Consider the following 57,671-nt stretch of genomic DNA (forward strand, 5'->3'; position numbering starts at 1 on the left):
ATCTGCAAAAATGCATTTATTTTTCTATTCGTAGCCATTTCAGCTACATAATCGAGAAAATAACTGCACATTTGTCCATTTTTATTGTCAAATGAAGTTTTTTCATTAAAATAACTGCATTTTTGTCCATACATTGTGATTTTCGCGCGATAAGTGGTAGATTTCGTGAATACCAATACTACTCTGTTCCCAGCTAATTATTTTACAATCCCGCGTTCTTTTGCAGGCGGCGAACGATGGCCATAAAGTCTTCCTTAGAGATGCCAGGAGCAAATTCTTCAGGAAGGTCATCCAAATCAGGAATCGGATGGCCTTCTGGCGTACCTTGCTTCACTTCTAATGGCTTGCCGTCCCCTGGGTGCTTACCGTTCCAAATCAATCCGATATCCTTGTAGTCGTTATCACTCCACGTATACAGAATTCGTCCAAGCCCCTGATCCTCGAATTTGCGTGCAGTTTCAAAGGCGCGGTTATCGAGGTTCGGAATCGGCAGCATCTTGGTTACATCGACTCCTGTTGCAATTTCCAATGCCTTTGAGTAGGCAAGAACATGGGTACCGCCACGCACGAGCAAATATCCAATCATGGCACGGGCTGTAGGATGGTCCGTCATTTCATACACTCTCATCTTATGGGTGCGAGCGCCGCATTCTAGGAAAAAGTTATGCAGCAGATCAAGCACGAGGTTGCCGCTGTTAAATACGTAGTCTCCCGCCCACGGTCGGCCCATCGAATCCCCAACGACGGTCGTTTGAGCATTCGCGATAAAGTGATACGTATTGCGGGCGTTCATACCGACATGTAGTGGCGTTTTATTCGGATTGCCTGGTTTTGTGCTGCCTGACAGCACAATGTTAATCGTATTGGAGACAAGCTCAACGTGCCCGAACTCTTCTGCCGTTATGCTGGCAACGATATCATAAAAAGGCTTCAGTTTTCGCTTCTGCCGAAAGTTGAATGACTGAAACATATAATTATTTAAGGTAGACATCTCACCGAACCGTCCACCCAGCAGTTCCTGCACAGCGGCAGCAGCATTCGGGTCTCCTTCCTTTAAGACAGGCAAATCAATCGCCAGTCGATTGATTCGTTTGAACATGTGAAGACCTCCTTTATCAGGGAGTGAATTTATGTGACTCGACAGCGTTCCCAAATTCGGTTCTAATCGTGCTGCCTATTTTTCTGTTACACAAGCTCACAAAGTTCATCATCATACATTGTTTTAGACCTATGCCGACGACAGAATGTCCTATGTCTACAGCCTGCAAAGAGCCTCGTTTGACCTTGATATTAGGGTCTTTTACAATAGTGAAAAGATTCGGATTCATGAAGGGGAATGACACGTGTATAAAATATTGATTGTCGAAGATGATCCGAAAATAGCAGAGCTACTAGCCTCTCATATTGAGAAATATGGATATGACAGCATCGTTATCCAAGATTTCGGTTCTGTTCAAGACGAGTTTCAGCGTATCCAACCCCATATCGTGGTGATGGATGTCAATTTGCCTAGCTATGATGGCTATTATTGGTGTCGGCAAATTCGTATGGTATCCACTTGTCCTATTTTGTTCTTATCTGCACGCAGCGGTGAGATGGATCAAGTGTTGGCTTTAGAGAGCGGAGCGGACGATTATATTACAAAGCCATTTTCAAGAGAAATTGTGATGGCGAAAATTCGCAGTCAAATTAGGCGTGTATACGGCGACTATGCGATAAAGGAACGTATGGTGGAAAAGTACGGCATGATGCTGTATCCGGAACGGCTTGAACTTCATCTCAAGGGCAGCATGGTTCCGTTGACAAAGAAGGAAGCCGTCCTCATTGAGACGCTGCTTGAGGCTTGTCCACGTATCGTAAAGCGAGATGCTATTTTGGATAAGCTATGGGACGATGAAAGCTATATTGATGACAATACATTGAGTGTAAACATTACCCGCTTACGGAAGAAGCTGTCGGATCTCGATGTAGAAGATGCGCTGGAGACGGTACGCGGAGTCGGCTATCGCTTAAATCAAACATGGTCGATTGAAGGTCAGTCATGAGACTGTTTATTCGTGAACATATTCCACTGATAGGCTTTACGGTGATTCAATTATTTCTTGTGCTGCTCGTCGTATGGTTTGATGGCTACAAGCAAATAGGGACAGCATTGTACGCGATGTTTCTCGGATTGTTTGTGCTGCTAGGTTATTTGATATATCGATATGTGACCCATCGCAAGCTATATGAGCGGCTTTCTCGACCACTCTTGTCCATCCATGATGGGGGAAATACGGCTGATACCCCGTTAGGTCAAGCTGTTGATACCTTATTGGAGAAGCAATACAGCTTTTATCAACAGCAGCTCAAGACGTGGGAGCGCAAGCAGCAGGATCATCTTACGTTTATGAACCAATGGGTTCATCAGATGAAAACGCCACTATCGGTCATTGAGCTCATTATCCAGGATGGCGAGGATATCGATCTAACAAGCATTTCGGAAGAGACGGATCGGCTGCGACAGGGGCTTGAAATGGTTCTTTATATGTCTCGACTGGAAACGTTCGCTCAAGATTTTCATGTGGATCGAGTATCTCTGCACGCAGTTGTCAAAGAAGCAATTAAGGACAATAAGGGATTTTTCATTCGAAGTTATGTGTATCCGGAAAATGTAGTCCCTGATGATCTGTTCGTTGAGACCGATGTGAAGTGGCTTCGATTTGTTATTTATCAGCTGCTATCTAATGCCATTAAGTATTCGGCAGGCAGCCGAGAAAAGATAACCATATCAGCGTATACACAGGAACGTGCGGTCATTTTGGAAGTCACAGATCGTGGTGTAGGCATACCTAAGCAGGATCTATCTCGCGTATTTAGAGCGTTTTATACAGGAGAAAATGGGAGAGTATATCGGGAATCAACAGGCATGGGGTTGTATCTCGTGAAAGAGGTCATCGATAAGCTCCATCATAACATTACCCTTGAATCGACGGTTGGAGTTGGTACCACCGTTCGTATTGAATTTCCACATGCCCGATCATAATTGATATGTTTCCTTGGGAAAAATCATTGATAATAAGAGGACATAAGAACGGGGATTGCTTAGTCAAACCTCGTTCTTTTTTATATCCGTTCACAATTATAGGAGCGAACATAACCTTACAAAGTTGTTAGTTTGGTGAAAGATGGAAAGGTAGGAGAAGGTGCGAGGGTGGTCTATACTAAGTGCATCTGAGAAAGGAGACGGAATGATGGAAATCGTTAACGTTCGCGACCTCTGCAAGGTATATAAAGAAAAAGTAGCGTATGAGGCCTTGACCAATATTGATTTAACAATTGCTAAGGGAGAGTTTGTTGGCATAATGGGGCCTTCCGGCAGTGGCAAAACAACACTTCTCAATATTATATCGACGATCGATGCGCCAACTTCTGGTGATGTTCGAATTAATGGTCAATATCCGCATGATTTGTTTCCCGAGCAGCTAGCTGCATTTCGCCGTAAAGAATTAGGCTTCGTGTTTCAGTCATTCAACCTATTGAACACACTCACAGTAGAAGAAAATATACTGCTTCCTCTTACACTCGAAGGTATTCCGCTTAAAGAAATGGATATCAAAGTGAAAGCGATAGCGCAGAAGCTCGGTATATCAGATATATTGCAGAAGCGTACGTATGAAATATCTGGTGGGCAAGCACAGCGAACTGCGATTGCTCGTGCACTCATACACGATCCGAAGCTTGTACTGGCTGATGAGCCAACAGGAAATTTGGATTCAAAGGCTGCTCGCGATGTCATGGAATTGATGGCTCATTTAAATCGAACCGAGCAGACGACGATGATGCTGGTGACGCATGATGCGATGGCGGCCAGCTATTGCAACCGAGTTGTCTTTATTAAGGATGGCAAATTCCACAATGAGATTGAATGCGGAGAGAGCCGGGAGGAGTTCTATCAGAAAATTATTCATGTCCTATCGCTGTTGGGAGGGTATCGACATGACGTTTCGTCAATTCGCGTTTAGAAATATTGTTCGGAATAAACGTGTCTATGTAGCCCATTTTTTGAGCAGCTCGTTTTCGGTCATGATTTTCTTTATTTATGCGCTGCTGCTGTTTCATCCCAATTTGCAAGGAGAGTTGGCTTCTACTAGCATTACCATTAGTCAACTTGGCATGATGGCGATGGAGGTATCGCAATATATTATTTTTACGTTTTCGTTTTTCTTTTGTATGTATTCAGTCAGTGCTTTTTTGAAGGCGCGTAAGCGAGAGTTTGGCATTTTGATGGTACAGGGGATGTCACCGAAGCAGCTTCATCAGCTTTTGTTTATGGAAAATATGATGATTGGTCTAGCTTCGATTATCGTAGGCATTCTAACGGGAGTTGTGCTGTCCAAGCTCATATTGCTTGTTAGTGCCAGCGTGTTGTTCATACGAAATGGACTTCCGTTCTATATTCCGTGGCAAGCTATATCCTTAACGGCATTGGCGTTTATAGTGATGTTTTTGGTAGTCTCATTACTCACATCAAGGTTGGTGAAGACCAATCAGTTAATTGAGCTGATTCGGTCGGCAGATAAGCCTAAGCCTGAGCCGAAGGCGTCCGTATGGTTAGCGCTATTATCGATTGTGCTCATCGTGGCAGGATATGCAACTGTATTTTATTTTGCGCTGAAAGAACAATCCCCGTACATACTTCTTGCATGTGTCACTCTTACGGTGATAGGGACGTATTTCTTATTTACACAGCTGAGTGTGTATGTGCTCCGTTTGTTACGCGCTAGGAGAGGGCTACTGCTTCGCAAAACGAATTTACTGGTATTGTCGGAACTTGGTTATCGGATGCGAGACAATGCCGTGATGTTCTTTATGGTTTCGGTGGTAACGGCTGTATCTTTCACAGGCATTGGTACTTCTTTTGCTCTGCTGAATCCAGGCCTTGCTGCTATGGAGAAGCCGTACGCATTTACGTATAACTCCCTTGGTAATAATCCGTATGAAGAAGAGCATTGGAAGATGATAGAGAATGAGCTTGGACGGGCAGGATTTGAATATGAGTCAGCTAAAATAGAAGTGACCCATACAAACAATGGAGAGGGCTTGCTTACGCTGTCTGACTATAACAGCTTGGCTGGTATGCTCGGATATCCACCAGAAACATTATCTGATCCGAATGAGGTTCTATTAGCCCCTACAACCGTATTCCAACAAACCCAGTTCAACAAGAAGGCAATGTTACCAGAAACCGTGACGATAGATGTTCGGGATTCGAAATATGATATGAAGGTGAAAACAGCAGGAGCGGCAATTGTAGATACTTACGTGGAAAAGGTTATCGTGGTGCCTGATGAGCTAGCGGAGCGTGCAAAGTTTGAATCAACAGAGCATATTAAATTTGTCGTTAAGGACTGGGAATATACACAAGAAGTAGCACGAAAGATCGAGGCTAACTTAGAGGAGTATCCCGATGCAAAAGGCGGTTTTTACTTTGAGTCACTTGTTACACACTGGCTTACTTCCAAGCAGGAAAATGGGATTATTCTCATGGTAAGTGTGCTGATCGGCATCGTATTCTTTACGTTCGCAGCCAGTTTCCTGTACTTCCGTTTATACACAGACCTTGAGCGAGATCGCCAGCATTACAACATGATTGCGAAGGTTGGATTAAGCCGAAAAGAAATGAAGCGGGTCGTCACCGCCCAATTCGTATTAATGTTCTTCCTGCCTTTCCTAGTGGCAGTTGTCCATAGCAGTGTCGCATTTATGGCGCTGCAGCAGTTAGTCAGCTACTCGGTCTTGCAGGCATCGATTCTTATTTTTATTACCTTTGCAGTTGTACAGTTTATATACTTCATCGGAATTCGATGGCGCTATCTTCACAATTTGATGCGTGCGATGTAGTCCAAGGATAATAAAAAATCCCCTTACGAATTGAGAACACTGCTGCTCCAAGCAGCGGCGCATCTCTTGCTTTCGTTAAGGGGATTTTTAGGTTTGCAGCTGTGCTGCCTATGGACGAATATAAATGTTCATTACTTAACTAGCACTAGCACAAGATTACCATCCACGCTTGTAAGGCTGCGGCGCCTCCAGCTTGGCATTCAATACTTCAGCTGCACGGCGCGGCCAGTAGGGATCACGCAGCAATTCACGGCCTATGAACACAAGATCGGCACGATGATTACGTACAATGTCTTCTGCGTGAGTAGGCTCCGTTATAAGTCCAACGGCTCCTGTTAAGATCCCCGTCGATTGACGAATCATCGAAGCATAGTTAACTTGATAGCCTGGGTAAGCTTTGACTGGATACGGTACCGTTCCACCTGAGCTGCAGTCTACGACGTCAACGCCTTGTGATTTCATACGGCGCGCATAGTCCGTATACGTCTCTATGGAGTTGCCGTTTTCAGCATATTCATTTGCTGATATACGGACGAATAAAGGTTTATCCCAAACGTGACGGACGCTATCAATGATTTCTGCTAAAAAACGATAGCGATTGTCGCTGTTTCCACCGTATTGATCTCTTCGTTCATTGGTGAGTGGTGACAAAAATTCATTGATAAGATAGCCATGAGCTGCATGAATTTCCACGACGTCGAAGCCTGCCTGATCAGCTCGCTGCGCCGCATCTGAGAATGATTTGATCGCTTTGCGAATCTCTTCTTGCGACATCTCCTTCGGAACTTGATAGTCGCTATTAAAGGCAATGGCCGAAGGAGCTACGGCATCAGGAACCTCCGCTTTGCGACCTGCATGGGCGATTTGAATGCCGATTTTCATCCCGTGCGTATGCACGATATCTACGAGTCGACGCAAGCCTTCAATATGCTCATCGCTCCATATGCCCAAGTCGCGGGAACTAATCCGCCCGTTCGGTTGGACAGCTGTAGCTTCCACCATAATAAGGCCCACTTGTCCAACTGCACGTGATGCATAGTGGACCAAATGCCAATCGTTTACTTTTCCGTCCTCGGTTTCACAAGCGTACATGCACATGGGTGACATGACAATCCGATTTGGCAGTGTTACATTACGAATCGTTAACGGTTCGAATAAATGAGGCATAGTATACCCTCCACTCTACTTGATCCATCGTTAATCTATCTTATCGCTAGTTATTTTGATAGGTAGATATACAATCATTATACCTGTTCATAAGATCACTTACCAATCACATACAGTAGCGGGATATATGGACATTTTTCTAAAACGAATCAGCTATTTTTACGCCAACACCTGGTCAAACCATTGGATGACATCTGCGGTAACTTCATCACGATTCGTATCATTAAGCAGTTCGTGTCTTCCTTCTTTGTACGTAATCATTTTCACGGATTGTGAGCCCGTTTGCTTTAATAACTTCTCTAAATGGGGCACACCTTTGCCGAAATTGCTTACTGGATCCATATCCCCTGCAATAAGCAGAATAGGAAGATCATTTGGTATGCGTGCGAGTTGTGCTGGTTGGTGGATACGGCGCAGCATACGGAACATCTCTTCGTAGAAGCCTACACTGCAAATGAAACCGCAGTAGGGGTCTTCCACATATTTTCGCACTTCATCTTTGTCACGGGACAACCAGTCGAACGAAGTTTCGCTTGGCTGGAAGCGACGATTAAAACCGCCAAAAGCCATATTATTAATCAGGTTGCTATGATATGTCCGTCCACGCATACGTCCAATCAACTGGGCGAGTACGATGCCTGCACCCAGTTCAGGTCCGCGGGGGCCATTACTGCCACAAAGAACCGCACCCGTCAAACGCTGTCCGTATTTTGCAAGATAGTCTGTAGATAAGAACGAGCCCATGCTATGTCCAAATAGCAGCAATGGTAGTTGTGGATGAGCCGCTTCAATATGTCTGCTCAAAAGATCCATGTCCTGAACCATATGTTTCATATCGTTCGCTTCCAGATGACCTAGCAGTTCATTGCTTGCAGCGGTTTGCCCATGACCCCGATGGTCGTTGGCGTAGACGATATACCCGTGATCGGTTAAGGAACGAGCGAATCTCTCATAGCGTGATCCTGTCTCGGTCATGCCATGTGCAATTTGTACGACGGCACGCACTGGCTTACTTTCATCAGGCGACCATTGGTTTATATGTAAAGCAAGTCCGTCGTGCGCTTGCAGAATGAAGGTATGATATTGCATCGTATCTGTTCAACTCCTAGTGAAGTGTTTTTATGGTGAGATTGTATTTTATATTGTAACTTGAAAATAGATGAAGTGCAGTGCAGCATTTCACCTCTTCATTTCTTTCCTGCTAAAAATGAAACATAAGCTATGAATGATAAATAAAGGAGATGAGCGTTATGACTACCTTGGAACCCGTAACGATATATCACTATGATGCATTTTCGAATATTGCAGGCAAGGGCAACCCGGTAGGTGTAGTTCTTGATGCTGACAAATTAACGGCTGAGCAAATGCAGCAAATTGCGCTGGATGTAGGTTTCAATGAGACGGTCTTCGTTTGTCCATCCCAGAGTGCGGATCTCCGCCTTGTCTATTATACGCCAGGTCATGAGATGAATTTATGCGGACATGCCACGATAGCAGCATTAACTTGCCTTCTTGATGAGAAAAGAATAGTTGGACGCGCTGCTGTGACGATAGAGACGAAAGCAGGCGTATTGCCGATTCATATTGAGCAGAGTGAGCAAGGTGAATGGAAGATCACGATGAGGCAGGATGAGCCTCAATTTGTACCTTACACGGGAGACAGGGGGCAATTGGCATCGCTAATTGGATTGTCCGAGGAGGAGCTGCATCCTGATTTGCCCATCGTTTATGGAAGTACAGGGATATGGACCTTGCTCGTTCCGATTGCGAAGCGAAAAAGTTTTGGCCATATGGTGCCGAATACTATGGCATTTCCTGATTATCTATTACAAAATCCCAAAGCTTCTATTCATCCGTTTTGTATGGAAACGGTAGATCCGACAGCATTCATGTATGCTCGACATTTTTCTTCACCCTTTTCAGGTACCGTTGAAGATGCAGTGACGGGAACAGCATCGGGCGTAATGGGAGCTTATTATTTGACTTATATGGAACCAAGCGTGGTGCAAGCTTCATTTCTCGTGGAGCAAGGCTATGAGATTGGGAGAGAAGGCAAGGTCTCGGTAAATGTAAAGCGCTCTGAAGAGAGGCTATTAGAAGTGAATATATCAGGGAAAGCAGCCCTTGTTAGGACATGGAATTGGTATCGCTAGAAAAAAATATGAAATTTTGTTCCACAATATTGAAAAATCGTTCATCGCTACCGATATAGTAGTTGGTGGTATAAATAGGCATATATGATCAAATGCTTAAATAATAATTTTATTGAAAAACACTAACTTTGGTGATGTCGAATATTGATGGGAAATGTTAGATAGGATATAATTACTAGGCTATATGATTATATGATCATAGGCAGATCTATTTTTATAGTTAAAAAGTTGTGCTTGTATGCACACTTTTTACTAGAAGAACTATTCGTCCCAGTGAAGGGGGGCATAGGGGAGAGGGGCAAGGTTGTACATCATTACATCATGAATCAGGGGGAATAACATGCGTACTCAATTTAAGAAGTGGGCAATTATGCTGATGGCAACGGTTATGTGCTTCTCTATGTTGTCAACAACGGCTGGTGCTGCTAACCGTCCAACGACGATGGCACCAAATGGTATCGTAACAACACCTCATTACTTGGCTTCTGCTGCAGCCTTGGAAGTTCTTGAGGAGGGCGGTAACGCGGTTGATGCGGCTATTGCTGCTCAAGCAACTTTGGCAGTTGTATATCCACAATACACAAGTATGGGTGGAGATGCTTTCTGGCTTATCTACAACGCTGACAAGGATGAACTCAAAGCGTTGAACGCAAGTGGTCGTTCCGGCGAGAAGACTACAATCGATTTCTATAAAGATAAAGGCTACAACAAAATCCCTTCCCGTGGCTACTTGGCTGCTAACACAGTTCCAGGAACTATTTCTGGCTGGGGAGAAGCTTATGAATATGCGGAAGAAACAATGGACTTGTCCATGGAGTGGGATGAATTGCTAGAGCGTGCAATTCATTACGCAGAAAAAGGATACCCTGTTACACCGAACCAAGAAAGATGGACAAAGACAGCTATGAATCCTGATAACAAAGAGCTGTTTGACTTGGGTCGCTTCAAGACGTTTACAGACATCTTTGTAAAACCTAACGGTGAGCTTTACAAAACAGGCGATGTGCTCGTGCAAAAAGATTTGGCGAAAACGCTGAAGCGAATTGCTATGAACGGCGCTGATGAATTCTACAAAGGTCAAACTGCTAAGAAGATTGCTGCTGACATTCAAGCAAACGGCGGATCTTTGACTTTTGAAGACTTTGCTAACCACAAAGCAGACTGGGTTAATCCAATTTCTGTTGACTACCGTGGATATCAAGCATATAACGTACCACCAAACTCTCAAGGTATGGCTTCCTTGTCTATCTTGAACATTTTGAATAACTTCGACTTGAAGAGCATGGGCGAAGGCTCAGCTGACTACTACCATGTTATGGTTGAAGCAACAAAGCAAGCTTTCGCTGATCGCGACAAGTGGTTGACGGATCCAGACTTCGCTAAGATCCCAGTTGACGAGTTGTTGTCCAAAGAGCATGGCAAGAAATTGGCTGCACGTATCGATATGAACAAAGCTGCAGAAAACGTAAAACCACTTGACCCTAAAGGTGACACAGTATGGTTGGGTATCGTTGATAAAGACGGTAACGCTGTATCTGTTATCCAAAGTCATTACTTTGACTGGGGTGCAGGTGTAGTTGCGAAAGACACAGGTGTTTTATTGCAAAACCGTGGTAGCTTCTTCTCCTTGGATCCAAACCATGTGAATGACTTGGAACCTAAGAAGCGTACGTTCCACACGTTGAACCCTGCTATGTTGTTTAAAGATGGCAAGCCGTTCATGCTTTACGGTACGCAAGGTGGCGAGGGACAACCTCAAACACAAGCGGCACTTGTAACACGATTCGTTGACTTCGGTATGACGGTTCAAGATGCTATTGAAGCTCCAAGATGGCTGCATGGCCGTAACTGGGGAGAAACCGCTAATGGATTAAGAATGGAAGGGCGTATTCCTCAATCCGTTATGGATGAAATGATTCGCCGTGGTCATCCAGTGAAAAAGATTGACGACTACACAGACCAAGTTGGTCAATCCGGTATGGTAGTGATTGATCCAGCAACAAACGTGAAATTTGCAGGCGCTGACCCTCGTGGTGAAGGCGCAGCTGTTGGCTATTAATCATTTCTGTATCTAGGAATGATGATATAGAGGCTTAAAGATTGTCAGGGCAGGAGGGGAGAGAAGCCTGCCTTGACGATCTCTTGCTATGGATTATGTGATCAAATGCACATAGTCCGAAAGTACTAATTTTTTCATCTTAGGAATTCAATTATGGAGGTATAAGGTAATGAACGAACATGTCGAACCAAGTTCGACGGATGCATCCACAGGTGCTAAAGTGGGCACGGTATTCAAGGGTAAATTGAAAAATCGGTTGATAGCTTGGTTTCTTGTCGTTTCCCTTATCCCCCTTGTCCTCACCTCGACATTCGTGTACAGCACAGCTTCATCTAGTTTAATTGAGAAACAAAACGATGCTTATGTTTCGCTTGTTAAGAGTAGAGCGGAAATGATGGATGAGTATTTTAAAGAACGTATGAATGAAATACGTATCATTGCAACGACATCAGATCTTCGCACAGATGATAATGCTCACATGATGAAATTTATTCAAAGCTTGAAACAAACGGCTCCACAATACGATGGTAATACGTTCATCGGTTTGGATGGACATGTGAAAGCTGACACATTTGAAAACAGCGTAGGTATTAATCTAGGAATGCGTCCATTCTTTAAGAATGCGATGGAAGACAAAGAAACATACACAGACGTTATTTTAGCGAAGACGACAGGTCAACGCTCAATCATTGTAGCAGTACCCGTTAAGCAAGCAGATGGAAAAATAAAGGGTGCACTAACTGGACTAGTGAATTTTGAGAAGTTCACTACGGAGATTTTTAAAAGTTTGTATATTGATAATGGGGTAGGGTATCCGATTGTCGTAGACAACCAAGGGAAAATTCAGCTTCATCCGAACAAAGAATTGATTGGTAAAACCGCTGAGGAAGCGAAGTTGACTGCAGGATTAATAAACATTTTGGGTCAAGAGAAGTCTGAAGCGACGTCTTACTCATACTCGGAGGCTGGAGAGAACTTTACGGTAGCTTACGCACCGGTTCCTACCACAGGATATAGCATATATATGCACATTCCAGAAGATTCGATCACGGCAGCAGTTTCTTCAATCCAATGGAGTGTGATGGTAATCGTAATCGCAGTAAGCTTAATCGTCGTTATTCTTGCTTACTTTATCGCACAGCAGATTACACGTCCGATCGTCGCGGTGGCAGAAGCTGCAGAGCGCGTATCGAATGGTGATCTTAACCAAGAAGAGTTGCCTGTTAAGTCGAGTGATGAAGTCGGCAAGCTGACGGGTGCAGTGAATACGATGATTCGCTCCCTGCGTCAGTTTATCCAACAAGTCAATCGTACTGCGGAAGATGTAGCCACATCCGCTGAGGAGTTGTCTGCTAACGCGGATCATACGAGTAAAGCGACAGAGCATATTGCGATGTCGATTCAAGAAGTGGCAGATGGAACAGAGCAGCAGGTGCAAAACGTAGAGGAAAGTGTACGTTCAATCCATCAAGTTGCCGAAGGAGTTCAGCAAATCTCCAATAATGCGCAAAGCGTGGCTCATTCTGCTTTGTCTGCTTCGGAAAGTGCTGAGATGGGTAACCGCGTGTTGCAGTCGGTAATGCAGCAAATGCAGTCGATTCATGACACGGTTAATACGCTTAACGGAACAGTGAAACAACTCGGTCAGCGCTCTGCTGCCATTGATAATATCGTACAAGTTATATCAGGTATCGCGGCTCAAACGAACTTGCTCGCGCTGAATGCTGCGATTGAAGCGGCTCGTGCTGGTGAGCATGGACGCGGGTTTGCGGTTGTAGCTGACGAGGTGCGCAAGCTATCTGAGCAATCAGGTGAATCCACAGAAAAAATCGCTGAATTGTTGGCTTCGATTCAAAGCGAAACAGCAACAGCAATCGAATCGATGGAGCAAGGTACACGTGAAGTTGCGGTTGGTATGGATGTCGTAAATCAAGCAGGTGCAGCGTTTACGGAGATATTGAATTCCGTTCAGCAAGTAGCAACGCAAATTCAAGAGGTTACCGCTTACTCTATCCAGATGAACAGCAATACCGAACACGCAGTTGAGCAAGTGAATCTGATTACAGAAGTTGCAGAACGTTCAGCAGAAGGAACACAGAACGTGTCGGCTGCTACAGAAGAGCAATTAGCAGCAATGGAGCAAGTAAGTTCCTCCGCAACATCATTAGCGAAAATGGCAGAAGATTTACAGTCTTACTTGAGCAAATTCAAAGTGTAATAAAGATCCAATGGAAGGGGGCGGATAGCCCTCTTTTTTATATTCTAAAAATCTTGCTAAATAACTGGATAAGTCAAGTCTGAAAAGCACATGTAAATAGTGATAGTATAGAAGTACAAAAAATCAGCAGAAGTATTCTCGATCATAGACGGCTGCGCATAAGGAGGACGTAACATGTTTCAACCACAATCATACAGCGGAGACGCTGCTAAGGATTACGAGCTAATGGTAAGTCAGTTGAAGGCGTTAATGGACGGAGAAACGAATCAGATTGCGAATCTAGCAAATGCTGCGGCTCTGCTCTGGCATGGACTTGAGAATATTAACTGGGCTGGCTTCTATTTGTATGAAGCAGAGACTAACCAGCTTGTATTGGGACCATTCCAGGGGATGCCTGCATGTGTCCGTATACCGCTGGGCCGAGGAGTATGCGGTACTTCTGCAGCCGAGCTGCGTACCGTTATTGTAGCAGATGTCCATGCATTTCCTGGGCATATTGCCTGTGATGCCAGATCACAAAGCGAGATCGTTGTGCCGCTTGTCCAGAATGGACGATTAATCGGTGTATTGGATATTGATAGTCCTATTTTAGAACGATTCAACGAGACTGACGGAGTATGGTTGGAGCGCATTGCGGAGTTGATCGTACAAGGATCCGAACATCTGACTAATGCGAATAGAAGTTAAAAAGAAGTGAAAAAGAGGGTTGTGAAATGAGTTCAATTATCGTCTTGCTCATCGTTCTCATCGGCGGTGTGGCGACTGCATTTCAAGCAGGCGTTAATGGCTTGCTTGGCAAGAAGATTGGCATTATCGAAGGCTCCTTTGTTTCGTTTCTAACGGGAACGATTGTGCTGCTTATTTTGTTGCTTATTACGACTCGTGGCAATTTAAGTCCACTCCTACAAGCCTTGCATGTTCCGAAGTGGCAGCTTACTGGTGGAATTTTAGGGGTTATCTATGTGTTAATCATGATATTTGCAGTGCCGAAGATTGGAACGGCAACCACCTTTGTCGCTATTATTGCGACTCAGATGCTAATGAGCACCGTGATCGACCATTATGGATTATTCGGTAAGACGATTCCCATTAACAGCTATAAAGTAATAGGGCTGATTTTACTGGCGGGTGCACTGTTCTTTATCTACAAGTCCAGCCAAGTGCAAGGATAGGCGGGATTGTTTATAGTCGATGAGGGGAAGAATGACACGGAATTTTCTTCTAATTACCACATTTTTCTTCTTTTTATACTGATTACGTCGACATAATGATCTATAATAGATATGATATTTTGTACAATTGAAGAAGTTTAAGATTTGTAGATAATGAAAAATTTGATTGTAAGGCAGGGTGAAGAAGTTGCAAAAGATTCGAATTGGTATTGTAGGGTATGGTAACTTGGGAAAAGGCGTAGAATATTCGATTCGCCAAAATCCAGATATGGAGCTAGTAGCTGTATTTACGCGTCGTAGTCCAGAGTCCGTTCAAGCATCTGTTCCAGTCATCTCACTTGATGAAGTCGAACAATATCAGGATCGTATTGATGTGATGCTGTTATGCGGCGGATCTGCGACAGATTTGCCTATTCAAGGGCCAGCAATGGCGAAGTTGTTTAATATTGTTGATAGCTTCGATACACATGCACGTATTCCTGAATACTTCGAAGAAGTTAACCAGCAAGCTGAAGGTAACGGACATGTTGCAGTTATTTCTACAGGTTGGGACCCGGGCTTGTTCTCCCTGAGCCGCTTGCTGTTCGAAGCAGTATTGCCAGAAGGTAATGCATATACATTCTGGGGCAAAGGCGTGAGCCAAGGGCACTCCGATGCGATTCGTCGTGTTCCTGGCGTTAAGAATGGTGTTCAGTACACGATTCCATCTACGGAAGCAGTAGAGCGTGTTCGCAACGGTGAGAACCCAGAGCTTACAACTCGCGAGAAGCATCTTCGTGAATGTTTCGTCGTAGCAGAAGAAGGCGCAGATCTGAAAGAAATCGAGAAAACAATTGTTAATATGCCTAACTATTTTGCTGACTACGATACGGTTGTTAACTTTATCAACGAGGAAGAATTGAAGGCAAATCATAGCGGTATTCCACATGGCGGCCTCGTGTTACATAGCGGAGTGACAGGTGAAGGAACAACGCAAGTAATGGAATTCGGCTTGAACCTTGGAAGTAACCCTGAGTTCACGTCCAGCGTTCTTGTTGCGTATGCTCGTGCTGTACACCGTTTGTCTCAACGTGGAGAACGTGGAGCGCGTACGGTATTTGATATTCCATTCGGCTTGTTGTCTCCTAAGTCTGCGGAGCAATTGCGCGCTGAGTTGCTATAATCCGTTTGTCATTGTTGACGAACATGTTCATATCATAAGTCTATTGATGTTAAAAAGCTGTCGAGTGTATGCTCGACAGCTTTTTTTATGAAAGGTAGTGGACGATATGAAAATGGTTAAGAAGATAGGTAAAGTTCTTTTGGCTATGTTTTTATCTGTGTATGCTCTTGTTTTACTACTTGTAATTCTGTTTGTTTTATGTGTTATGTATTATGAAGCATATATGTTTGAGCAATGAGCCATATTTGATTGTATTGTTGGCCCTTCAGATAGCCTTCTAAATAATGATTGCCCTCTTACGAGGAGAGGGCATAGTAGTAAGCATATAGATTTATCCCGATGTTGTTTCATCCCAATGCGTCTGGATAAATTCGTCCCGTCCTGACACAGCGCGATCCTGCTTATAGTGATCGGGCTCTTTGCGGTAATAATCTTGATGATATTCTTCTGCTTCGTAGAATGGAGCAGCATCAACAATGGGAGTTACAATCGGTTTGTCGAAGCGTCCACTTGCAGCCAATGCAGCTCTAGATGCTTCCGCCAGTTTCCTTTGTTCTTCACTGTGAACGAAAATGGTAGTCGTATAGGATTCACCGCGATCTTGGAATTGACCTCCTGCATCTGTTGGATCGATCTGCATCCAGAAAATGTCGAGCAATTGTGCATAGCTGAAAATACTCGGATCGAACGTAATTTGCACAGCTTCTATGTGACCTGTCGTCTGTGTTTTTACTTGTTCATAGGTTGGGTTAACTACATGTCCTCCTGTATAGCCTGAAATGACACCATGAATGCCATCCCATTGGTCAAACGGCTTCACCATACACCAGAAGCAGCCCCCAGCAAATGTTGCTTTCTCTAAAACTGTTGAATTGGATTGAGTACCTGATGTTGTCATTGTAGCGTGCCCCCTTATGTTCAATCATTCTCGTTAGTTATGAAGTTGATGTGTAATTCGTATTACAGCTCATCGTACAGCTGCTTCGATACATTTTAAGTGTAACTGTGCCGTTGCTGATTGAACAGTTATTTATAATAAATGCTAGACATGAACGATAGGGTCAAAAGGGAATATCATTGTTATTCATGATAGGCATATGCATATCATCATTCCGTGAAATCTCCCTCTGTTGTATTCCTGTTATACGGGTGGCAAAATGGATATATAGAAGGTAATGGCACGATGGGAACGGCATATGGGAGGTAATACGATGTATGTAAGTCAAATTTCATTAAATAGGGAGCAGGTCCCCTCTTTTCATAGCTACCCTTTTGATTTGGAGGTTGTGCGCTCCTTTACAACGCTGAAGTTTCAACAACCGGTGACTTTTTTAGTAGGTGAAAATGGAACAGGAAAATCAACCTTGCTCGAAGCAATGGCGATTGCGATGGGATTCAATCCCGAAGGAGGCAGCTTAAATATGCGCTTCCAGACAGAGAGCAGCCATTCCGAGCTGTATCAATACATGCGTGTAGGCAAAAAAGCCCCTTATGCAAAAGATGGTTTCTTCTTGCGTGCAGAGAGTTACTACAACGTTGCAAGTCATATTGATCAACTGGATAGAGAAGAGGGGCCAGGCATGCCAATTCGTTACTCGTATGGCGGCAAATCGCTGCATGAACAGTCGCATGGCGAAGCGTTTTGGTCAACGTTCCTGCATCGGTTTGGTGGCAACGGATTGTATATGTTGGATGAACCGGAGGCTGCTCTATCGCCGCTGCGTCAAATGTCTTTCCTTGCGAGAATGCATCAGCTGGTGAAGGATAACTCACAGTTTATTATTGCTACGCATTCGCCTATATTAATGTCTTATCCGGATGCAGATATTATAACGTTAGATAGGGGAGAACTGCGCAAAGTTGCACTCGAAGAGACAGACCACTTTGCAATTACCCATAGTTTTATGACTGGGCGAGAGCGTATGCTGCGTGAGTTGCTGCAAGATGAAGAGCAGAATGGATAGCGTATAGCAGCTAGCTTGCAGCAAAGTTAGTAGTTCTGGTAACGAATGTACATTTTCCTTCGCATGGCAACGTACATTTTCAGATGTTTACGAAAGGTGGTTGCCTATCATAATAGGAATGTAAAGACAACCTATATTCCCAGTGTGCTCATAATGGTTGCTGCGACGATCTGGTAGCTTCGTGGAAATGGACTTTTCCAGTAGAAAATAACTTCTAATAATACGTTCATGACCGCAAGTACAGCAGCTCCAGGAGCAAATGGTTCATAGAACGCTGCCAATAGATACAGAATTCCAATTTTAAGGTAGTACGTATTACTGTAGGAAAAGGAGCATAAAGATAGGGAAGAGCGGACTGGACTTGCTTAATGCAAGTTATTATCCTATTCCAAAAATGAATTCAATATTGTGGGACAAAATGGATCGTGCATCGTATAATTAGATAAGAGACATGAAAAGTATAAAAAGGAGGAAATTGATACTAATGCATAGCACAGAGTATTCTTCGTCAAATGGCTCATTGCCTAAGTTGTTTTCAGTATTGTTTACTGCACTGCTGATTTCATTTGCAGGTATTTATGCAGGACAATTCGTACCTAAAGCATATGCGATCCCTCTCTACGTTGTAGAGATCGGCCTATTGCTGGCTGTCTTCTTCTTGAGAAAGAGCAAAGCTGTTGGGTACCCGCTTATGTTTGCTTTTATGTTTGTTTCGGGTATTACGTTGCAGTTTGCGATCGCTTATTATGTAAGCACGCTCGGCGCAACTCTTGTTGGGCAAGCATTTGCCCTTGCGGTAGTTGCTTTCGGAGGAACAGCACTCTACGCGGTGAAGTCTAAGCAAGACTTCTCTTACATGCGTGGTTTCTTGGTAGCTTCGACGCTTGTTCTTATTGGTATTATGCTTGTAGGCTTGTTCGTTCCAATGACAGGTACAATGGAACTGATATATTCAGGCTTCGGTATTTTGATCTTTATCGGATGGACGTTGTTTGACTTCTCTCGTCTTACGAAGCATGGATTTGCTGAAGAAGATATTCCGTCCATTGTCGTGAGCATTTACCTCGACTTTGTAAACTTGTTCTTGTTCATTCTTCGCTTTATTGGTGCAAGCAGAGACTAAGGAGTTCATAACGTTAACGAGATTAGTGGATTAACTTGTAGTCCTAAAGGGTGTTCGTCTTACAGCGTGTCTGTAAGGTGGATGCCCTTTATTTGTATCTTGGTAAAATAGAGTGACAAGATAGGAGGCAAGTATCCTGTGCATGCGATCCAATTAAAAAAGTTGTCCCTAAAGTCAATTGCAAAGACTTTCAGGACAACTCTTATCTAACATGTATTGAGATTTAGAATTGATCTACGTATTCATTACTGCACATCGATTCTAAGTTACGCGCGTTCAACGATCGTATTGTATGTTGTGCGATCCGTATGTTTAACGAGCTTAATAAGCAGTTCCTTCGCCGCATCAATATCATCTGTGTGAACGATGGATGCTGGCGTATGGATGTAACGTCCTACAACGCCGATAATCGTCGATGGTACGCCTTTACCGCTCAAATGTACTTGTCCTGCATCTGTACCACCTGGAGATACGAAGTATTGGTAAGGAATTTTGTGCGTATCGGCGATATCTTGAACGAACTCTACGAGACCGCGATGAGTAATCATCGTCGGATCGTAGATGCGAAGCAGAGCGCCTTTGCCCAAGTGACCGAAGGAATTACGGTCGCCTGTCATATCATTTGCAGCACTGCAATCCAATCCGTAGAAAATGTCAGGTTGAATTAAGTTCGCTGCTGTACGAGCTCCGCGTAGACCAACTTCCTCCTGCACCGTAGCACCAGAGAATAAGATGTTAGGCAGCTGAGCTTTCTCACGATGAAGCTCTTTTAACAATTCGATGGCAAGTCCGACACCGTAACGGTTATCCCATGCTTTGGCCATAATCTTTTTTGGATTTAGCATTGGTGTGAATTCACATACAGGAACAATTTGTTGGCCAGGACGAATGCCTGCCGCTTCAGCTTCTGCACGGTTATCTGCACCAACATCGATATACATCACTTTAGGATCAACAGGTTTGTTAGCTGTTGCTTCATCAAGCAAATGCTTCGGAATGGAGCCGACAACTCCGCGAATAGGACCATTTGGTGTAATGATATCTACTTGCTGCGCGAGAATAACTTGTCCCCACCAGCCGCCAAGTGTGGTGAACTTAATCATGCCTGTGTCTGTAATTTGCGTAGACATAAAGCCGACTTCATCCAAATGTCCAGCAACCATAACGCGAGGACCTTCTTCATTACCACGCATAACGCCAAATACGCTGCCAAGCGCGTCATGAATGATTTCATCTGTGTATTTGCTAATTTCTCCTTTAACAAGTGCTCGGAGATCACGCTCAAAGCCAGGAGCGGCTGGGAATTCAGTTAGCGTGCGGAATAGCTCTAATGTCTCTTGCTGCATGTCGAGGTCTCCTTTATACGATGAAATACAAGATTTAAAATGGAGTCAAAATGACTCGGTGTTGCTTGATGCATATAAGTTAAGTATGAACTTATTTGCGGATGTAGGCAAGCGTAGAAGAGGGGACAATAAATAAAAGATTGCAGCGGTTGCGGCTTGCATCCGGGTCGTGTACCTGGGGAGCAACCATAAAGGTGGATATTTTAGAAGGTTGGCTATAAACGAGTGCAATATTGGCTATAAGTTAAAAAGCCAAGCCAACGAGCGAGATGCTTGTTGACTTGGCTAGAGGATAGTATATACCTAATGAGTGCGTATTCGTTATTTATTGTTCACTGCGTTCCGCGACGAATGCGTCGATACGAGCCATTACATCGTTCGTTACGCGTTCAAGACGAGCTTGAGCATCCGCATTGTCTGTGCCTTTTACCGCAAAGTACATTTTAATTTTTGGCTCTGTGCCAGAAGGACGAAGGCAGAACCAGCTTCCATCCGCGAGGTGGTATTTGAGTACATTTTCTTTCGGCAGATCATAGAGTCCAAGCGCGTAGTCTTCTGCTTTTGCAACGGAAATTCCGCCAGCTTCAGCAGGGACATTTGCACGCCAGTCTTCCATAATGCCTTGAATAACAGCAACACCTTCAACACCTTTAAGGGTTCGGGATTGCAAGCCTTCCAAGTAGTAGCCATGCTGCACATACAGTTCTTGCAGTACATCATACAATGTTTTGCCTTGCGCCTTATAGTACGCGCCGGCTTCAGCAATGAGCATAGCGCCAATGACAGCATCCTTGTCACGTGCGTAGTTGCCCGCCAGATAGCCGTAGCTCTCTTCATATCCAAATAGGAAAGTATGCTCGCCAGTTTCATCGAACTGAGTCATTTTCTCACCGATATATTTGAAGCCTGTTAAGGTGTTAAGTACTGTCATGCCAAATGCTTCAGCGATGGAAGCACCTAGTTCGCTCGTTACAATTGTTTTGATGACCGCACCGTTTGCTGGCAACGTATTGTTCTTCTTCATTGCATCAAGAACATAATGTACCATAAGAGCACCTGACTGGTTGCCTGTGAGCACGACATATTGTCCATTTGCGTCTTTTACTACAGCTCCCATTCGGTCAGCATCGGGGTCTGTACCCATAATAATATCAGCGTCCCAAGCTTGAGCTTGCTCAATCGCGATGCTGAATGCTTCGCGCTCTTCAGGGTTAGGCGATTTTACTGTCGGGAAGCTACCATCTGGCTGTTCTTGTTCAGCGACTACACGTACTTGGCTAAATCCGATACGCTCCAGCACATGGCGAACAGGTAGATTACCTGAGCCGTGAAGTGGCGTGAACAAGAGGCGGAAGTTGTTGCTCGTTTCACGAATAACGTCTGGGTTTTGGCTAACAGCGGCAACAGCGCTTATGTATGCCTCATCCATATCTTTGCCTAACCAGACAAGCAATCCTTGTGCTTCTGCTTCTTCGCGTGTGAGGCGCTTTACATCGGCTAGTGATGCTATGCCACGAATTTCACCAATTACTTGAGCAGCTGTATCCGGGTTTATCTGAGCTCCGTCTGCTCCGTATACTTTGTATCCGTTATATTCCGGCGGATTGTGACTCGCTGTAACGACAATACCTGCACTTGCTTGCAAATGACGCACTGTGAACGACAGCTGCGGTGTTGGACGTAACGACTCGTATACGTACGCTTTTACACCGTTGCCAGCAAGTACAAGTGCAGACTCTAGTGCAAATTCAGGTGAGAAATGACGAGAATCGTATGCGATAGCAACAGAAGGTGCATCCGTTGTAGCATTCAAATATTGGGCCAAGCCTTGAGTAGCTTTACCTACTGTGTATACATTCATGCGATTTGTTCCTGCACCTATAACTCCGCGCAAACCGCCTGTACCAAATTGTAGTTCTGTATAGAAGCGATCAACAATTTCCTTGTCTTGACCAGCGATTGCTTGAAGCTCTTGCTTCGTAGCAGCATCGATATGCGGATCGTTCAGCCAGATCGAATACATTTCTTGAGAACGATGATCGGTTGCTAACATAATATCCTCCTTAATTCGCATCGAATGATGCCCTTTAATTCTATTTCCATCATAACAAATTTTTGTGCATAAATGTAATTAGCTAGATTCGCTATATCGATAAAGAAGGGAATACCCACTCCTTACTATACTATGGTGCAACTGTGTAGGAATGTCCTTTTTTTCATAGTTGTAAGGGTAGGCGTTAAGAGTGGATAGTTCGGGCTATTTGTTCGAACATAAGCTTTTGGCATTATTGGAATGTGGCTCGGCAGACAGCATATAGTGAAGCGCAATAATTGTAGAGGTTTCCTGCATATATCGATAACCCCTTTTGATTATGGAAACATTATCCTCTTCTTTGATATACTTACGGGGAGCGAACATGAATACAGATACTACCGCTTGAGCAGGGCATGAGAAAATGGAGCAGTTCGTTTCTAGCTGTCTTAAGGAAAGTACATCTAGTGGTCATTGGGAAGGAGAGGGAGATAGAGCATATGGTCATTTCCAGACGATTGCATGCTTACTTTCAAGAGCCTGGTTTTTGGGATTTTTTTAACGAAACACCACTCGGCTTTAAGTTGTTTTTTGGCGCTGTCTTTATTTTAATTTTTGGTTCCATACTAATAGCGATTATTAAAGGGCTTTCACACTGGATATCAAATAATAGGGCACCACAAGTATCGGAAGTTTGTAAGGTGATTGGCAAACGAGATGCAGTATGGGGTGGGACAGGAAACTCAAGCGTACAGCAGCACCATTATGTGGCGTTCGAACTGCGGGACGGGAGCCGGATTGAGCTGCAAGTTAAGTCTAAAGAGTACGGTTTGATCGCTGAAGGCGACCAAGGCACGGTTTCTTATCAAGGAACTCGTTTTCTCAGCTTCCATCGAGAGATAAGTTCCACGCACCGTTCCCATATGTAGATGTCCTCATAGAAGCATACAGCTGTCTCTTATTACGCAAGATTTCTTGCTTCATGACTTTGGCCTCATAAAATAAACGAGTATGTTCTGAAAAATTGGAGGGAGGACAAATATACGCATGTCTGTCCAAGTATTGCGATCTATACTAATACGAAGTCTGCCAGCTCTTGTGCATCTTGTCCTAACGCTCCTCTTTATTTATAAGCTATATGCTCGTGAACAATTTGATCAGATTTTAAGCGTTGGTTTGTTCACGCTTATTACTGTCAACTTCATTACTACTTCCCTCGTATCGAAGGGACAGTGGAGACAGCTTATCATTTCGTTCACTGCATTTTTCATGTACTTGATTCTTTATGCATTTGTGATTCCTGCAATCGGAGGTCCGTACGAAATAGATAGTGGCAATCCAGGGGATGGATTTACGGGCTTGTTCGGCATATCCATTTCACTCATCGCATTGGTTATCGGAACGATGCTTGGTATTGTTGTTATTTCGCTTCGAGAACAAGTTAAGAGCTTTTTTAGTAAGGTATAATGCCAACGGATGTAAATGGATGTTGATCTCTGGGTAGTGTTTACAATGTTTTAAATAGAGGATTGCTAGACAGGATCAACCTGCTGGCAATCCTTTTATTTGTTGGCCTTTACACATGAAATCGCGATGCTTCTAATCGTAGCGGACATAGCTGTTATAGATTGTATTTTGTTTTCGCTGATATGGTTAATGGTATTTGTATATTTCTGGTGAGGGATAGACATAACTAAAGATTAGTGATATTATCATTGATAATCATTATCAATTGATAAAATGAACGGATACAACGTCGGATGTTCAATTCAACTAAGATCGGTATTGGCATAGAAAAGGTAAATTATTTATAAAGGGAGTGGGCGCAGTGGAGAGATTGCGTACAGAACAGCTTCGGATCGGATACAATGACACGGTAATTGTGGATAATTTGAATGTATCCATTCCAACAGGAAAAATAACGGCATTAGTCGGTTCGAACGGCTCGGGCAAGTCTACGATATTGAAGACGATGTCTCGGATTATGAGGCCCTCGGGAGGAAATGTTCTACTGGATGGTCGTTCTATTCATGAACAGTCTACAAAAGAAGTAGCGAAGCAGATGGCTATTTTACCACAAAATCCGACAGCGCCAGAAGGGCTAACCGTATCTGAGCTTATCAGTTACGGACGCTTCCCTCATCAAAAAGGCTTTGGCTCCATGACGAAAGAAGATCGTGAGATTGTCCAATGGGCGATCGAAGTGACAGGACTTGCTATTTTCCATGATCGTCCTGTCGATCAGTTATCTGGAGGCCAACGTCAGCGTGCTTGGATTGCGATGGCGCTTGCTCAGCAGACGGATATTTTATTCCTGGACGAGCCTACGACATTCCTTGATATGGCGCATCAGTTAGAAGTTCTGCAGCTACTGCATAAGCTTAACGAAGAAGAAGGGCGGACGATCATTATGGTCGTTCATGACCTGAACCATGCGTCACGCTATGCTCATCATATGGTTGCAATTAAGTCGGGTACTGTAATTTGTGAGGGATCGCCTGAGGAAGTCGTTACGCAGGACGTCCTTCGTCAAGTATTTGGTATCGAAGCTGATATCGTGCCAGATCCTCGTTCAGGTGTACCGTTATGTTTACCATATCAATTGGCAGCCGTAACAAAGAGTGGTCATACATTAATTCCTCGTCAAGGTAACAACGATAAATCAGAAATTGTTGCGGACACGAGGGAATTGGTTGCCGCAAACGGATAGTGTTCTGTTCTTCAGCTCGTGATAACTAAGTAAGTCTGTATTTTTTTTATGAAAAATACGTAACAATAGCAGCTGTCTCCGATCTAGGGTTAACCTGAGCGGAGGCAGTTTTTTTATTGTATGTATACCCTTTAAGTTACCGATAACTAATTTAAGACAAGCTCTCATTACAAACATCTATAACAGTACAAGATGATTGGCGATGAGAGCTTCCTAATTGGATGGTGTTGAGTCAGGTTGACCTAGTAGCTTCAATAGCTGGATGAGCTGCTGTTGTTGTTCGGTAGTAAGGTGACTCATCCGATCATGCAAAGTTTGAGCATGTTCTGGGAAAATACGAGCAATCACTTCTTCACCTGCAGGAGTCAGCTCGATCATAATAACGCGGCGATCCTGTTCGGACTGCTTGCGGATAATGTAGTCTTTACTTACGAGCTTGTCCACAACATAAGTCATTGTGCCGCTAGCAAGCAGAACTTTGCTGCCAATCTGTTGAATAGGAGTAGGCCCTTTATGATAAAGAAGCTCAAGCACAGCAAATTCACTTAAGTTCAAGCCATATCGTTTAATGTCTTGTTGGGACACTTCCATTAAGGAACGTGACGCGCGAGACAAGACAACGAGTAGTTTAAGTGCTTGCTCTATCTCAGGGCCGTAATCTTTTGTTGATTTCTTTTCATGCATACTATATTACCGCCTTTGTATATATCTCGAAAATAAATATCTTGAATATGAGGTGAATATAACATCCTGTACTTAGGATGTCAAGCTAGGAGTTATCGTATAAGAAGTGGCGGGTAAATGAGGCCCAATCTATGCTTGCTGCTTCCTGCAAGGCTGGTACAAATGGTAGGAGATTTGCTGCAGCAGAGAAGTGGACGGAGGCGGCTAGAGCTTGTGTAAGTGGAAGAGCGATAGTTTGCGTGTTTTGTTCCGAAGTAGATGCAGCATACCGCATCAAGCGGCTGGATGAAATCCAATCGGATCGATGCCATGCGGCAGCAGACTTGAGAATAGCGGAAGAGTACTGTGTGCTGGTGTAAGCGGCGGCATGTTCATAGTGGTGCGCAGCTTGAGCATATTTACCGACTCGTTCAGCAAGAAATGCTGCCATCCAATGCGCTCTCCATGTACTAGCACCATTGGTACTTGTGTATAGATGCGTTCGATCTCCGCAGGCAGAAGCTTCATCGGCACATTGATAGGCTTCTGCTAAGCTGCCACGAACGGCATATAAGGTGGAACTGAGCAGCAGCAAATCTGGAAAGAGCGGGAATTGCTCCATCGCTTCTTCGGCTAATCGAATAGCGCTGTCTAATTGCTGAAGGGAGTAATAGGCATAGACGGCTTTGAGCCATACATCTGAGGCGTAGCCTGGCAATCGAGGCTGCTTAGAAAAAGAAGTAATCGCCCGCAGCAGCCATGGTAGAGCTTCTGCATAACGTTCTGACTGGAAGTATTCTGTTCCATACGCATACCACCATAATGGGTTTAGCGGCTCCTCTTCTAATTGTAAATGGAGCAAATGCAAGTTTCGTGCTGCTTTATCCTTGTTCTGAATACGCTCCGCTGTATAACCGTCATGCCATATCGTGAAGGAACTCCAACATATCGCCTCTGATGATACAGCTTCTATAGAAGCAGTGATATCTTCATGAATGCGGCCTACATAACGAAGGCGGGCATCGTTGCGGAACAGTCTGCATGCCATATCGGTGGCACTACAGACTGGTTTATGGGTGAGGTTATTGTCCCAACAGTGAGTTAAATGGGTGAGCTGTACATAACAACCAAGAACGTTCGGTTGTGTAAAGATAGCTTGTAAATGTTGTTCCTGCCAACTTTCTCTATCTATGACTTCGTCGGCGTCAAGCATTAAAATCCATGGCTGCTCAGCTTTGTCAATGGCTGCATTGCGAGCAGCCGAAAAGTCATCTTGCCATTCGAAATGATAAACGGCAGCGCCGCATTCCTGTGCGATTGCAGGAGAGGCATCCGTTGAGCCAGTATCGATGACGATCATTTGTGCGACTAAATTCTTGGCGGATTGCAAACAGCGCTGCAGCACATCTTCCTCATCTCGAACGATGACACATAAAGTCACGGGGAAAGAAGGGGTGGTCATGTTGTGGCTACCTCCTTTGTCTGAGCTGATAGTGCCAATGCATACAGGGGAAGCAAAAGGCGTGATGTAAGCGCTGAAGTGCGCGACCAAGGATATTGCTGCAATCTCGCTAACGTTATATCAGCCTTAGATAGGGCGGATAGGGAAAGTGCAATAGGCGTGTTATTCACTGAGGAATGCACTTGCTGTTGCTGATGTTGTTGTTGCTTTATCGGGCGCGGGTTTGATGAGTTGCTGCTGCCAGCAAGCAGGTCGGCTAAAGAAACTGTAGCGGATGTGCGCACTGGCTCCTTGACGGCTGACGAAGCGGGTGAAACAGCCGAGGCAGCCGTTGGCTTTGTCTTTCGCGCATCGCTGCTGCCGATAGTTGCAGCGAGAGCGTCATTAGCAGCGGAGGCGCGAGGTTCCTCCAGCGGTGAGCCGCCGCCATGCTGTGCCGCGCTAAGCAATGCGGCACGGAGCGCCTGCGGCTGCGCTTGCAGCCATTGCGCTGCGGCTTCGCTCAGCGCTGGCGAGTCGCCCTGGACGCGGCGCAAGCGCACGCTGGCGAGCCAGGCCGCTGCCGGGCAGCCTTCCGCCGTCAACGCGGCGTCGAAGGCGCGCGCAGCTTCGCTCCATGCGCGCGCCTCAAGCGCCCACGCGCCCAATTGCATATGGGCGCGAAAGGTGCCCACGCCTCCTTCTGTATGATAATGCGAAGGAGGCGTGCCAATCCGCGTCGCCTCGCGCATTGCCTCGATGGCAGCGCGGCGATTGCCGTTGGCGTCGTAGTATACCGCCAACGCAAAGTGGAGGTCTGTGTAGTCAGGGAAGTGTTCAATGCCATCCGTGCATAGCTGTACAGCTTCGTCTAGCTGCCCGATGCGCGCCCAAGCCCAAGCTTCTATTTTGATCATGAGATGGGCAAAGGAAGCGGACAAAGGTGTAACCTCACGCGCTTCACGGAGCAAGGACAGGGCAGTGACATCATCACCTCGTCTTAATCGCTCGACGGCAAGATTAAACAAGTGAAATGGCTGTCGTCCTTCTTTTTCAATAATTTGCTCCAGCATGTGGATGTTACGAGCAATCTTGTCTTTGCTGCTGACAATTTGCGGCTGGTATCCCAAATGAAACACGCGGATCGGCGTGAAAGCGAACACGGCAGTCGGCTGCTCGCGTATAATGACAGGCGCAATTTGCTCATGGATAGCGCCTTCGAAACGATAAGTTTCTCGATTGCGAAACAGTCGAAGCAGTGGATTGACCGTCATTGGCAGCGGGTCGAGCCCATCACTCATTACATGCTCAACCCTTAAAAAATACCCTTCGTAACAATCGTTTCCCTCTACCAGCTTGCGGAGCAGCGGGGCGCTTTCGGCAGCGAGGCGTTCATCTGCATCGAGAATAAGGATCCACTTGCCTGTTGCATGTGCCAAAGAAACATTTCTAGCTGCCGCAAAGTCGTCGTTCCATTCCCTCTCGAGAACGGTAGCACCGGCTTGTTTGGCAACAACAATCGTATGATCTGTCGAGCCAGTATCTACAACGATAATTTCGTCTGCAACCTGTCGTATGCTGTGCAGGCAGTCTGGCAGTAGATGCTCTTCATTCCGAACGATGAGACAGACGGTCAGCTTCACTTTGGACAAGTTGGATGTTCCTCCTCTGCAAGGTTGTACGAGGCAGCTCCCAAGGTGTTGCCGATAATTGCTCGATGGCTAGACGAATGACCCTTAGTTGTTCTTCCCACGCTTGCTGTTGGGGCTCGACTGCAATCGCTTGCTGCAAATAATGTTCAGACAGCCGAACATACGTAAGAGCTAACATGCGATCCAGTCTCACGACTGTGTCACGGTCGACTTCGCCTTGTTCTGTATGCAGGAGTCGGGCTCCCTCCAACAAATCAAGTGCTTCCTGCCAGTGCTGCTTCTGCATAAGCAGCTCGCCTAGCAGCATAGCGCCCTCCGCATCAAGTCGTTGTTCCGCCATCGCTTTGAGCAACATTTCTGCTGAGCTGTAAATATCACCGGCAGCGTACAAAGCTTTGGCACAATCCAAATCACGACTTTCAGCATGGATCGCCCATTTCTGAAGCGGTTGAATCAGTGCTTCATCTCGCAGCAGCTCCATCCATCGATTGAGAACTTCGTCTATTTCGATTAGATTGGTTCCCTCAAATTCAGGTGCAGATCCAATCTCGTGGATATCATACTTATCGTGGGCAGTTTCTGCAGGATGCTCCGTATGTTCAACCGTATAGTGGTGAATATGAGCTTTTCCGCTCGTAGTGGACTTGTTGAACTCGTTGGATTTATTAGACTTGGTCAGCAGCTTGCAAGCTTCTCGTACAGCTGGCTTCCAGTTGGAACTCTCAATTAAAGTTGGTTTGCCTTGTAAGTGTGATTGCCATGCACAGATTGCCTGCCAATCTTCCAGCAGTCTGCGCTCGGTGTCGTGTAGACGTGTCGTCTGCAGCAGATGATGCAGCATACCATTAGCTTCAGCGTATCGTTCTTTATGAATCCAAGCGATGGTCAGTCCATAAATAGCTTGCGGTGTGGATAAACGATTGACACACAATTGGGCAAGCGAATGGTGATAGCCTGCTTGTTTGTAGACACGAACGAGTATAACAGCGCTAGGGAAGTCAATTTCTTTCCATAACGATTCGATATGAGCAGCGACTTCTTCCTCTGACACATTCAATTCTACAGCGGCTGCGACGAATCCGTGAAGTGCTGGCTCATATTGAGGATGGTCAATAAGTGCATCGTTAAAGGACTTTAATGCTTCACTATGTTGGCGCAGCTGCCTAAATGTTTCCCCAACCCATGTATGTGCGATATAGCTGCTGGTTCCGTTTTCTGAAACATAATGCTCGGAGCTTGCTGTCAGGGCGCGCTGGAAGCTGTGTAGGGCATCTCCCAACAGTCCTTGCTGGGACAGCGACTGACCTTGCAAAATATAGAGCTCGGCATATTCTGAATAGTTGGAAATGGCCTCTTGCAGCCAATCCTCTGCTAGATGTGGTTTGTTTTGCGCCAGCAGTGCTTTGATCGCATCCCGATATAGGGTAGGACGGTAGGCCGCATTGGCGTCGACGTTGTCGCGAGCGAGGCTGAACCAGTGATGCGCCTCATCCAGTCGGTGCTGCTGGACAGCGGTGACTCCAAGCCCGTAAAGTACAAAGGCATCTGTGGGGTGAAGCTCCATGCTTTTGAGGAGCAGCTGTTTATTGCGTTCGGGCTTGTTCTTCAGCTGAATCTGCTGTGGAAGTGTACCGATATGCTCAATTGTAATCGGACTGTCCGCTAACGCAGTTTCTTCATATATTTCTGTGATGGACGGTCCAATATCTTCATGAATAATTCCCTTGTAATAAAAGGTGTCACGGCGCCGAAAAAGTCTTACTGCACGATGATGTACAGCGAGTTGTACATCCTCTTCACTTAGTCGATTAATAATTTTCACTGTGCTGCCTTCACCATTCGTGTGGTAGATCCATTGGCGAACTTCTTGCATCGAGCTTGTTAATCGCTCATCAGCATCAAGTACGAGTATCCAATCTGTCGTCATATGCTGCAGCGCCTCATTGCGAGCTTCTGAGAAATCATCATTCCATTGCAGATGAATAACACGAGCCCCCCGTTGGAGAGCAATCTCAGGCGTGCCATCGAAAGACCCTGTGTCAGCAACGAGATATTCATCTGCTTCCGTTACACTGTCTAGGCAAGGACCGATTAATGCTGCTTCATCACGAGCTAAAATAAGAATGCCAATCGTAACGGCCCTGTTGCTATGTGAAATATACATAAGCGCTCACCTCAACCTTCGGACGTGCAGAAAGAGCACATGGCCCTCACGTGCTCTTTCTGTATGGTTAATATTCAAGTTATGTGGAAGCTGCTTATTAGGTACCTTGCCCATTGAATAAAACGTTAAGGGTAGCTGGAGAGGCGAGTAGAGTGAGACGGTAAGACAGCCGCGTATACTTTAAGAATCTGGCAGGTACGACAACATCAGTAGCGCCAGCAGCGATGGTAGCTCCATTCGTATCGACGTAATAGTTAGTGCCGTCTGCGCTAATTTCTACCCTAGTCGTAATGGAGCCGCCAGAACTGTTGTAAACAAAGTACGAATATACGCCTAATACACTTGTAGTTACGGCTGGAAGTGGAGAGAAGGTTGTTGAAGATGATTGAATGTTCAAGTTAGATAATTCAACGAAGCTTTTTTGTGAGATGGAAGTTACGCTGGAAAGGGTACCTGCAGTAATGGTCGCACCGAGTATACTTGTAATGGTCCCGATATTATTGATTGCAGAAAGAGTACCGCCCGTAATAGTAGCGCCTAGCACACTAGTAATCGTCCCGTTGAGCAAGTTACCAACCGCGGATAAAGTCCCGCCTGTAATGGTAGCTCCGAGAATGCTGGTGATGGTACCAATATTATTGATGGCGGAGAGAGTACCGCCCGTGATAGTAGCGCCAAGCACGCTAGTAATCGTCCCGTTGAGCAAGTTACCAACCGCAGATAAAGTCCCGCCTGTAATGGTAGCTCCGAGAATGCTGGTGATGGTACCAATATTGTTAACGGCAGAAAGAGTGCCCCCGGTGATGGTAGCGCCAAGCACGCTAGTAATCGTGCCGTTGAGCAAGTTACCAACCGCCGATAAAGTGCCGCCTGTAATCGTCGCGCCAAGAATGCTGGTGATAGTGCCAATATTGTTGACGGCGGAGAGAGTACCGCCCGTAATAGTAGCGCCAAGCACGCTAGTAATCGTGCCGTTGAGGAGGTTACCGACTGCAGATAAAGTGCCGCCTGTAATGGTAGCCCCAAGAATACTGGTGATGGTCCCGATATTGTTAACGGCGGAAAGAGTGCCCCCGGTGATGGTAGCGCCAAGCACGCTAGTAATGGTGCCATTTAGCAAATTACCAACGGCAGATAAAGTCCCACCTGTAATGGTAGCCCCGAGAATGCTGGTAATGGTACCAATATTGTTAACGGCGGAAAGAGTGCCCCCGGTGATGGTAGCGCCAAGCACGCTAGTAATGGTGCCATTTAGCAAATTACCAACGGCAGATAAAGTCCCACCTGTAATGGTAGCCCCGAGAATGCTGGTAATGGTACCAATATTGTTAACGGCGGAAAGAGTGCCCCCGGTGATGGTAGCACCAAGCACGCTAGTAATGGTACCGTTGAGCAAGTTACCAACCGCGGATAAAGTCCCGCCTGTAATGGTAGCCCCGAGAATGCTGGTGATAGTTCCAATATTGTTAACGGCGGAAAGAGTGCCCCCAGTGATGGTAGCCCCAAGCACGCTAGTAATCGTGCCATTTAGCAAGTTACCAACCGCGGATAAAGTGCCGCCTGTAATGGTAGCTCCGAGAATGCTGGTGATGGTACCAATATTGTTAACGGCGGAAAGAGTGCCCCCAGTGATGGTAGCCCCAAGCACGCTAGTAATCGTACCATTGAGCAAGTTACCAACCGCGGATAAAGTGCCGCCTGTAATCGTAGCCCCAAGAATGCTGGTAATGGTACCAATATTGTTAACGGCGGAAAGAGTGCCCCCGGTGATGGTAGCACCTAGTACACTAGTGATGGTTCCATTAAGTAGGTTACCGACAGAAGAAAGAGTGCCTCCCGTAATCGTCGCGCCAAGAATGCTGGTAATCGTTCCGATGTTATTAACAGCGGAGAGAGTTCCTCCTGTGATAGTAGCCCCAAGGACACTAGTAATCGTCCCGATATTGTTGACAGCGGTTAGTGTACCCGCCGTGATGGTGGCGCCGAGAACGTTGCTTATCGTCCCGTACATCGGAACAGTAAGCTGGTAACCGTTCGAGTCCGTTTGAAATGCTGTATTGTTGCCTAAAGGATCTCGACCAAATATTAAGGTAGTTAAATTTGACGGATCAGTCTGGAAAACATTATAGTTGGGCATTTTGCTATTGTTCCTCCTCCTGATATCCTATTGATTGCGTTTGGTAATATACATCAGCCGCTCCTGATTCTCCGTCTGCTATTAATAGTTTTAATCGCATCCATTTTAAAAAACGAAGGGGTACTGCTACTTTCATGGTTTGAGGTTCAATCGTCAACGTTGTATCTTTTGCATAATCAATACCGTTAGGACTTATTTCTAATTCAGCAGTTAACGGGACTGAGCCTTGATTGCGAATGGCATAAGAGATAACGGATGCTACTGATGTATCTTGAGCAGGCAGTACCGACTCCTTGTTAATCGCTACATTCATAAATTTCTCTTCTTGGAAAATGGTTTGCGTGCTGCATTGACAATCACAAGGAGGCTCCGGCTCAGGCGGGCAAGGCGAGGGAGGTTTCGGATGAGGACAAGGATTTGGATGACGACTTGGCCGACAGGTAAGATCGAAACATAGTTTCCAGTTTAATTTGCGAGATAACTTAGATGAACAACAGCGCCAATTGTGAGGTCGACGAACTCTTATAGGACTGAGGGAATGGCAATTGTTTGATTTGTTCCGTTTGCATTTTTGCACGCGTTGTTTTCGCTGCTTCGAGATCGAATAGGAGCGGGAGGTGTATATTCGTTTTTTCGTGCAGCTTACTTTTTTCTTACGACGTCGGTTACGCTTTGGTGTACTTTTAACGGAGAGAGAATGGGATCGTCGTTTTCTTTTTTTTACACTAGCTGATTTCGTGCTTGCCTCTCTTTTTACAGCATCCTTTGCAGGTGATTGAGGCTTTACATCTTGTCGTGTGTAATCGTTGTAATTAAACATGGTAAATATATATCGCGAGGATGGGAATCGTCCTTTCCAGAGGAACGCCTCCATTCCCCGTTCTCTTCTACGCTGAAGTCTAAATGTATAAGGCGACTTCCGGCGTGCAGAACTTAGACAGCGGGGTACGGAATGAGTATCAGTAGGCCATCTATTTCGAATATGGGTATCCATCGTACATCCGCCTTCTTTCTCAATGAGAATTAGTGTATGTATATTAATTATGCATGGCAGAAGGAGTTGATCACGGCGTGAGCCCCATGTATGATGCTAATTAGTGAATCATCTGTAGAGAGGGAGAAAAGTATGCCGCATTTAATTTTTCGAGGAGTAGCCGCTGAACAGTTGGCTCCGGTTAGTCAACAGTTAGTGGAGGAGCTGGCAGAATTATGCCAGTGCGGAACTGATAATTTTACGTTGGAATGTTTGCAGACGACAGGAGTATGGGCGGGGAAATTGGCTCCATCTTATCCTTTCGTGGAGATTAGTTGGTTTGAAAGAGGAACAGAAGTGAGAAATCGCTTCGCGGACATTGTGACCCGACATGTGCATGCCGCAGGGGTAGAGGAAGTAGAGGTTGCTTTCCGTACGTTTGAACCAAGCCATTATTATATCCAGGGCGTTCCTTGTAAATAGGGGAATACATGTACACGGAGTAAATATAGAAGAGGGTGGACTTGTATGATTCGATCATACAAGCCCACCCTCTTTCCTATTTAATGTTGTAAGTAAACAAAATTAGCCTATATTCCGTCTTCTTGGTCGGAATGGCAGGGCGATTGCCAGCAGTGCCAACAAGGTTGAGAAGCCTAGCGCTGAATAAAAAATGGCAGGCAGGTCTTTGTTATTCCACGCAATGGCCACATAAGCCCAGACAAATACGAACACAAAAGCAGCATCGCGGTTAGGACCGCCGATGACCCATGCCAAAAAGGTGCCAATAGCAAGCAGGGCAAGCGTCCAAGCCTGCTCGCTCCATCCAAAATGATCCCATCCAAGAGCGTGCAGCGCGACAGCAATGTTAACAATGGTCGCCACAGTGATCCAGCCAAAATAAATGCTGAATGGTAGTTGAACCAGCCATTTCTGCCCAGTCGTTGGATATCGATGGTTACGAACGCTGCGATAAATAAATATTAAGCTGATAAACAACCCGAACATGGCAATCAGGGATAGCCATACTTGGTCATACAGGTAATGCCACAATACAATCCAAGCTATATTGAACAGAGAGCTCAAAACGAATAATGGCCCAATATTGCGCACCGTCGTCTCATTGCGAGGCAGCAACTGATATAGCGCGAATCCAAATAGTAGTGTGTATATAAGAATCCAAATCGTAAAGGCATACGTTGCAGGTGTTATAAGCACAGGATACATCGCTGATACATCACCTGTCGTTACCCCGTTGAAAGGGATGATGTTGGCAAGGGCATTTATCGCAATGACGGCAATAATCGCAACGAGATTAAGCCATTTCCATACGGAAGTGTGCATAGCCAATCCTCCTTATCATTCTATTCTATAGTTCATTAACAGCATTTATGTTCGTTGAACCAGTCTTCCCCCATCAACATACGGTGCCCAGTTAAGAAATATGACACTTATACATGGTCATTATCATTTATCTTACAGTATAGTAGGGAATGTAACTTCCAAATCAATACTCAAACTGGAATACTCTGAGCTTTTTAGGAGCAAACTGATATAACCTGGAGAGGACGGAAATGATGATCGTAGTAAAATGGCTAAGAATTATGAGATATCACAGCATCCGTATGCTTCGTTCTAGACAGGGTGCTTCTAAAATATCGCTTGGTATCGTATTTGGTTTCTTTCCTTGTTGGTATCCAACATTCGGAATAGGGCCGGTATTATCAATAGGACTTACTAAATGGGCCAAGGGCAGTATAGCTGGGTCTATATTTGCGGCTGCATTAGGCGCTGTTGTGTGGCCCATTTTCTTTTATATGAATGTCATTACAGGCAACTGGATTATGAAATTGGCCTATTTGCTGCATATCTATTCAGGTGATATTGCTGTAGGTGGGGCAGGATGGCTGCAAGTTTGGCTGCGTACTGGATTGAACTTCACGATCGGTGCGATACTCAATAGCATTCTGTTCACGCTTCTAGGCTACTGGATATGGATATGGATTATTCAGCGTTTTCGCCCGCAGCTGCTGCAAATGGCTCGCCCTCGTCGTCGCTGCATGAAGCAGGTACAAAGCGAATCATAAATGTATTTTTCAAGACAGTCTATGTGTTGTACAGGCTGTCTTTTTTTTGTTTTCATGTTTTCGATAAAAAATAGTTTGACGAATAGGGGAGTTGTTTTTATAATACCTATTAAACAGGTAGGAATTATTAGATAAACAAAGGGGAGACTTATAGATGAAAGACCAATCATGGTTAACGGTGCAGGACTGGTCCGTATACGGAAGTTGGGCAGCAGCCTTATTACTAGTCGTCGTACTGTGGTGGCTGGCGAAAAAGAAAGTGGGCTTCGGTACACGCGTCATGTTGGCGCTGGTATTCGGTTTCATTGTCGGCGCAGCATTCGGTAAGGATGCGGCGGACGTAGGTATCATTGGTTCCATTTATGTAAACCTAATTAAGATGGTCGTTATACCGCTCGTATTTTCCACCATTATTACAAGCTTAACTTCGGTCAAAGAAGTAGGCGTATTGAAGAAACTTGGCGTTAAGACCATTAGCATTTTCCTAATCACGACTGCGATTGCAGCGACGATTGGTTTAGGAACAGCGCTTGTTATTGATCCTGGTGCTGGTATCGCTAACCAACCTGAAGCGGCACAAGATTTTGAAGCGCGTGAGATCCCTACTTTCAAAGAAGTATTGTTGAGCTTAGTGCCTTCTAATCCGATTAACGAGATGGCTGAAGGTAAGGTAGTTCCAGTCATTATCTTTGCAGTCTTTATTGCAGTAGCAATTATTTGGGAAGGTTCGCGGAATCCTGAGCGTGTAGAGCCTGTTCGTAAAGTGTTGGAGTCCTTGTCTCATATTATGTTCCGTGTTACGAAATTCGTTATTCGTCTCACTCCATACGGAGTTTTGGGGCTCGTAACATCGATGGCGGCAAGATACGGCCTTGAGACGCTGGAGCAGCTTGCATGGTTCGTAGCAGCTGTATTTATCGCCTGCATTATTCATATGGTCGTAACGTACGGCTTATTAGTAACCTTTGTTGCTCGTGTTAACCCGATTCGCTTCTTCAAGAAGGCATATCCAACCATTGCAGTAGCGTTTACGACGCGCAGCAGCTATGCGACATTGCCTGTTAATCTTGAGGTTATTACGAAGCGAATTAAGGTGTCTGAGCGTGTAGCCAGCTTTGTTGCTCCACTTGGGGCTACGATTAACATGAACGGTTGCGGCGGTATTTACCCAGCAATCGTAGCGGTATTCGTTGCGAGGGTGTTTGGTATTGAATTGGGCATCACTGATTATGTGCTTATCGTTGCAGTAGCTACGATTGCTTCCATCGGAGTCGCAGGTGTGCCTGGTCCTGCTTCGATCTCGACTACGGTTGTGCTTGTGCAAGCGGGCTTGCCAATCGAGGGCTTTGCACTTGTACTTGCGGTAGATGCTATCGTGGATATGGCGCGTACAGCAGTTAATGCAACAGGTACGACGGTTGCAGCTTTGCTAGTCGGCAACAGCGAGGGTGAGTTCGATCGTGAGGCGTTCAATAAGGACGAAGATGATGATATTTCGTTTGGTAATGAAGTAGAAGGCGGCAAGCCAGCTATTTCTACTTAACTACAACTTGATTTGAAGAGTGATAGAACAGAGTCTTGCCATCAATGGCAAGGCTCTTTCTTTTTTATAGATTAGCGCCTCTACTATTTCTACTATTTTAACAATGTTCAATAATATGATATCGTGAATACATGGAATATTGTGCTAACAGTCCGACTTGAGGGGAGAATGCGATGATGGAGCAGCGATTAACCCGTACGGAAGTGTCTGCAGAAGCGACCTGGAGATTGGAAGATTTATTTGAAACTCATACGGAATGGGAAGCCGCTTTGGAGGATGCTAGAGCAGATATACAGCAGATTACTAAATATCGCGGCAAGTTGCACGAAGGTTCTCGTGTGCTGCTGGAGGTATTAACTACACAAGAAAAGTTGTCCGTGCAGTTGTATCGTTTGTTTTCCTATGCCAATCTGCATCTATTTGTCGATAACACGAATTCAGATTATCAGACGGATGCTGCTAAAGTGGGAGATCTTCGCGCTCTAATCATGTCGGAGATGACCTTTATACGATCTGAGATTTTCTCTTTGCCTGAGGGGACGATTGAGACCTATTTGGATGCAGAGCCTGAATTAGCATCATTCCGTAAAATGCTGTTGGATTTGCTGGCAACGAAGATGCATCAATTGTCTCCTGAGACGGAGTCAGTGCTTGCTTCTATGAGTGAGGTGCTTGATGCTCCGTATCGTATTTATGAGCGCAGTAAGCTGTCTGACATGACATTCGATGATATAGAGGATGGGTATGGGCATACACTTCCGGTCTCCTTTGCCCTTTATGAGAATAAATATGAGTTCTCTGAAGATAAGGTGCTGCGACGCAATGCATACGAATCCTTCACTCGTACACTGCGTAAATATCAGAATACATTTGCCGAGACGTTTGCCACGCATGTAAAGAAGCAGGTCGTCATGTCGCGTCTTCGCGGATATGAGTCAGTTACACATATGCTGCTTAAGCCCCAAGATGTGACGCTTGAGATGTACGATAACATCTTGGATATCATTCAAGAGGAACTAGCTCCGCACATGCGCCGTTATGCAAAATTGAAACAGCGTACACTAGGGCTTGAACAGCTGCGCTTTTGTGATTTGAAGGCACCGTTTGATGCTGACTTCAATCCGTCGATTACGTTCGATGAAGCCAGCAAGCTGATTCAAGACTCATTGCAGGTGCTAGGATCGGAATATACTGACATTATTCATAAAGCTTTCACAGAACGTTGGATTGACTATGCGGATAATTTAGGGAAAGCGACAGGTGCGTTCTGCGATTTCATATATGGTGTGCATCCGTATGTACTCGTATCTTGGGCGGACAATATGCGTAGTGCATTCATGCTTGCCCATGAGATAGGTCACGCAGGACACTTTATGCTGTCTGGAAAGTATCAGCGCTACACCAATATGCTTCCCTCGTTGTATTTCATAGAAGCTCCTTCCACGATGAACGAGCTGTTATTGGCCGAGCATATTTTGAAGCAGTCCGATGACAAGCGTATGCAGCGCTGGGTTATCGCTCAACAGTTGAATACGTATTATCATAATTTCATCACGCATCTGTTGGAGGGTGAACTTCTGCGTAGAGCGTATAACTTGGCTATGCAAGATGTGCCGCTCAATGCGAAGAAGCTTAATGATCTAAAGGGTGACATTCTATCCAGCTTCTGGGGCGATGCTGTGGAAGTGGATGAAGATGCAAAGCTGACGTGGATGCGGCAGCCGCATTATTATATGTCCTTGTATCCGTACATGTATGCGGCAGGACTGACGGCATCTACAGCTGCTGCCCAGCATATTAAAGAGCAAGGACAACCTGCTGTAGATCGTTGGCTGGAAGCGCTCAAAGCAGGTGGAACGTTATCACCATTGGAGCTAATGAAGCTGGCAGGCGTTGATATGTCAGGTCCTGAGCCGATAAGCAAGGCAGTCGCTTATGTGGGCAGCTTGGTCGATCAGTTGGAGCAATTATTTGAGGCGGAATAAAGGGTTGTAGAGTGTGCTAGCGTACGTGTTTACGCGTATTGCTATCACATTTTTATAAATAAATATAAATAGATTCATACGAACTTGAGAGGGGACTTAGATCCATGGAGAAGCGATTGTCACGTAATGAAGTACCTGTTGAAGCAACGTGGAGATTGGAAGATTTATTTGAGACTCATGATGCTTGGGAAGCGGCTTTGAAGACGATTCAAGAGGATGTCCCTAATGTCACACAGTATCGCGGCAAGCTGCACGAAGGCGCTCATATTTTACTGGCTGTGTTGACAGCTCAGGAAGAGCTTCTTGTGCGCGTGTACCATGCGCATTCTTATGCCCATTTGCATTTATCTGTTGATAGCACCAATCCAAATTATCAGACAGATGCAGCAAGGATGGGGGACATTGGGGCATCAATTATGACAGCGATGACCTTCATACGCTCTGAGATTCTATCTTTGCCTGAAGGAACGATTGAAGCATACCTAGAAGAAGAGCCGGAATTGGCTCCATTCCGTAAGATGTTGTTTGATCTATTGGCGAAGAAGCCGCATCAGCTGTCCCCTGAGACAGAATCGGCGCTCGCTTCATTGAGTGAGGTTCTTGAATCGCCGTTTCGCATCTACAAGCGTGGTAAGTTGTCAGATATGTCATTTGACTCGGTAGAAGATGGAGAAGGCAGCTCTCGTCCAGTTTCCTTTGCTCTATATGAAAATAAATACGAAATGTCTTCTGATACAACGCTGCGCCGTAATGCGTACGCATCTTTCTCTAGTACGCTGCGCGAATATCAGAATACATTTGCTGAGACGTATGCGACACAAGTGAAGAAGCAGGTCATTATGTCTCGTTTGCGGGGCTATGAATCTGTTACGCATATGATGCTGGAGCCGCAGGATGTGTCACTTGAGATGTACCATAACATCTTAGACATTATTCAAGCGGAGTTAGCACCGCATATGCGCCGTTATGCGAAGCTGAAACAGCGTGAGCTTGGCTTAGAGCATATGCGCTTCTGTGACTTGAAAGCACCGTTGGATGCAGACTTTAGTCCATCGATAACGTTCGATGAAGCTGGCAAGCTGGTGCAGGATGCTTTACAAGTACTTGGTACGGAATACAGCGACATTATGCGCGAAGCATTTACGGAACGTTGGATTGACTATGCAGACAACGTGGGCAAATCAACGGGGGCATTTTGCTCATCCACCTACGGTGCACATTCCTATGTTTTAGTTTCATGGGCAGATAATATGCGAGGTGCTTTCACACTCGCACACGAAGTAGGTCATGCAGGCCACTTTATGTTAGCAGGTCGCTATCAGCGTTTTGTAAATACGCGCCCGTCGCTTTATTTTATCGAAGCTCCTTCCACAATGAACGAATTGCTGCTGGCTGAACACATTATGAAGCAGTCGGATGACAAACGTATGAAGCGCTGGGTAATTACTCAGCTGTTAAATACGTACTACCACAACTTTGTCACGCATCTATTGGAAGGTGAGCTCCAACGTCGCGTCTACAGCTTAGCGATGCAGGATGTACCGATGAATGCGAAGAAGTTAAATGACTTGAAAGGCGAAGTATTGTCCAGCTTCTGGGGCGATGCCGTCGAGTTGGATGATGATGCGAAAATGACTTGGATGCGTCAGCCGCATTACTATATGTCCTTATATCCGTACACGTATGCGGCAGGATTGACAGCATCGACAGCTGCAGCCCAGCTCATTAAGGAGCAAGGCCAACCTGCCGTTGATCGGTGGCTGGATGCACTCAAAGCAGGCGGAACGTTGTCGCCACTGGAGTTAATGAAATTAGCAGGGGTCGATATGTCAGGACCCGAACCGATTCGCAGCGCTGTCGCTTATGTAGGCAGCTTGGTGGATCAGCTTGAGCAATTATTTGAAGCAGAATAATAAATGCTCTTGTAGTTCTATTGCATAACATCATGTAAGGTGTTGAGGGCAGCTTCGCTATTTAAGACGAAGCTGCCCTTTCCTATTACGGACTACTGGTAGGTGAACTCTTTCTTTCTATCCGTTATAATAGAGTTCTAAATTTGGTTTTACTAGAATTGATATCGTTTGTTTACAGTAAGTAAGGGTAATAAAGCAGATAACTTACATCGCTAACTAAAACAATCTTTTATAATCAGCTCTTTTGACGAGGTTCGTTAGTAAGAGCATGTTTGGTGTGGGCAAGATTCTGTCCAACTAACATGATGATAGAGTTACTGTATGTAAGAATGATAGGAAAGGTTTGATAATGATGAAACAGCGCCGATGGGCAATTTTATGCCTTGTTTGTGCACTTAGTGGTGCGATGCTGCTGAGTGGATGTTCCTCTGAGAAGCCACAGGCTAAGCCCGAGGAGACACAAGGTGGAGCGCAGACAGGACAACTAGACCCTGCTCTTGCAGGAGATGGGGGCAGCGAAAGCGCCGGTTCTAATGAAGGAGCGGGAAGTGGCGAGACGGGAAATGCTGTACAAGCGATTCAGCAGTCCCATGCTTTGAGCACTACCGCTGCGGAGCAAGACGGTAAATCAGTCGTGACGAATGAAAATTCGATCTATGTGGTCGTGAACAAGGAGCGCTTCCTTCCTGATGGATATATACCACCAGACTTAGTTGAACCTCAAGTGAAGTTCTCTTTCGATGGACCGCATGAGAAGCGTCAGCTGCGCCAAGAAGCAGCGACAGCATTGGAGCAGCTTTTCCAGCAAGCAGAGTCTGAAGGAATTGAGCTAAATGCTGTGTCAGGCTATCGCTCTTATAAGCGCCAAAGTTCATTGTACAATCACTATGTGAGCACACAAGGTGAAGAGTACGCAAATCGTGTTAGTGCCAAGCCAGGAACGAGCGAGCACCAAACAGGATTAACGATGGATGTGTCCAGCCCTAGTGCGAATAACGAGCTGGAGCAGGCATTCGGAGATACGACAGAAGGTCAGTGGCTGGCGGAGCATGCCCATGAATTCGGCTACATTATCCGTTATACGAAGGATGGAGAAGCGATTACGGGATACATGTACGAACCTTGGCATATTCGCTATGTCGGCAAAGAGGCAGCACAAGCAATTTTTGAACAAGGGACAACGTTGGAACAGTTCCTACAGTAAAACTGCACTTATTGAGATTATATATTGATGATGAAATAGGTAAAAAAGAAAAGGTCAACCATGAGCTGTGTTAGGACGAGCTGTGGATGGCCTTTTTCTGTAGCTGTGATAACTGTGATAGCTATGTTAGTTATGGTGCATATTTGGTATGTTGTGAAAATGAAAAGGCGATACCCCAAATAGGGTATCGCCTTGTGTGAGCCTAACATGTATCTAACGATACATGTTAGGCTCTGCCCACGTTATGAAGGTGGTAGCTGAACGATAAGCCATTCGAATGTTTATCGCTATGAAATGAAGTACATCAAGTATCAAGCTGTTTGACCAGCTATCACCATACTAGCTCAGAGCGTAAACATCGAAATGTCGTCATGTTAACGTGACTTGCTTTCACATCCACTGGCTGCTCCAAATCGGTGCAACTTGACGGCGTGCGCGATATCAGCTGCATGACAGGATTTACCTATTTCCATAGATATTATCCTCTTACCGTTAGCTAGCCTTATTCAGCATCTACAAACAAAGGATTGCAGATGGTTGCCAGACGATCCATTTCGGAAGCGTCGTGAATACTTCGTCCAGCACAATACTATCATGTGTTAATTGGACGACCATTATTCTGCATGACATTGGAAGCAGTGCCATTTAGTTTGGTTAAGATTTCGGATCAGCCTCAGCTGTCTGTTTGAGCAGCTGCTCCAAATTGCCGAGGGTTAGCTCGCTGTTGTATGTCTGTTTCAAAGAAATGCTCGCCATTCCTTGTGCCCAGTCCTCGTCGTTATAGGAGAGGATTTCTTTGCGCAGATCGAGCATCTTACGATCCAGTTCATCTACAGCGCGGGCTGCTTCAGCAAGCTCATCAACAACATGCGGCGGAACGTGCTTATTGAATTTATAGTAAATAATGTGCTCCATGCTTGCCCAGAAATCCATCGCAAGCGTCCGGAGTTGAATTTCTACATAGACCCAACGGACATCGTCAAATAACACCAAGGGAACTTGAACGATAACATGTACACTTTGATAGCCGTTCGGTTTAGGCTTCTCAATGTAATCTTTAATCTCGACCACACGAATGTCATCACGGACTTTGAGGTGATCGAGAATGAAGTAAATATCCTTCACGAATGCGCACACGATACGCATGCCGGCAACATCATAAATATCGTTCACGATCGTATCCAACGTAGGCGGCAAACCTTTGCGCTGAATTTTATTAAAAATACTGTTTGGTTCCTTTAAACGTGTCTTAATATGTTCAATTGGGCTGTAGCCGTTTCGTATTTTCCACTCTGCTTGAATGACCTTTATTTTTGTTTCCAGCTCTTCCAATGCCAGTTGATAAAGAGTGGGGAGCTGGTTCACTTGTTCGTACTGTTTCAGCATCACTTCAGATTCGGACATATTCATTGCTCCTTTACTTGCAATCGTCGTTGTTCGCGGATATACATTACCCGCCTGACTGCGTCCTAAGCTCTATCATACTGGAAAGGAGGTCGAAATTTCAAAGCAGCATGTCAGCTGTTAGCTACTTCGTCGATCGAACACCAGACCATGCTTCCGTAATGAAGCGGCTAACATCAGCCTGTTTGCCATGAATCTGTGCAGGGGAGCTTATATGCAGCTGTTCCTTGGCACGGCTAACCGCGACATACATTAAGCGGCGTTCCTCTTCGACTAGCGCTGTATTAATCTCATCGCGATCTTTAGAGCGATGCGCAGCTTCTCGCTCAGCAGGAGGGTTTTGACGCAGCGCTGTACGATGTGGCAATACACCTTCTGACGCCCCAATAATGAAGACACATGGGAACTCCAAACCTTTAGCCCGGTGAATCGTCATTAATGTTACGGCATCTGGCTCATTGTCCTGCTGCTCCGCATGGATAGCTTGGCGAGCTTGAGTCTGACGAGAACGGGATTGATCCTCTGCATTCGTCGATGCAGCCGCAGCTGCGTATTTTGCTGCCAAATCATCAATATGCTTAAGAAACTGCTCAATGGTAGCAAAACGCTGCGCCGAGGTTTCCAACTCCTCCAGCATATCGACAGTTCCTTCCTGATATGCCGTTGCTCGCTCTCCTGCCATCGCCGCCATCCATTTATCATAGAACTCTCGTCTTATATCTCGCACCGCGTGATTGGGCTTCATTTGCGCCACTTTTTTCAAATACCGAATTCGAGGCTTGATCGCTTCCTGTTGAAAAGGCGCTAACCCTGGGCAAGTTGCTAAATGGACTAGCGGGTATTTTTTAGCTGATGTTCTATCTGCTTGTCTAATATAAGTCATGCCAGCTTCCTTCGGTACATACAAGGCAGCAACAGCGCTTGGCAATGCATCTAGGTCACGCGGTTGAAGAGCCAAGCGCAGATGATCAATTAGCGTCTTCACGGACGAATGCTCATAGAAGAGTGGTTCCGCACCGAATTGACGGAATGGGACGTTTTGAATCGTCATATATTCAACGATTGCACGACTCGCATGGGCGCTGCGGTACAATACCGCGATATCGCTAAGCTTGTATTGTCCGCTAGCTGTCAACTTGCGAATGCGTGCAATAGCTGCTTCTGCTTCCTCATCTGTCGTAGTAGGGCGATTGTACTGCGGTTTCGCCTCTGGTGTAGGGGCGGATGCCTCAGTACTTTTCTTTACAGCAGCACGCATAGTCTTTGCCAGTCGTTCTTTGTTGCAACGGATTATACCATTTCCGAGGCCTACAATTGCCGGAGTCGAACGGAAATTATAATCAAGCGTAATTTGCTTCACGTCCGGATATAGGCGATGAAACTGGGTAATATGCTCATGATTTGCGCCATTAAACGTATATATTGTCTGATCATCATCACCGAATACGGCCAAATTGCGGCTTCCGTCTGCAATGTGACGAAGCAGTCTTAGCTGCATAGGCGTTGTATCTTGAAATTCATCTGCCATCACATAGCGGAATCGTCTTCTAAGCTTATCGGTAAGCTCAGCATCGGATTCCAACAACTTCACAATATCGACGATCAGATCGTCGAAGTCTTTGACGTCTCGTGCTTGCTTCTGTTCTTCGTAGCGTATCATCGCACGCTGCAAGTTCCGTTCGCCCTCATCAGCAGGGCGCCAATCGGCAGGAGATTCTCCGCGCGACTTCAGCGCGGATAGGGCGGCTAGCACCGTCTCTGCCTCAACGGCATCGCGGAGGCCGAGCTCTCGCAGCACGCGGCTCATCCAGCCGTGGCGCGCTCGCTCTTCCGCCAGCAGTGTAAATGGCGGCGCATATGCCTTCAGCAGCGTCAGGGCAAAGGAGTGGAACGTTCGCGCTTGCACACGTTTTGCTATAGCAGGCGTAAGTCCTGGCAGCCTTGCTAGTCTTGAACGCATTTCAGCCGCTGCTTTATTCGTAAAGGTAACGAGCCACAGCGCTTCAGGCGGCACTTCGTGGACGGCAATCATGTAGGCGGCTCTGGCTGTCAGTACAGACGTCTTGCCCGATCCAGCCCCTGCTAGGCATAGCAGAGGACCATGTTGATGGCGGACAGCCTCGCATTGAGCCTCATGCAAATCTAGGCCGCGTTCACGCAGTGCAGTGAAGAACCAGCTGTCTTGTGCAGGGTCGCTGGCACTAACTTGTGGCTTGAGACCCTTTTCCACAGGTGTCGAGTGTGGTACGTTGGTAGCAGTGCGTTCATCATTCATGCGGAATGATGGTTGCGCGGATTCAGCCGTTGGGCATATAGCTTGAGCGGATATTCCATAAGGATGCGACTGCCAGCGAATGTTCGCAGCCGCAGGCTTCGTTAGTTGTGTTGGCATTGGGTGCTCCTTTCTCGGTCCGGTATCCGTTCATGAGTTGCTGTGCCCATCTATTATAACGGTCAAGGTCAACATTGCCGAATACATGTATTGCCAAGCGCATACGTTGTCCTTAGAGCTGTCAGGAATTTGTCCTGCGAACTCCGCGTTTCGTTTTCGCATGGAGCGTGTATAGGTTAATAAGGGTGATTATCTAATGTGGAAGAAGAGAGGGGAAGCCGGGATGAACCGTTTTCTGCAAAAAGTGAAAGAAGGCGCATCCAAAGCTTCTGAGAAAGCTCAGAATGTATTGGAATTGAATCGTGTCCAGTCTCAAGTTGATGCGCTTCGTAAAGAGTGGGAACATAATACGTATGAAATAGGCCGACTGGCTTTTGAAGCTTATAAGAATAAAGATTATGCTTCATTGGGCATGGAGATGGATGAACTGGCCCAAGCAAATGTGATGTTGGAAGAAGAAATGGATCGACTTGAATGGAAACGCTGTGCGCTCCGCAACGAGAAACGCTGTTCATGCGGAGAAGTTGCACCGTGGTCTTCTAAGTTTTGTGCATCCTGCGGCGATAGGCTGCCAGATCCTCCTGTTCGTGAAGCAGAGAGCGAACTGGGTGGTTTAAGTGACATGGAGCAGTACAAGTTGGAAGATGAGGTTGATCCAAAGGCTGAGGATACGGAGAAGCCGTATATTACCCTTCACCAAACTCCAACTTCTTCGGGATTTGACAATACAAATACAAATGATCGCGATGATGAAGTGGAGTCGCTATCGCGATATGCTAAATCGGCTAAAGACAATCCATCTCCTAGTCATCCGTATAGTCCGTACGACCAGTATGGTCAAGAGGATGAGGATGAGGATGATGCTGATATGATGGAAATCAAGAAGCCTGCTCCACAAGTTAATATTCGTGGAAGTGAGCGCTACATTCGTCAGCAGCCGGTAGAGCATGATCTTAATAGTCGAACTTGTTCTAAATGCTCAGCGTCAGCTCCGCTGGAGGCGAAATGGTGTGAGCGTTGTGGTGCTCCGTTTATTTAAAAAAGCTAGGTAAGGTGTGCACAAGGCGTACGTTGTTTGTGTACCATAATTTGTATGTAACAATGAACTATAGTGGTCGTGGTACAATATGTTAAGATAGCATCTGCTATGGTTGATACGATTATGATGATAAAGTCGAACAGCCGGGAAGCTTCTAAAGCTTACTCCGGCTGTTTTGCCGTTTATTTAAACGTTTAAAGAACACTTGCAGCATGAGCTGAAGGGGGAAACGAGATGGACAGCTTGATTCAGCAGCTGCGTGACGTAGGATTTACAGAGTTGGAATCCAAATTGTTAATTCTGCTCTCGGAACAAGGATCAATGACAGGCTATGAAGCAGCAAAGAAGCTGGGGATATCGCGATCGAATGTATACGCCGCATTGCAGCGGCTAGTTGATCAGAACTTTGTGTTGCATGCAGTAGGGGAACCGTCGCACTATGCTGCGATCGATCCAGCACTGCTTACGAAGACGATTGCAGAGAGAATGCAGGCTTCGCTGCGCTATGTAGAAGAGCATATGCCTTCACATAAGCAGGAGCTCTCCTTTTTTTATAGCATAGAAGGCGACAAAGTAGTCGCAGAGAAGATTGGGCAAGTCATCGCCGCAGCTGAAACGGAAATCATTGTAGACATGACTTCCCGAGATGGAATGCTAGTACAGCAAGCTCTGCAGCAAGCGGAGAATCGTGGTGTGAAAGTGCTGTGGTCGATTAGCTCCAATGAGGAGCAGCTGCCAGCCTCGGGCTTCCTTGCTTTCCATGAGGGGCAAGTAGACAAGCATCTTGCGGGCAGGCGTTTTACGATGATTATGGATCGGAAAATTGCCTGTATTGGGATGAGAAGCGCGGCTGAAGAAGCGAAGTTGTTGTATACGGAGCACCCAGTTATGACGGAGTACGTGCTTAGTCGTTTTATTCAGGACATTATATTATTTGAATTGGAACAGCAGCTTACAGAGGATCAGCGGCAGCAATTTGGCCCATACTTTTCACGCTTATGGGAACCCTACTTGAACAAGGAAATGTAGCGTGAAGAGGCAAACAGGCTGTGTTAATGTTATCGTTATCGTTCACTAATATGTCATCATTTACATGTAACGTTTAAGGATGTTGATCCGTAAACAACTAGTAAGAAGGAAAGGCAAGAAGTCAGCTGAGGAGGAAATACGATGGTGGAAGTTATAGTTCACTTTGATGTTCTGGAACGGGATGGCGATATTTCTCATTTGCGAGGGTTGATTATGACGGGGCCTGGTGAGAGACCGACCATTTCTCAAGTGGAAAATATGCTGCGTTCCATGGGCTATCAAGTGACCGCAGAAGATAGTGAGCACTATGTGTATGTTCCTGTTGAAGCTGGAACAGAAGTGAAGAAGATTGAAGTGCGCAAGATGGACAATGGGGAAGAAGAATTCTCGATTGATCCGCATATGAAAATGATTGTACAAAATCTAATGGGCAAGCCGCATCGACCGATGTAGATTGGCGACTTGTTCTGTAAAAAAAGGGGCTGTCTCCGTCATGTTATGTGTTCAGTTCAGTCTGACCATAGCACGGGAGGCAGCCCCTATTTATGTTGTTTCGCGATGTTAATGATGTTAATGAATAGGAAGCCTAAGCCTGTACGCTCGCTTCTTCCAATTGAGATGTACAGCTTGGACAGCGTGTCGCTTTAACAGGAATATCTGTTACACAGTAAGGACAAGATTTCGTAGTTGGATCTGCAGCAACTTCTTCTTTGCGGTGCAGCATGTTGATCACTTTTACAAGTCCGAATACCGCCAATGCAACGAGCAAGAAATCAATAACGACGTTAATGAATTGTCCGTAAGCAATAACGGCAGCACCTGCAGATTTTGCTTGTGCAAGTGACGTAATCGGAGAGCCGTCTGGCATCGTGATGTTTGGATCTAAGTTAATGAATAGGTCAACAAAGTTCACTCCACCAAGTAATTTACCGATTGGCGGCATAATAATGTCGTTAACGATGGATGTTACAATTTTACCAAATGCAGCACCGATAATAACACCGACAGCTAGATCGACGACATTACCGCGCATGGCAAATGTTTTGAATTCATTTGCTAAAGATTTAAGAGAACCCATTAGTTCAACCCCTATTGTAGTAATATTTATATTGAAATAACCTGTACCGGTTATCGATAATCGCAAACGAACATATTTCCTTACCCCGTACATTCTGAAGTTAAACAGTGTTAAAAAAATATTTATCAACAGCATGCCCAACACTTTCTTTATTCATAAACGAGTGCTTCTTATAGGATCGGCAAAAGTGTTGCTTTGTCACTTTATCACTATATTAATTGTTGTTCAAGGCTTGGATATAAACGGAAATTCGTTCTTAGAGTATGAGGGGAAATATCTTTTGAAACAACTGGAAGTGGTAGGCCGTATATAGTAGTATTGGTTTGCATGGATTACAGAAGAGGTAAGCCCCAATCCATTTAATCTGGCGCCATTTTAAGTTTATTATATCAATCGGAGGATGGTAATCATGTCATTGTTTAACCGTATTTTAGCTAGTGTAGGTATCGGTTCTGCAAAGGTTGACACGCTGTTGGAACGCAATCGCTATGCGCCAGGTGAGCAAGTGTCAGGAGTCGTCAAAATACAAGGCGGTCAAGTTCAACAGCAAGTAGACGCCATTCATCTTAAGCTTATGACTCAATATACAAAAGAATCTAATGATACGAAGCATCAGGTCAACCATGAGTTGGTACGCTTCCAAGTAAGCAGTGCATTTACACTGCAGGCAAATGAGGTGCGCGAGCTGCCATTTACAATCGTGCTGCCTCCGCATACGCCGCTTACGATTGGTCGTGCACCCGTATGGTTGAAGACAGAATTAGATATTGCCAATGCTGTTGATCCATCTGATAACGATCTTATCGAGATTGCACCTAAAGTGGAGCAAAGCATCATTATTGATGCCTTGAACCGTCTCGGCTTTCGCTTGCGCAAAGCAGAATGCGAGTATGCACCACGTCTTGGTGGAGCAGTACCATTCGTGCAAGAGTTCGAATTTGTTCCGACTACGTACTTTAAAGGCGATCTCGACGAGTTAGAGGTTATTTTCTATCCCAAAGAGCATGAGCTGGAAATCCTCGTTCAAATCGATCGACGCGCTAAAGGCTTAGGCGGCTGGCTTGCTGAAGCAATGGATATGGATGAGACATTCGTACGCTTTAACTTGCCAAATGATGAGTGGAAGCGTCTTGGCCCTGATGGTGCTTCAAACCATCTATCTAATATGATTCGTCGTTATATTTAATAAATCGTCATATCGTCGTGTGAATAGAAAAAACCTTCAGCCTGCGCTGTTACAGCGGTAGGTTGAAGGTTCTTTTTTTTGCATCATGTTGGATGAATGACGTTAGCTATTTGTCACCACGATCAATATGCTTGCGTGGATGGACCTGCTTCGGCGGTGGGATGTCTTTATCCGCTTCCGGAACTAAGCGCTCATCCGTCAAACCTTGATGATGATTATCATACGAAAATTCCTTTAGCTCCCACTCGGTAGCACCTAGCTGCGGATCGGTAGGGAAGTGCTGCCCGCGGTGAAGAGTTTCCGCACGTCCCCATTCGTTCGTATAAATACCGTCTACCTCCACACGATCGCGGGACATCGGGTGCATCTCATGTTGTTCTTTGCTCATGGACACGTTGCTCCTTTCAGCCATCCGCGCTACAGCCTTGTCTTCTCATACACATTTGCAATGGAGAACACTGTATCGCTAAGCATAACGTACCCTATGCGCATAGGACTTATTCTTAGGAGTTATTTGTCTAACACTTTCAAGGTTTATACGTACCTATCCGCGATTGCGCCTATTTGCATCATTATTTGTGCTGATAACGTCCCTCAAGTTTTTTGCCCCCGTACCATAGCAGCCAAAGCGCAACAGCAACGAGAAGTAAACGCCAAGGCTGCTCTACGAATCCTTTCCAATCATGACCGAGAAATGCCATCAAGAAGATCATGACGGATTTTCCAGCCATTACGGCAATCATAAAGGTGCGGAACGGGATCGTACTAATACCGGCTGCGACATTTATGAGTACGGAAGGAGTGAAGGGGAAGCATAACAATATGAAAATAGGCGTAAATCCCTTTGACTCGATCCAGTTGAAAAATTTTTGTGTTCCCGGCAATCGTTTTTGAATGTACATACTAAAGCGTCCGCCAAACTTTCGAGCCAGCCAAAAGACAGCGAATGAGCCAAGACATACCCCGATCCATGAGTATAAAAAGCCAAACCAAAGTCCATAAGAGGCAGCATTGGCAACTACAAACACAAACAGAGGTAGTGCTGGAACGAACGATTCTCCAAATGGAAGTAAAATTCCAGGTAGAGGGCCAAGTGCAGAATATTTTTGCAGCCACATCTCTACTTGCGCTATATCTATTTCTTTTGCGTAAGCAATAAAGTCTTGGAACCAATCCCACATAATATTTCGAACACCTCTCCCATTCCATTACATGATGCACTGTGTTTCTTATAGATTTCTTATCTTTCTTCTTATCTCTCTGCAAACCATCTTGAAGGGAACAACCAATAGACGATAGCGATAATGCTGAATAGCCCTGCACTGAACCAAATTACGGCAGAGACAGAGAACGCCTCAGCAATTAATCCGCCAACAACGGGACCAATCAGTACCCCGATATTCTCAACTGTCGAAAGTAGGCTCCAGCCAAGACCTTTTTGTGCTGGAGGCACATATAAGGCTAGCAAGGCATTCCATGCTGGCAGCACGGCCGCATAGGATATACCGAGAATGACAGCGAGTCCATAGGCCATGAGCACACCTGGCTTCATTGAAAGTGACGCCAACGTCAGTCCGAAGATAGCAAAGCCAACGATAAGGAATGGCTTGCGGCCTACCCGATCTGACCATTTGCCCATTGGCACGAGGCCAATCACGGTACATCCTCCCCCGATTAGTAGGAGTAGAGAATATTGTCCACTGGATAAGGACAAAAATTGCTCCGTGAACTTCGGTAGTATCGGAACGAGCATACTTGCACCTAGCGTTTGCAAGATCATGCCCGGCAATAATGGTTTCATTGCCGATAAACGTTCACGAAGCACTGCGAATTGTTCTTTAAATGGAACAGGTGTTGCAGATTCCCCGCTATTTTTCCCTCGCGGCAAGAAGAAGCTGAGTGCAAGCGCAATGGCGGTTAGTCCTAGCAGCAGTGCGTATGCAAGGTGCGGCGTATAGTCGAGCACTACATTTAATACGACTGGGCCAGCTCCCATTCCAACGAGCCAGATCGTATACAGGAATCCCATCTGAGCGGCACGCTGCTCTGTATTTACTTTTGTCAGACAGACGAGCCATACAGGAGACATCCCCACACCGTATATAGCGGAGGCTAGTACGAATATCCAAGGGTTATTGCCCCAATAGAACATTCCGATACCGCCTAAGGAAATAATCAGCCCACATATGACGATTAACTTGGATGAGAAGCGATCCAGTAAATAGCCGATAAATATTTTAAGTACTGTATCTGTTAAGTAATGCGCTGTTATTGCCGTACCGATAATTCCTAATGTAATACCAAGTTCTTTCTCCCCAAATATCGGGATAAAGCTAAGCACTGTTGCTCCTCGCACGAATTCCACAAGGAGTAAAATGACGGCCAACAGCGCGATGTCAGATGATAGTCCTAGCTTCCGAATTGATTTCAAACGAGACGCTCCCTTATTTACGTGTTGTAAGTTGCATAATTTTGATATGTAATCTGGATTGGCATACTAAAATTGTAACCTTTCCATTATAGCGTGCACCCATCTAGTTTTCCAATGACTGGGGAAGCATGCTGCCTGTTTCTACTGTTTAACAGCTGGAAGCAAGTATTGTTCCAGCCATTGTACAGGGTGGCGCCAACGCTTCACTTTGGAATCGGCTGCCCATACAGCTGTAATGCGCAGTTTAGGGATGACAAATATAAGCTGACCTCCGTATCCCATTGCACAAGCAGCATCTATGCCGTTCAATTGATGGCACCACCACTGATATCCGTAAGCACCGTATCCGGGAGCGCCTTCGCTATGAGCAGTTATCGTTTCTCGTACCCATGAGGCGGGTATTACTGATGTTAGGACGTTATTTGCGGTCACATGTCCTTCATTTAGAAGGAGTTGTCCGATTGACAGCATATCCCGCCCTGTTAAGGATAAGCCGATATGGCCAGCAGCATCACCATCAGGAGAACGTTCCCATATATAATTGGATATGCCAAGCGGTTGAAATAAATACTGTTCAGCAAATTGATCAGCAGGCATTCCGGTTTGCAGCGTTAACAGCACAGATAGAAGGTGTGAGTCAATGCTGCGGTATTGAAAGCGTCCATACATATTTGGTTGAATCGGCAGCCTAGTCGCAAAGCGTCTCCAGCTCGGGCTGCTGTGGAAGCGATGGATCCAGCGCTCGCTCATACGGCTGTTTGTTTCCCATTGCAGTCCTGTCGTCATGGTTAGCAAATGATATAAAGTCAGGCGCTGCCACAAGTTGTTAGACCGCATAGACGTTGGCATATAAGGTTCTAGCAAAGGAGAGATTGGATCGTGTGTGCCAATCATATTTCCTTGCTGCTGTGCGATGCCAACAAGCAAGCTCATCAATGATTTTGTAGCGGAACGCAGATCATGAAGCGTATGCTCATCTGTATCGTGGTAATAGCTCTCATGAACGAGCTTGCCGTCACGTGCTAGAAGAAAGCAGCGAAGTTTTGGCCACTGTTCCGGGAGCTGCGTTAGAGCAGCCTGAAATAGATCAATATCCATTCCTGCCTCTGTAGGACAAATGAACCTTGTCCGAGGTGAATTTTTTGCCGTAATATGGGGAGTGAAAGACATTAAGCAAATCCTCTCTATAATGAAATGTTGTCTTTTTAGAAGCTTGGTCCCATTATTTCTCTGGAACAAGCTTGATTATTTGCAACATATGACCATGATTTGACGTTGTTCATATCATAACCATTATAGCTTGCAACGATTTTGGAATTATGGGAATAGGAGAGCGATAACTCTAAATATGATCCATGTATAATTGTCCCCTATGTACAAATGTGCAAGTTAGAAGTGGGTGATTTTGCACATCGTGTGAATATGTTATAATAGGGACTATTAGGTTGCAAATTCCAGCGTTATAAGCGAAGTCCGTTACTTCTCCGTCGGGGAGATTGATCTACAACGCTTTAGGAGGGAATTTTCATGGCAGCAAAAGGTCACAACGAAGTGAGAGAAAGCTTGTTGGAGATGACACGAATTTTTCGTCCCAAGAATCCACGGAAGTTCGTGAAGGAATATATCCGGAAGTATCGGATAACGGGAGGCTATGAAGACGAACTAACCCAGCTTGTAGAAAATGAACTTGGTAAGATGGACACAAGCGCATCCTAAAGTGTGTAGATGAAATGTGATTTTTATTATGGCAAGTGAATTAGGAATAGGTTAGTCGTATCTTATCAGACGTATCCAGTGGATGCGTCTTTTTTTGCATTTTATTTGATCGATGGATACATGAGAAGTTTCCAAATAATTGAGCATTTTGTGAAAAGGGGGTAAAATAAACGTTTTTGATAACCCCTAAAGTGAATAACTGATGAACAGCTTTAAATATATTAATAAGGAAATCAATTTATAGGAGCGGAAATGGGAGGTTGGATGGGTAGACGAGTCGATAAAAAAGTTATCGACAACGTTCGTTGAAGTCATTCGACGTGAAATGAGATCATTCGTCATGAATAATAATAGATAATTTTATAATTTGTAAACGCTTGCAAAGTCTTTTGCTATGCGGTATTAACTGATATTTGAACACTTTGTGAACTGGTAGGTAATCGTTGACAAATAAAAATATGGAAATTATATTTAGGTGAGTGATTGCATTTATTGACAGGGTTGTGACATCAGCGCTGAAATTGATCGTGTCTTTTTGCTAGCTTGTGATTCGTCAAGAGCGAGTACAAGGGCCGTCAATTGGTTACGTGAATCAGCCGGTAGCTTCATCGTTTATTGCATCTATCACAAGTCTATTTTCTATTTGAAAAAGTAATAGCACATGTATGGAGTAATGGAGGATAAGCTTATGCAGAGCAAATATAACCTAATCAGCATCAACGAAAAAGTACAAAGTGGGGTTGATGAATGATGAAACGGTGGCAGTTTAGTAAGCGTCTTCTTCCGCTGTTAGCCGGGCTCGTCTTGCTTTTAAGCGCTTGTGGTCGTGAGGACTTATCGACACTCAACCCGCAAGGTTCGATTGCACAGTCGCAGTTCGACTTGATGAAGCTGTCGATTGGTATTATGACAGGCGTAGTGGTGATCGTATTCGGACTTTCCCTCTACGTTCTCGTGCGCTATCGTCGGAAGCCAGGCGATAAGTCTATTCCGAAGCAGGTAGAAGGAAGCCATAAGTTGGAGATCATTTGGACGGTTATTCCGATTATCCTCTTGGTCATCTTGGCGGTTCCAACATTGAAATATGTATTTGCCTTCGCCGAGGATTATAGCAAAGACGAGAATGCAGTTAAAGTTAAGGTAACAGCACATCAGTACTGGTGGGAATTCGAATATCCCGAGTACAAGATTAGAACCGCACAAGATTTAGTTATTCCCTTTGGCAAGAAAATTGCAGTAGAACTCAGCACGAAAGACGTGCTCCACTCCTTCTGGATCCCTTCCCTTGCTGGTAAGATGGACACCAACCGCACAGACAGCTTAGATAAAGGCAACAAGAACAAGATGCATTTTGATGCAAAGGAAGAGAATGTATACCGAGGCAAGTGTGCTGAGCTTTGTGGCCCTTCTCACGCATACATGGACTTCAAGGTTAAGTCAGTTAACCAAGAGACATTTGATGCTTGGGTAAAAGAGATGCAAGCTCCAGCCAAGCCATTTACAGGTGATGCAGCGGTAGCAGAAGTATTCAAGCAAAGCTGCTTGTCTTGCCATGCTGTTGAGAATGAGCCTAAGACAGCGCCGAACTTGAAAGGGATAGGAAGCAGGGAAGCGGTAGCAGGTATTTTACTTAACCGTGAGAAAGCTTCAGAGTCCATTGATCAGGCGAAGATCGAAGATCATTTGCGTAAATGGATTAAAGAAACAGACGATGTGAAACCGGGCAATAAGATGGGTGTCATTAAACTATCTGATCCAGAGCTCGATCAAATCGTAGACTATTTGGCTAATTACAAGCTGGATTCACTTGAAAAGATCAACAGCGGCATTCCTAACGTCGGAGAATAAGCACAGGTAAGAAACAGAAAAAGCATCTTCTAGGGGAGGGGTTACGGCCTTGGCTCATACAGCACATACAGTCAAGCGGTACACCGGTATTATGGACTGGCTTACAACAGTCGACCATAAGAAGATCGGTATTTTGTACCTCCTTGCCGGCGGTTTATTCTTCGGCATTGGCGGTATCGAAGCGATCTTGATCCGAATTCAGTTAATTAAGCCGCTTAATGATTTAGTAAGTGAACAATCATTTAATGAATTGATTACGATGCACGGCACGACGATGATCTTCTTGGGTGTCATGCCGATTATATTCGCCTTAATGAATGCTATCGTACCGTTGCAGATAGGTGCGCGAGACGTGGCATTCCCGTTCTTGAATTCACTAGGTTTCTGGACATTCTTGTTCGGTGGGCTTTTGCTCAACTTGAGCTGGATTGTGGGTGATGTTCCTGACGCAGGCTGGACATCTTATGTACCACTAGCGAATACGGAATATAGTCCGCATCACGGGGTAGATTTCTATACGATCGGACTTCAAATATCCGGTCTAGGTACGCTCCTCGGTGGTATTAACTTCTTGGTTACGATTATCAACATGCGTGCACCAGGAATGACGTACATGCGGATGCCGATGTTCACATGGGCTTCCTTCATTACTTCTGCACTTATTTTGTTCGCATTCCCTGCTATTACAGTAGGACTTATTTTGCTCATGTTCGACCGCTTATTCAGCGGAAACTTCTTCAACGTTGCCTTAGGTGGTAACCCTGTTCTATGGCAGCATATTTTCTGGATATTCGGAC

The 57,671-nt window shown here is 45.3% G+C and carries 49 protein-coding genes (1 of these 49 running past the window's edge); 28 read left to right on the plus strand and 21 right to left on the minus strand.

Going from position 1 to position 57,671, the window contains the following annotated elements:
- Positions 1–202 precede the first annotated feature (202 nt).
- Positions 203–1,099 (minus strand): manganese catalase family protein, encoded by an 897-nt coding sequence (locus FPZ44_RS20010; protein WP_144993197.1) that lies wholly within the window; start codon positions 1,097–1,099, stop codon positions 203–205.
- A gap of 244 nt (positions 1,100–1,343) precedes the next feature.
- Between FPZ44_RS20010 and FPZ44_RS20015 the strand changes: the two genes are divergently transcribed.
- From FPZ44_RS20015 to FPZ44_RS20030, 4 genes are all read left to right on the plus strand, one after another.
- Positions 1,344–2,045, plus strand: a complete 702-nt coding sequence (locus FPZ44_RS20015) for a response regulator transcription factor (protein ID WP_144993199.1) — start codon at positions 1,344–1,346, stop codon at positions 2,043–2,045.
- Positions 2,042–3,025 carry a sensor histidine kinase gene (locus FPZ44_RS20020; RefSeq protein ID WP_144993201.1) on the plus strand — a complete coding sequence of 328 codons (984 nt, stop codon included), beginning with the start codon at positions 2,042–2,044 and terminating at the stop codon, positions 3,023–3,025. Before FPZ44_RS20015 ends, FPZ44_RS20020 begins: the two co-directional genes overlap by 4 nt.
- Positions 3,026–3,233: 208 nt before the next feature.
- Positions 3,234–4,004, plus strand: a complete 771-nt coding sequence (locus FPZ44_RS20025; protein ID WP_144993694.1) for an ABC transporter ATP-binding protein — start codon at positions 3,234–3,236, stop codon at positions 4,002–4,004.
- Entirely contained in the window at positions 3,979–5,883 is a 1,905-nt protein-coding gene (locus FPZ44_RS20030) for an ABC transporter permease (RefSeq protein ID WP_144993204.1), read from the plus strand. Before FPZ44_RS20025 ends, FPZ44_RS20030 begins: the two co-directional genes overlap by 26 nt.
- A gap of 156 nt (positions 5,884–6,039) precedes the next feature.
- Here FPZ44_RS20030 and namA read toward each other — a convergent pair whose 3' ends face one another.
- Together namA and FPZ44_RS20040 are read right to left on the minus strand one after the other, a co-directional pair.
- A complete protein-coding gene (gene namA / locus FPZ44_RS20035) occupies positions 6,040–7,050 on the minus strand; it encodes an NADPH dehydrogenase NamA (protein WP_144993207.1) in 1,011 nt (336 codons plus the stop codon).
- 159 nt (positions 7,051–7,209) lie between these two features.
- Entirely contained in the window at positions 7,210–8,139 is a 930-nt protein-coding gene (locus tag FPZ44_RS20040; protein ID WP_144993210.1) for an alpha/beta hydrolase, read from the minus strand.
- A gap of 170 nt (positions 8,140–8,309) precedes the next feature.
- Here FPZ44_RS20040 and FPZ44_RS20045 point away from each other — a divergent pair, with 170 nt between their 5' ends.
- The 6 genes from FPZ44_RS20045 to FPZ44_RS20070 all read left to right on the plus strand — a co-directional run bounded on the left by FPZ44_RS20045 (position 8,310) and on the right by FPZ44_RS20070 (position 15,814).
- Positions 8,310–9,203, plus strand: a complete 894-nt coding sequence (locus tag FPZ44_RS20045; RefSeq protein ID WP_144993696.1) for a PhzF family phenazine biosynthesis isomerase — start codon at positions 8,310–8,312, stop codon at positions 9,201–9,203.
- A 370-nt stretch (positions 9,204–9,573) separates the two neighbouring features.
- Positions 9,574–11,262, plus strand: coding sequence for a gamma-glutamyltransferase (gene ggt, locus FPZ44_RS20050; protein ID WP_261378458.1), 1,689 nt, complete (start codon positions 9,574–9,576; stop codon positions 11,260–11,262).
- 169 nt (positions 11,263–11,431) lie between these two features.
- Positions 11,432–13,480, plus strand: coding sequence for a methyl-accepting chemotaxis protein (locus FPZ44_RS20055; protein WP_144993216.1), 2,049 nt, complete (start codon positions 11,432–11,434; stop codon positions 13,478–13,480).
- Between the two features lie 174 nt (positions 13,481–13,654).
- Positions 13,655–14,167, plus strand: coding sequence for a GAF domain-containing protein (locus FPZ44_RS20060; protein ID WP_144993219.1), 513 nt, complete (start codon positions 13,655–13,657; stop codon positions 14,165–14,167).
- A gap of 26 nt (positions 14,168–14,193) precedes the next feature.
- On the plus strand, positions 14,194–14,652 hold the full coding sequence (locus tag FPZ44_RS20065; protein ID WP_144993222.1) for a DMT family transporter: 459 nt from the start codon (positions 14,194–14,196) through the stop codon (positions 14,650–14,652).
- A 187-nt stretch (positions 14,653–14,839) separates the two neighbouring features.
- Positions 14,840–15,814, plus strand: coding sequence for a diaminopimelate dehydrogenase (locus tag FPZ44_RS20070; RefSeq protein ID WP_144993225.1), 975 nt, complete (start codon positions 14,840–14,842; stop codon positions 15,812–15,814).
- A gap of 331 nt (positions 15,815–16,145) precedes the next feature.
- Here FPZ44_RS20070 and msrA read toward each other — a convergent pair whose 3' ends face one another.
- Entirely contained in the window at positions 16,146–16,712 is a 567-nt protein-coding gene (msrA, locus tag FPZ44_RS20075) for a peptide-methionine (S)-S-oxide reductase MsrA (RefSeq protein ID WP_144993228.1), read from the minus strand.
- 313 nt (positions 16,713–17,025) lie between these two features.
- On the opposite strand from msrA, the gene FPZ44_RS20080 reads away from it, so the two are divergent.
- Positions 17,026–17,778: an AAA family ATPase gene (locus FPZ44_RS20080; RefSeq protein ID WP_261378440.1), complete on the plus strand. Its 753-nt coding sequence runs from the start codon at positions 17,026–17,028 to the stop codon at positions 17,776–17,778.
- A gap of 131 nt (positions 17,779–17,909) precedes the next feature.
- Here FPZ44_RS20080 and FPZ44_RS26550 read toward each other — a convergent pair whose 3' ends face one another.
- A complete protein-coding gene (locus FPZ44_RS26550; RefSeq protein WP_186786158.1) occupies positions 17,910–18,059 on the minus strand; it encodes a hypothetical protein in 150 nt (49 codons plus the stop codon).
- Positions 18,060–18,262: 203 nt separating this feature from the next.
- Between FPZ44_RS26550 and FPZ44_RS20085 the strand changes: the two genes are divergently transcribed.
- Complete coding sequence (locus tag FPZ44_RS20085) at positions 18,263–18,901, plus strand: Bax inhibitor-1/YccA family protein (protein WP_144993233.1); 639 nt, start codon at positions 18,263–18,265, stop codon at positions 18,899–18,901.
- A gap of 266 nt (positions 18,902–19,167) precedes the next feature.
- Here FPZ44_RS20085 and FPZ44_RS20090 read toward each other — a convergent pair whose 3' ends face one another.
- Both FPZ44_RS20090 and FPZ44_RS20095 read right to left on the minus strand, forming a co-directional pair.
- Positions 19,168–20,247: a M42 family metallopeptidase gene (locus tag FPZ44_RS20090; RefSeq protein ID WP_144993236.1), complete on the minus strand. Its 1,080-nt coding sequence runs from the start codon at positions 20,245–20,247 to the stop codon at positions 19,168–19,170.
- 325 nt (positions 20,248–20,572) lie between these two features.
- Entirely contained in the window at positions 20,573–22,300 is a 1,728-nt protein-coding gene (locus FPZ44_RS20095) for a phospho-sugar mutase (protein ID WP_144993239.1), read from the minus strand.
- Positions 22,301–22,779: 479 nt separating this feature from the next.
- On the opposite strand from FPZ44_RS20095, the gene FPZ44_RS20100 reads away from it, so the two are divergent.
- From FPZ44_RS20100 to FPZ44_RS20110, 3 genes are all read left to right on the plus strand, one after another.
- On the plus strand, positions 22,780–23,208 hold the full coding sequence (locus FPZ44_RS20100) for a DUF2500 domain-containing protein (RefSeq protein WP_144993242.1): 429 nt from the start codon (positions 22,780–22,782) through the stop codon (positions 23,206–23,208).
- A gap of 118 nt (positions 23,209–23,326) precedes the next feature.
- On the plus strand, positions 23,327–23,746 hold the full coding sequence (locus FPZ44_RS20105; RefSeq protein WP_144993245.1) for a hypothetical protein: 420 nt from the start codon (positions 23,327–23,329) through the stop codon (positions 23,744–23,746).
- A gap of 361 nt (positions 23,747–24,107) precedes the next feature.
- Positions 24,108–24,989 (plus strand): ABC transporter ATP-binding protein, encoded by an 882-nt coding sequence (locus FPZ44_RS20110; protein WP_144993249.1) that lies wholly within the window; start codon positions 24,108–24,110, stop codon positions 24,987–24,989.
- A gap of 213 nt (positions 24,990–25,202) precedes the next feature.
- On the opposite strand, the gene FPZ44_RS20115 is transcribed toward FPZ44_RS20110, so the two are convergent.
- The 6 genes from FPZ44_RS20115 to FPZ44_RS20145 all read right to left on the minus strand — a co-directional run bounded on the left by FPZ44_RS20115 (position 25,203) and on the right by FPZ44_RS20145 (position 33,359).
- Positions 25,203–25,673: a MarR family winged helix-turn-helix transcriptional regulator gene (locus FPZ44_RS20115; protein WP_144993252.1), complete on the minus strand. Its 471-nt coding sequence runs from the start codon at positions 25,671–25,673 to the stop codon at positions 25,203–25,205.
- 85 nt (positions 25,674–25,758) lie between these two features.
- Positions 25,759–27,114 carry a glycosyltransferase family 2 protein gene (locus FPZ44_RS20120; protein WP_144993255.1) on the minus strand — a complete coding sequence of 452 codons (1,356 nt, stop codon included), beginning with the start codon at positions 27,112–27,114 and terminating at the stop codon, positions 25,759–25,761.
- Positions 27,111–28,736: a tetratricopeptide repeat-containing glycosyltransferase family 2 protein gene (locus tag FPZ44_RS20125; RefSeq protein WP_261378460.1), complete on the minus strand. Its 1,626-nt coding sequence runs from the start codon at positions 28,734–28,736 to the stop codon at positions 27,111–27,113. The genes FPZ44_RS20120 and FPZ44_RS20125 overlap by 4 nt, the downstream gene beginning before the upstream one ends.
- Complete coding sequence (locus FPZ44_RS20130) at positions 28,702–30,909, minus strand: glycosyltransferase (protein ID WP_144993262.1); 2,208 nt, start codon at positions 30,907–30,909, stop codon at positions 28,702–28,704. The genes FPZ44_RS20125 and FPZ44_RS20130 overlap by 35 nt, the downstream gene beginning before the upstream one ends.
- 97 nt (positions 30,910–31,006) lie before the next feature.
- The gene (locus FPZ44_RS26945; protein ID WP_261378441.1) at positions 31,007–33,046 is read right to left on the minus strand and encodes a beta strand repeat-containing protein; all 2,040 of its coding nucleotides are present in this window, start codon (positions 33,044–33,046) and stop codon (positions 31,007–31,009) included.
- 4 nt (positions 33,047–33,050) lie between these two features.
- Positions 33,051–33,359, minus strand: a complete 309-nt coding sequence (locus FPZ44_RS20145; RefSeq protein ID WP_144993265.1) for a DUF6385 domain-containing protein — start codon at positions 33,357–33,359, stop codon at positions 33,051–33,053.
- An 813-nt stretch (positions 33,360–34,172) separates the two neighbouring features.
- On the opposite strand from FPZ44_RS20145, the gene FPZ44_RS20150 reads away from it, so the two are divergent.
- Entirely contained in the window at positions 34,173–34,502 is a 330-nt protein-coding gene (locus FPZ44_RS20150; RefSeq protein WP_144993268.1) for a DUF1904 family protein, read from the plus strand.
- A 102-nt stretch (positions 34,503–34,604) separates the two neighbouring features.
- Here the strand turns inward: FPZ44_RS20150 and FPZ44_RS20155 are convergent, their stop codons facing one another.
- Positions 34,605–35,363, minus strand: a complete 759-nt coding sequence (locus FPZ44_RS20155) for a tryptophan-rich sensory protein (RefSeq protein WP_144993271.1) — start codon at positions 35,361–35,363, stop codon at positions 34,605–34,607.
- A gap of 230 nt (positions 35,364–35,593) precedes the next feature.
- Here FPZ44_RS20155 and FPZ44_RS20160 point away from each other — a divergent pair, with 230 nt between their 5' ends.
- From FPZ44_RS20160 to FPZ44_RS20180, 5 genes are all read left to right on the plus strand, one after another.
- Entirely contained in the window at positions 35,594–36,106 is a 513-nt protein-coding gene (locus FPZ44_RS20160; RefSeq protein ID WP_144993274.1) for a DUF2062 domain-containing protein, read from the plus strand.
- Positions 36,107–36,260: 154 nt separating this feature from the next.
- A complete protein-coding gene (locus FPZ44_RS20165) occupies positions 36,261–37,649 on the plus strand; it encodes a dicarboxylate/amino acid:cation symporter (protein WP_144993277.1) in 1,389 nt (462 codons plus the stop codon).
- A 176-nt stretch (positions 37,650–37,825) separates the two neighbouring features.
- Positions 37,826–39,634, plus strand: a complete 1,809-nt coding sequence (gene pepF / locus FPZ44_RS20170; RefSeq protein ID WP_144993700.1) for an oligoendopeptidase F — start codon at positions 37,826–37,828, stop codon at positions 39,632–39,634.
- 104 nt (positions 39,635–39,738) lie between these two features.
- Positions 39,739–41,547 carry an oligoendopeptidase F gene (gene pepF / locus FPZ44_RS20175; RefSeq protein WP_144993280.1) on the plus strand — a complete coding sequence of 603 codons (1,809 nt, stop codon included), beginning with the start codon at positions 39,739–39,741 and terminating at the stop codon, positions 41,545–41,547.
- Positions 41,548–41,899: 352 nt separating this feature from the next.
- On the plus strand, positions 41,900–42,751 hold the full coding sequence (locus FPZ44_RS20180) for a M15 family metallopeptidase (protein WP_144993702.1): 852 nt from the start codon (positions 41,900–41,902) through the stop codon (positions 42,749–42,751).
- A gap of 654 nt (positions 42,752–43,405) precedes the next feature.
- Here FPZ44_RS20180 and FPZ44_RS20185 read toward each other — a convergent pair.
- Positions 43,406–44,161: a GTP pyrophosphokinase gene (locus tag FPZ44_RS20185; RefSeq protein WP_418789195.1), complete on the minus strand. Its 756-nt coding sequence runs from the start codon at positions 44,159–44,161 to the stop codon at positions 43,406–43,408.
- 118 nt (positions 44,162–44,279) lie between these two features.
- On the minus strand, positions 44,280–46,547 hold the full coding sequence (locus FPZ44_RS20190; protein ID WP_261378442.1) for an ATP-dependent helicase: 2,268 nt from the start codon (positions 46,545–46,547) through the stop codon (positions 44,280–44,282).
- Positions 46,548–46,743: 196 nt separating this feature from the next.
- Between FPZ44_RS20190 and FPZ44_RS20195 the strand changes: the two genes are divergently transcribed.
- From FPZ44_RS20195 to FPZ44_RS20205, 3 genes are all read left to right on the plus strand, one after another.
- Entirely contained in the window at positions 46,744–47,586 is an 843-nt protein-coding gene (locus FPZ44_RS20195; RefSeq protein WP_144993285.1) for a hypothetical protein, read from the plus strand.
- A 234-nt stretch (positions 47,587–47,820) separates the two neighbouring features.
- A complete protein-coding gene (locus tag FPZ44_RS20200; RefSeq protein ID WP_144993288.1) occupies positions 47,821–48,615 on the plus strand; it encodes a TrmB family transcriptional regulator in 795 nt (264 codons plus the stop codon).
- A 141-nt stretch (positions 48,616–48,756) separates the two neighbouring features.
- Complete coding sequence (locus FPZ44_RS20205) at positions 48,757–49,068, plus strand: dipeptidyl aminopeptidase (RefSeq protein ID WP_144993291.1); 312 nt, start codon at positions 48,757–48,759, stop codon at positions 49,066–49,068.
- A 133-nt stretch (positions 49,069–49,201) separates the two neighbouring features.
- Here the strand turns inward: FPZ44_RS20205 and mscL are convergent, their stop codons facing one another.
- Complete coding sequence (gene mscL / locus FPZ44_RS20210; RefSeq protein ID WP_144993294.1) at positions 49,202–49,693, minus strand: large-conductance mechanosensitive channel protein MscL; 492 nt, start codon at positions 49,691–49,693, stop codon at positions 49,202–49,204.
- Between the two features lie 409 nt (positions 49,694–50,102).
- Between mscL and FPZ44_RS20215 the strand changes: the two genes are divergently transcribed.
- Complete coding sequence (locus tag FPZ44_RS20215; protein ID WP_144993297.1) at positions 50,103–50,879, plus strand: sporulation protein; 777 nt, start codon at positions 50,103–50,105, stop codon at positions 50,877–50,879.
- A 106-nt stretch (positions 50,880–50,985) separates the two neighbouring features.
- Here FPZ44_RS20215 and FPZ44_RS20220 read toward each other — a convergent pair whose 3' ends face one another.
- From FPZ44_RS20220 to FPZ44_RS20235, 4 genes are all read right to left on the minus strand, one after another.
- Complete coding sequence (locus FPZ44_RS20220) at positions 50,986–51,267, minus strand: hypothetical protein (protein ID WP_028596737.1); 282 nt, start codon at positions 51,265–51,267, stop codon at positions 50,986–50,988.
- Between the two features lie 184 nt (positions 51,268–51,451).
- The gene (locus FPZ44_RS20225; protein ID WP_144993300.1) at positions 51,452–52,060 is read right to left on the minus strand and encodes a TVP38/TMEM64 family protein; all 609 of its coding nucleotides are present in this window, start codon (positions 52,058–52,060) and stop codon (positions 51,452–51,454) included.
- Positions 52,061–52,131: 71 nt separating this feature from the next.
- Complete coding sequence (locus FPZ44_RS20230; RefSeq protein WP_144993303.1) at positions 52,132–53,310, minus strand: MFS transporter; 1,179 nt, start codon at positions 53,308–53,310, stop codon at positions 52,132–52,134.
- 141 nt (positions 53,311–53,451) lie between these two features.
- Positions 53,452–54,408, minus strand: coding sequence for a serine hydrolase domain-containing protein (locus FPZ44_RS20235; RefSeq protein ID WP_261378443.1), 957 nt, complete (start codon positions 54,406–54,408; stop codon positions 53,452–53,454).
- 429 nt (positions 54,409–54,837) lie between these two features.
- On the opposite strand from FPZ44_RS20235, the gene FPZ44_RS20240 reads away from it, so the two are divergent.
- From FPZ44_RS20240 to ctaD, 3 genes are all read left to right on the plus strand, one after another.
- Positions 54,838–55,026, plus strand: coding sequence for a hypothetical protein (locus tag FPZ44_RS20240; protein WP_028596733.1), 189 nt, complete (start codon positions 54,838–54,840; stop codon positions 55,024–55,026).
- Positions 55,027–55,773: 747 nt separating this feature from the next.
- Entirely contained in the window at positions 55,774–56,874 is a 1,101-nt protein-coding gene (gene coxB / locus FPZ44_RS20245; RefSeq protein ID WP_144993309.1) for a cytochrome c oxidase subunit II, read from the plus strand.
- 91 nt (positions 56,875–56,965) lie between these two features.
- Positions 56,966–57,671, plus strand: the 5' portion of a protein-coding gene (ctaD, locus tag FPZ44_RS20250) for a cytochrome c oxidase subunit I (RefSeq protein ID WP_144993706.1). Its footprint extends 1,145 nt past the window's final position; the window shows 706 of its 1,851 coding nt (coding positions 1–706); it begins with the start codon at positions 56,966–56,968; the stop codon falls past the right edge of the window.

This window comes from Paenibacillus agilis (assembly GCF_007786455.1).
In the GTDB taxonomy this organism is placed as follows: Bacteria; Bacillota; Bacilli; order Paenibacillales; family Paenibacillaceae; genus Paenibacillus_B; species Paenibacillus_B agilis.

Coding starts and splice junctions, on each gene's coding strand:
- FPZ44_RS20010 (WP_144993197.1), bottom strand. CDS start 1,099: ATGTTCAAACGAATCAATCGACTGGCGATTGATTTGCCTGTCTTAAAG.
- FPZ44_RS20020 (WP_144993201.1), top strand. CDS start 2,042: ATGAGACTGTTTATTCGTGAACATATTCCACTGATAGGCTTTACGGTG.
- FPZ44_RS20025 (WP_144993694.1), top strand. CDS start 3,234: ATGGAAATCGTTAACGTTCGCGACCTCTGCAAGGTATATAAAGAAAAA.
- FPZ44_RS20030 (WP_144993204.1), top strand. CDS start 3,979: ATGACGTTTCGTCAATTCGCGTTTAGAAATATTGTTCGGAATAAACGT.
- namA (WP_144993207.1), bottom strand. CDS start 7,050: ATGCCTCATTTATTCGAACCGTTAACGATTCGTAATGTAACACTGCCA.
- FPZ44_RS20040 (WP_144993210.1), bottom strand. CDS start 8,139: ATGCAATATCATACCTTCATTCTGCAAGCGCACGACGGACTTGCTTTA.
- ggt (WP_261378458.1), top strand. CDS start 9,574: ATGCTGATGGCAACGGTTATGTGCTTCTCTATGTTGTCAACAACGGCT.
- FPZ44_RS20055 (WP_144993216.1), top strand. CDS start 11,432: ATGAACGAACATGTCGAACCAAGTTCGACGGATGCATCCACAGGTGCT.
- FPZ44_RS20060 (WP_144993219.1), top strand. CDS start 13,655: ATGTTTCAACCACAATCATACAGCGGAGACGCTGCTAAGGATTACGAG.
- FPZ44_RS20065 (WP_144993222.1), top strand. CDS start 14,194: ATGAGTTCAATTATCGTCTTGCTCATCGTTCTCATCGGCGGTGTGGCG.
- msrA (WP_144993228.1), bottom strand. CDS start 16,712: ATGACAACATCAGGTACTCAATCCAATTCAACAGTTTTAGAGAAAGCA.
- FPZ44_RS20080 (WP_261378440.1), top strand. CDS start 17,026: ATGTATGTAAGTCAAATTTCATTAAATAGGGAGCAGGTCCCCTCTTTT.
- FPZ44_RS20085 (WP_144993233.1), top strand. CDS start 18,263: ATGCATAGCACAGAGTATTCTTCGTCAAATGGCTCATTGCCTAAGTTG.
- FPZ44_RS20090 (WP_144993236.1), bottom strand. CDS start 20,247: ATGCAGCAAGAGACATTAGAGCTATTCCGCACGCTAACTGAATTCCCA.
- FPZ44_RS20095 (WP_144993239.1), bottom strand. CDS start 22,300: ATGTTAGCAACCGATCATCGTTCTCAAGAAATGTATTCGATCTGGCTG.
- FPZ44_RS20100 (WP_144993242.1), top strand. CDS start 22,780: ATGGTCATTTCCAGACGATTGCATGCTTACTTTCAAGAGCCTGGTTTT.
- FPZ44_RS20105 (WP_144993245.1), top strand. CDS start 23,327: ATGTCTGTCCAAGTATTGCGATCTATACTAATACGAAGTCTGCCAGCT.
- FPZ44_RS20115 (WP_144993252.1), bottom strand. CDS start 25,673: ATGCATGAAAAGAAATCAACAAAAGATTACGGCCCTGAGATAGAGCAA.
- FPZ44_RS20120 (WP_144993255.1), bottom strand. CDS start 27,114: ATGACCACCCCTTCTTTCCCCGTGACTTTATGTGTCATCGTTCGAGAT.
- FPZ44_RS20130 (WP_144993262.1), bottom strand. CDS start 30,909: ATGTATATTTCACATAGCAACAGGGCCGTTACGATTGGCATTCTTATT.
- FPZ44_RS26945 (WP_261378441.1), bottom strand. CDS start 33,046: ATGCCCAACTATAATGTTTTCCAGACTGATCCGTCAAATTTAACTACC.
- FPZ44_RS20145 (WP_144993265.1), bottom strand. CDS start 33,359: ATGAATGTAGCGATTAACAAGGAGTCGGTACTGCCTGCTCAAGATACA.
- FPZ44_RS20150 (WP_144993268.1), top strand. CDS start 34,173: ATGCCGCATTTAATTTTTCGAGGAGTAGCCGCTGAACAGTTGGCTCCG.
- FPZ44_RS20155 (WP_144993271.1), bottom strand. CDS start 35,363: ATGCACACTTCCGTATGGAAATGGCTTAATCTCGTTGCGATTATTGCC.
- FPZ44_RS20160 (WP_144993274.1), top strand. CDS start 35,594: ATGATGATCGTAGTAAAATGGCTAAGAATTATGAGATATCACAGCATC.
- FPZ44_RS20165 (WP_144993277.1), top strand. CDS start 36,261: ATGAAAGACCAATCATGGTTAACGGTGCAGGACTGGTCCGTATACGGA.
- pepF (WP_144993700.1), top strand. CDS start 37,826: ATGGAGCAGCGATTAACCCGTACGGAAGTGTCTGCAGAAGCGACCTGG.
- pepF (WP_144993280.1), top strand. CDS start 39,739: ATGGAGAAGCGATTGTCACGTAATGAAGTACCTGTTGAAGCAACGTGG.
- FPZ44_RS20180 (WP_144993702.1), top strand. CDS start 41,900: ATGAAACAGCGCCGATGGGCAATTTTATGCCTTGTTTGTGCACTTAGT.
- FPZ44_RS20185 (WP_418789195.1), bottom strand. CDS start 44,161: ATGAATATGTCCGAATCTGAAGTGATGCTGAAACAGTACGAACAAGTG.
- FPZ44_RS20190 (WP_261378442.1), bottom strand. CDS start 46,547: ATGCCAACACAACTAACGAAGCCTGCGGCTGCGAACATTCGCTGGCAG.
- FPZ44_RS20195 (WP_144993285.1), top strand. CDS start 46,744: ATGTGGAAGAAGAGAGGGGAAGCCGGGATGAACCGTTTTCTGCAAAAA.
- FPZ44_RS20200 (WP_144993288.1), top strand. CDS start 47,821: ATGGACAGCTTGATTCAGCAGCTGCGTGACGTAGGATTTACAGAGTTG.
- FPZ44_RS20205 (WP_144993291.1), top strand. CDS start 48,757: ATGGTGGAAGTTATAGTTCACTTTGATGTTCTGGAACGGGATGGCGAT.
- mscL (WP_144993294.1), bottom strand. CDS start 49,693: ATGGGTTCTCTTAAATCTTTAGCAAATGAATTCAAAACATTTGCCATG.
- FPZ44_RS20215 (WP_144993297.1), top strand. CDS start 50,103: ATGTCATTGTTTAACCGTATTTTAGCTAGTGTAGGTATCGGTTCTGCA.
- FPZ44_RS20220 (WP_028596737.1), bottom strand. CDS start 51,267: ATGAGCAAAGAACAACATGAGATGCACCCGATGTCCCGCGATCGTGTG.
- FPZ44_RS20225 (WP_144993300.1), bottom strand. CDS start 52,060: ATGTGGGATTGGTTCCAAGACTTTATTGCTTACGCAAAAGAAATAGAT.
- FPZ44_RS20235 (WP_261378443.1), bottom strand. CDS start 54,408: ATGGATATTGATCTATTTCAGGCTGCTCTAACGCAGCTCCCGGAACAG.
- FPZ44_RS20240 (WP_028596733.1), top strand. CDS start 54,838: ATGGCAGCAAAAGGTCACAACGAAGTGAGAGAAAGCTTGTTGGAGATG.
- coxB (WP_144993309.1), top strand. CDS start 55,774: ATGATGAAACGGTGGCAGTTTAGTAAGCGTCTTCTTCCGCTGTTAGCC.